This is a genomic window from Streptomyces sp. NPDC025806, from assembly GCF_055558275.1.
In genome coordinates, this window is record NZ_JBVHMU010000005.1 from 498,833 (window position 1) to 550,131 (window position 51,299).

The following is a 51,299-nucleotide window of genomic DNA, read 5'->3' on the forward strand; positions in this document are numbered from 1 at the left end:
GCTACCTCTACCTCCCCACGATGCTGCGCGCCGCGGCCTCCCAGCTGCCCGAACTCCGCGTACACCTCCAACACGATTCCTCGGCCGGCGTCGTGGATCGCGTGCGTGTCGGGACGCTGGATCTTGGGTTCGTCCGTGACCCGGCCCGGCTCACCGGCGACCTCGTCGGGACCGTCATCGCCACCGAGCGGATCGCCGCCGCGCTCCCGGGCGGACACCGCCTCGCCGAGGCGGCCGAGATCGACCTCGCGGAACTCTCGGACGAGGACTTCGTCCTGCCGGATCCCGCCGCGCTGCCCACCCTGGCCGAACAACTCGATGTCGCCTGCCGCAAGGCGGGCTTCAGCCCGCGCGTGGTGGCGAACGCCGACGACCTCAGCGGCCTGTTCAGCTACGTCGGCTCAGGTCTCTGCGTCAGCCTGGCACCCGAAAGCCTGCGCCACCTCGCCCTCGCAGGGGTGCGCCTCGTGCCGCTCCGGGGAACCTCCGGGCATCTCGACACGACCGTGCACGCCATCCACCGCATCGACGCCGACCCGGCGGTGATCCGTCTCCTCGACGTGGCCCGGCAGGTGGAACTCCAAGACAGCTGATCCGGCGGTCACCCGCCCGGTGAACCGTCGCCCGAACCCGCCGTGCCCGGCCGTGCCCCTCGGTGGCGTCCTCACCCGAACACTTCTCGACGCAGTGCGGACACGCGTCATGCCCGCGCCGCCGAGAACCCGTTGGCCGCAGTGGAGGAAGTCTTCGATCTCGTCGAGCCCGGCTTCAGGTCCCCAGCGGGCCGACAGTCGGCGAAGCCGCTGAGGCAGCCGCTGTTTACGCCAGTCCGGTCGTAGACCCGTCAGGCTGACCCCGCGTCGCACTCCACGCTGGTGACCTTGCGGCGTCCCGCGGCCGAGGAGGGCGGGAGGTCGTCGCCAGTCCCGGGTGACCGGGACCACTGAGACCTGTGGGCTGCCGTCGTCGGGGCTCAGTGCGGCCGGCACCGCGGGATTCACCTCGTCAAGAACCCTGCGGGCGGCATCGTTCAGCTCGATCGTCACGCCCGCGCCCCCGGCCAGGCCGTCAGGCGGCGTCGATCGAGACGTCCCTTGCCCTGTGCCGACGCCCCGCTGGACACCCTGCGGGTGTGACCAGGCGCGGGCCGAGGTGGCGAAGGGGGCCTTGCTCTTGGAGTGGCCGAGGCCGTGACGTCACAGACCTGGTCGAGTGCGTTCTCTGCCCGACTCCGACGCTGTCCACCCGGTCATGCGCCCGGCAAGGTGAGGTGGTCATGGCGCGCGGGGAGACTTTCCAGGAAAGTGGCGGTCGGCACGTAGAACAGGCATCCAGTGACGGCAGTGGAGAAGTCCAGGATTCTGTCATGCATTCCTGGACGCGTGCCCAGGAACATGTGGCGCAGCATGCACTCGGTCACGTCAGGAGTTCGGGCGTAACCAATGAAGTACGTTCCGTACTCGCCCTGCCCAGGGCTGCCGAACGGCATGTTCTCACGAACGATTTTGCGTTCGGTGCCGTTCTCGTCCGTGATGGTGTTGAGTGCCACGTGAGAGTTTTTCGCCTTGGCGTCGTCAGGTATCTCGACGTTGTCAACCTTGTGCCGCCCGATGGCGCGTTCCTGTTCCTCGATGGAAAGCGAATTCCAGGAGGTCAGGTCATGGAGATACTTTTGGATCGTCACGTAGCTGCCGCCCGTGAAATCGGGATCTTCATCACCGATGAAAACGGCATCGGTGGCGATCTGTCCCTCTGGGTTCTCGCTTCCGTCGACGAAACCGAGCAAGTCGCGTTCGTCGAAGTACTTGAACCCGTGTACCTCGTCCACGACGCGGACAGCGCCGGACAGACGCTCCGCGATCAGCCGGACCAGCTCGAAGCAAAGATCCGTGCGATTCGCTCGCACGTGAAAGAGCAGGTCTCCCGGTGTCGAGGGAGCTCGGTGCTGTCCGCCGTTCAACTCCACGAAGGGGTGCAGGCCTTGGGGGCGCGGGCCGCTGAAGAGCCGGTCCCAGACGGCCGAACCGATGCCCAGGACACAAGTGAGCGCATCGCCTGGCGCGCGGAACGCGACGGAGCGCCGCAGTGACGCGATGTCTCCGAGGAGATCTCTGACCGTGTCCTCGCCGCCGGGCGTCACCGTGACCAGGAAGAACACGGCGGCTTGGGTCGGCGGAACAATGACAGGCTGCGACTCGACCACGTAGCCGGTCTCCCAACTCTCTTTGCTTGTCAGCAGGGGTGTGCGGGCGGTCGAGGCACAGGCGTGCTCGAGCGCCTAGGCGGAATTCCCGGCCGGGACCGGCTGGGTACCGGCATCAATCCTGGTGCATGGAAGCATGAACCGCTTGAGAACGGTCCGATTGCCGGAGGGCCTTGGCTGGAGCGACAAGGCTCTCTGTGACGCTCCACAACGTGCCTGTCGAGGGCGGAGGCAAGGCCGGATCGAGAACCAGAGCGCGCTCGTCGCAGGGCTCCTTGTCGTCCGTCACGCGGGGGTGTGACCTCGGAGGAACTGCCGCACCTCCGTGGGGAGCTCGATCTCCGAAGTCTCATCGAGGGAGACCCAGCGACGCCGGTCCTTCCCCAGGCTCCCGCCTCCGGAGGGGTCTTCGGTCAGGAGTTGGCACACAACGGCGGGTGTCTCGGATTCGGGGGACTGCAGCACCTGGCTGCCGTCGACGAGATAGCCGGTCAGCTCGTAGACGACGCGTGCTGCGGTGGCCGCGGCTGTTTCGGCGAGCTCGGGGCTCCCCGCCGGCAGCTCCCAGCCCTCGGCTCCACGTACCACGAGAAGCAGGCCGTCGTACGGAACGACCGCCTGTACCGGCTTGCTGATGGGCCCCTCTGATGCCATGATCTTCAGTCCCTTCCTTCGCCCATAGGGCTTGGATTCTCGGTCAAGTCGCCATGGCCTACCCGCCTTTCAGGCGACTCACGCACCTTTGCTCGTCGAGTTTCTTCATGCATGATGGCCGCATGTCTTCCTTCGAGAGCAGCAATTTCAGTCCCGCCGGAAACTGGTTCTACTGCCTCAAGCACCGATCGGTGGAGAGTGATCCGAGATGCCCAGGGGCCGATCGTCTTGGCCCGTACTCTTCATCCCAAGAGGCCGAGCATGCTATCGAGTCCACTCGTGTACGTAACGAAGCATGGGATGCGGACCCTCAGTGGCGGGATATCGACAACTCGGCAGACAGAGACTGACTGTGCGGTCTCCAGGCTCTTTTGTGTCGAGACACAAACGGGTGCCACAGAAGGAATGCCATGGGGTGCCGCAGCCTGTGCGACAAGCGGATCTGGCGTGCCGGGCGCTCCGGATGCAGTGTGTGTGCTGAATCCCCAGCCCTGTCGGTCGGTCGCTGTCGGCGCGCCGCGCGTGCTGTCATGACGGACCGCAATCGCCGGGACTCGGCGGCCGGCATGGCGAGGGCGCTCTCCCCTCGTGGTGCGCTCGCGCTGCATACGGTCGACGGAGCATTCCTCTTCGCGCTGCGTGCCGCACTGGCCATGGGGCTTTCGGCCTTGCCCATGGTGCTGACCGGGCACACCCGGCAATCCATCTTTGCCATGATGGGGGCGTTCACCACGACCTTTGGGCGTGACCTCCCTTATCGGCGACGTGCCCCCGTTCTCGCCCTCGTCGCAGTTGCCATGACGGTGTGCGTGGGCGCCGGCACCGCTCTGGCGGCGTGGGTCCGGCCGTACGAGGACGGGGGCGCAGCGGTAGTGGTGGTGGCGGTGGCCGTGGTGGCTGCCCTCGCCAAGTTCGTTTGTGACGCGGCCCGGCTCGGGGGCCTCGGTGCCGTGCTGCTGCTCTTCTCGTTCGCCGTTTCCGCGCATGGTCTGGCTGCTCCCGGAGACATTCCGCCGCGCACCGCGCTCGCCGCCGCGGGCGCAGCAACGGCCTGGTTGCTGGCCATGGCTGGGTGGCTGGTGAGGCCGGACCGCCCGGAGCGTCTGGCGGTGGCGACGGCACTGCGGGCCTTGGTCCAGCTCCTTGATGCCGCGGAGGCGGAGAGCGATGCGACGGCGCCTCGGCAACAGGTGACCGCTGCTGCGCTCGAGGCGTATCGGTCGCTCGGCGTCCTGCCTCCGACAGCCTCGGAGCGAAACGACAGAACAGATGTGTGCGTAGTGCTCACGGACTTCTGCTGGCGCTTCCTCCTCGATTCGGCCCTTCCTCGCGGTGAGACCTCTGCCGCCCTCATCCACCAACTACGGCACCAGATCCGGATCCTGGTGGACTGGCGTCGTCGGCGTCCGGTACTTGTCAACGGGCCGGCTTTCCTGGCCTCTGCCACTGACCGAACAGGGACCGGTGACGACAGAGGGGGACGCCACACGAGTGCCCCTTCCGTCGATCGTGTCATCGAACGGAGCGGGGGGCTGGTTGTGCAGCCCCTCAGTCATGGGGCGCTCGAGGTCGTCCCCGCGCTGCGTATGGGAGTCGGCGCCGGCGTAGCCGGCGGATCGGCAGTCGCGCTGGAGCTGGGCCATGGTTACTGGGCCGCGATTACGGCTGCGGCGGTGCTCCACTCCGTCAACGTCCGCATGGCGACGCAACGTGCCGTACAGCGCACACTGGGGACCATGGCCGGCCTGGTGATGGCCCTGAGCGTGCTACTCGCAGGGCCGGCGCCGGCCGCCCTGGTCCTGACCATCGTCCTCCTGGAGTTCCTGCTTGAGTACGCCGTGGTGCGGAACTACGGACTGGGGGTCTTGTTCATCACGCCGCTGGCCCTGTTCCTGACCGATCTGGCCCACCCTGAATCGGCCGCGGCGCTGATCAAGGACCGAGCTCTGGGCAGCCTGTTGGGGATCCTCATCGGGCTGGGCTGCGCGCTGGTGGTGATTCACGACCGAGCTGCGGCACGGGTGGATCGGGCACTGGACTCATGCATCAACGCGGCATGGCAGGCCGAACGGCTGCTGGACGAACACTCGCATCCGATTTCCCCACTCGTCCCGGCACAACTGGCTGCAACAGTGGTGGAACTACGCACGGCGGCCGACGCGGCCGCGGGCGAACTGCGGCAGGCCGAGATCGACCCGGCCGCGCTCGCCGCCGCAGAGCAGCGCGCGTACGTGCTGTTGGCTCGGATCACGAGATCACCCTGACCCAGGCCGGCACCTGTCTGCACGCTCCGAGGCTTACGCCCCCTGCCATCGGCCGACGGCGGCTGTCCTGTTCCGTGGACCGGCTCCTTGCGACCACCCGCGTAGTCGGCCCGGCTGAACCGAGTGAGTGCAGTGGCGATTGCGTGGTGTGTGTCGTCAGGTCCTGTTGTCACGCAGGGCGCTGCGGGCGACAGAGGGGAGAAGGGATCCGATGGCGATGCCGATGGCGAGGTAGACCGCCGCCGTACCGCACTTGGTGGCCGGCGACAGGTCAGTGGTGAAGGGCAGCAGAATCAGAACGGCCGTGGCCAGTGCGATGATCCAGGTGAAGAAGCGCCCCGGGCGTGGTGTTGCCGCAATGAGCAGGTGGAGCAGGGCTGTCGACACCAACGCGGCCAGTGCGGCCCCACCTGCGAGCGCACCGGTGGACGCGTTGCCCATGGCGCCGTATTCCTCGGGTGCGAACACCGCCACCCCTAGAACCCCCCGGATCAGGAGGAGTGCGACTACCGCGGTGAGTGCGGCCACGACAGCTGTCATCGCACCACCTGCCCAGAGCCGTCCGGCGTCGAGACGGGGCTCGTGCGAGGCGGGGAACGCTTGCGGAGGGGGCGGTGGGACGTCACGCACTGCATCCCGCCGTTCGTATGGACTGTTCGAGGGGCCCACGCGGTCCGCTCCTCACTGTGTCGGGTGTCAGCTGGATCTCCCGCTGCGTGAGACCCTGTTGTCTTCACGGAATGTGACTGTTTCTTGCAGTATGGCTACGACACCCAGGGCGCGCACGTCGGGGGCACGGGCGACTGGTCGACAGTGCGTGTCCGTTCGCGGGCGAGCCCGGCCCGCGATCCGGTCGAGGCGAGCAGTGGCCATCAGGAGTGAAGGGCTGGGGACATGGCGGTAGACCCGGAGAGCACGAGCGATGTGGGGGGCCAGGAGTCGGCGCCGTCGGCATGTGCTTCACCGGAGGATTCGCCCTGGCCATGGCTACCGACGAACGGCTGCTCGCCCCTGTACTTTCGCAGCCGTCACTGCCGCTCGCCGTCACCCGGCGCCGGCGCGGCGACAGGCATCTCCGCGCAAGAGCTCGCCGCCGTCAAGGAGCGCTGTGCGCCAGCTGATCGACGAGCCCGGGCAGCCGGCGCGCGCCGCGCTCGACCAGGTGCTCGACCTGTTCCGCCGACGACTTCTCACTGACGGACCAAGGGCGGCTGGAGACCCAGAACCCGACGGGCCGGCGCGAGCTGCCCCCTCAGCAGCGCGGTGAGTGCGGCCGGTCGGTGGTTCCTCGATGGTTCACTGCGGGCAGAGACTGGCCCGCGCCTGTCGGTCCGGCCGCCGGCGGGATGAGCCCTCACCGCTCCACATCACTGTCCGTGGCAACCACGATGACCGTTCGCCGCGTCACCGCCGCGCTCCTCGGCAGCCGGATCGTCAGGACACCGTCCCTCAATTCGGCCTGGATTCCTTCGACATCGACGTCCCCAGGAATGCGAACCCCGTATGAGAACTGCCCCGACCTGCGACGTAGCGCATTGCCGCCCGTGGTCTCGTCGATCGACCCATGGATGTGCAGTTCTGGCCCGTCCAATTCCACACTCACCCGATCACGCGGAATACCGGGCAGCTCCGCGCACACCACGTACGCGTCGCCCGCATCCGATTCCTCCACCACTGGCATCCAGTGCTTTCGGGGGCCAGCTGCCTGCGACGACTGTTCTTCCATGGTTACGCTCTCCGACCTTGTCCATCTGCGGCGATCGTTCCGGCGTTCTCTGACGCCAGCCTGCGCTCCAGGTATGGCGGTGGCCAGTACATCTACCCCGTTGTGGTGAGCAGCGGCGCCGTATGCGTGAGCGACCGTGCTGCTTCCGCTGCCCCAGTACTCCGCTTGCAGCGCACCGGGCATCGCGATTCAGTGGTACGCGTCCACTCGGTTCGGCTGCCGGTGCCTCACCGGCAGCCCCGCGCAGCCCCAGCCGCAGGCCGCCGCGGCGCCGCAGGCCGGAACACGGGAGCAGTGATGACGACCGGAGACCCCCAGCCCATCAGCGCCACCGCACGTCGCGCGCTCGAGAAGGAACTCGCCGACCTGCGCGCCGAACGGAACGCGGATGCCGAGACCCTTCAGGACACGAAGGACACGGGCGACCGCGCCGACCAGGCGGACGAGTTGCGACGCCTGGCGGTGATCGGCCGTCTCGACGACCGCATCAGCGAGATCACCGTGCGGCTCCGCCAGGCCGACGTCGCAGGTCCGCCCTCGACCGACGAGGTCGGCATGGGCAGCACGGTCACCCTGCGGTTCCCGGACGGCACGGAAAGCACCGTCGACATCGGCGAGGTCGCGGAACCGCTGGACCCGACCATGGTCACCTACGACAGCCCCATCGGCCGTGCGCTGCTCGGCCACCGAGCGGGCGACACCGTCAGCTACGAGGCACCAGCCGGCGCGGCGACCGTGACGATCGTGTCCCTGGGCTGAACCGGCTCAGGGAAGATGCTGGACGCCGATGCGCTGGCGGAAGACCCAGTATGTCCAGCTCTGGTAGAGCAGCACGATCGGCACGAACACCGCCGCGACGACCGTCATGACCTTCAACGTGTAGTTCGCGGACGAGGCGTTGGAGACCGTCAGTGACCAACCGGGGTCGAGGGTCGAGGGCATGACATCGGGGAACAGCGACAGGAACAGCATCGCCACCGCGGCCGCGATGGTCACGCCGGAAAGGATGAACGCCCAGCCTTCACGCCCAGACCGGATCACGGTCAGCGCCCCGACCAGCGCCACGAACGCCACGATCATGGCGCCCATGCTCCAACCGTCCCCCGAGTCCACCTGCGTCCAGACCAGGAAGGCCGGCGCCAGCGCACCTGCGACCGCACCCAGTACGGTCGCCAGCGCCCGGGCGCGGACACGGATGTCACCGGTTGTCTTGAGCGAGGCGAACACCGCGCCGTGGAAGGTGAAGAGCACCAGCATCGTCAGGCCGCCGAGGACCGCGTGGAGAGAGAACAGATCCCAGAAGCCGCCCACGTACGACTGGCTCCTGTCGAGGGCGATGCCGCGGACCATGTCGGCGAAGATGACGCCCCAGAGGAACGGGGGCAGCAGGGACGTCCAGAAGATTGCGTGATCCCAGTTGCGCTGCCAGTTCCTGCCGGTGCGCTTGGCGCGGTACTCGAAGGCCACACCGCGGATGATCAGACAGACCAGGATGATCAGCAGCGGGATGTAGAAGCTGCTGAACATGGTGGCGTACCAGGCGGGGAATGCCGCGAAGGTGGCGCCGGCGGCCGTGATCAACCAGACCTCGTTGCCGTCCCACACCGGGCCGATCGTGTTGATCAGGACCCGCCGTTCCGTAGCGTCGCGGGCCATGACCCGGGTGAGGACGCCGATTCCGAAGTCGAAGCCCTCGAGGAAGAAGTAGCCGATCCACAGGACGGCGATCAGGATGAACCAGAGATCGTGGAGGTGCATGATGCTCGTCCTCAGTACGCGAAGGTGAGGGGCTTGTCGGGGTCTTCGGAGGGCCCCCGCAAGGACGGGTCCTCGGTCGGCGGGCGCTCGTCGGTGTCCGGCCCCGCCGTCGCGTACTTGGCCAGGAGCTTGACCTCGATCACCGCGAGCACGGCGTACAGCACGACGAAGGTGACGAGCGAGCCGATCTGAGTGCCGACGCCGATGTTGGGGGAGACACCGTCGGCGGTGCGCATCAGACGGAAGACGACCCAGGGCTGGCGGCCCATCTCGGTGAAGATCCAGCCGAAGCTGTTGGCGATCAGCGGGAACCCCATGGTGAGGATGCCGATCCGCCAGCTCCATTTGGTGAAGAACCCGTTCATCTCTCGGTTCTTGGTGAGCATGAGCCGTGTCGGCTCATGTTCATCGGTTCGGTACTCGTGGCCCAGCCAGAACTTTCGCCGTGTGGTCCACAGTCCGATGAGGCCGACCACGAAGCTGGTCATCCCAAAGCCGATCATGAGACGGAATCCCCAGTACGTCATGAAAATGTTCGGGAGGTAGTCCTCCGGCTCGCCGCCGAACTCGGCAGCCTCCGCGCGGGCCCGGTCGTTGATGCCGGGCACTTCGGCGGTGAAATTGTCCTTGGCCAGGAAGGACAGCAAGCCGGGGATCTCCAGCTCGACGTCGTTGCGCCCTTCGGAGACGTCGCCGACCGAGAAGATCGAGAAGGGGGCGGGGGCCTCGGTGTCCCAGAGGGCTTCGGCGGCTGACATCTTCATCGGCTGTTGCTCGAACATCACCTTCGCCAGCCGGTCACCGCTGATCGCGGTGCCGAGGCCGGCCACCGTGACCAGGACCAGGCCGAGCCGCAGCGACGTACTCATCACGGCGGTCTTTCTGTGATCGGTCTCCTTGCCGCGCTTGGCACGCCACAGGTGGTAGGAGGCGATGCCGATCACGAAGGCCGCACCGGTGAGGAAGGCGGCGGTCAGGGTGTGGAGGGCCTGCACCACGGCGGTGTTCTGGAGCAGCACGCGACCGATGTCGGTCAGCTCGGCCTTTCCGGTGACGGCGTCGACCTTGTACCCGACCGGGTGCTGCATGAAAGCGTTGGCCGCCAGGATGAAGTACGCCGAGAGCAGGGTGCCGATGGCGACGAGCCAGATGCACGCGCAGTGCAGCTTCTTCGGCAGTCGGTCCCAGCCGAAGATCCACAGTCCGATGAACGTGGACTCGAAGAAGAACGCGATCAGCGCCTCCATCGCCAGTGGCCCGCCGAAGACGTCCCCGATGAAGCGGGAGTAGGCGGACCAGTTCATGCCGAACTGGAATTCCTGCATGATGCCGGTGACGACACCCATCGCGATGTTGATCAGGAAGAGCTTGCCCCAGAACTTCGTGGCGTGGAAGTACTTGTCCTTGCCCGTCCGGACCCAGGCTGTTTCCAGGCCCGCCACGATGGAGGCCAGGCTGATGGTGAGCGGCACGAAAAGGAAGTGGTAGACGGTCGTGACGCCGAACTGCCACCGCGCGACGGTCTCATGAGCGACTGCTAGTTCCACTGCGCCCTGCCCTCGTCTGATTACACTCCGTATCGGGGTCAAGGTATCCGCAGGGCGTGAGGGCTGCGAGTCGAGCGCGGCCGGCTCACAGGACCGCCGAAGCGGTCAGGCCGGAGGCAGGTGGCTCCGCGAGCGAACGCCATACAAGGCCCGAGCGGCTGCTTCGCCAGGGACAGTGAGGGCGGCGGAGCCGGAGAACGGGCAGGGCTCATGTGGCGGAAGTGCGGACTCGCCCAGAACATTGGCAAGCATGATGCAGCTCAGAGTGGTGTGCGAAGAGCGCTACAGCGATGCGGTGCTGGGCCTCCTCGACGCGGAGCCGGGAGTCGCTCACCTCACGGTCGCCCATGGCATCGGTATGCACCCCTTGGGCGACGTCATCGAGGCCGTGGTCGTGCGCGAGGTGGCAGAGGACGTCCTGGAACGCCTGGCGCGGTGTGGCGTGCACCGCCGCGGCGAAGTCAGTCTCCAGCCGATCCACACGATGCTCTCGGACACGGCTGAGGCCGCTGAACGCGCGACGCCCGGCGACGGCTCCAACGCCATCATCTGGGACGAGCTGATCGCCACCACCGGAGAAGAGAGCCGACTGAACCCGGTCTTCCTCGCATTTCTGACCATCGCCTGCCTCCTCGCCGCGGTGGGTGTCGTCACGGACTCCGCGATCACCCTGGTGGGCGCGATGGTGGTGAGTCCCGACTTCGGGCCCCTTGCCGCGCTCGCGGTGGCCATCGTCGGCAGACGGCGCGACCTGGCGGCCCGCGCGGGGCTGGCCATCGGGGTGGGATTCCCGCTCGCCATGCTGGTCACCGGTGTTCTGGCGCTCCTGGCCAGGCTCAGTGGCCTGTTCGATCCCGGTGAACTGTCCAACCTTCAGCAGGTGTCTTTCATCTACGAGGTGGGCCCGTACTCCCTCATCGTCGCCCTGCTCGCCGGCGCCGCGGGCATGATCGCGCTCACCTCGGAGAAGCCGGGAGCGCTGGTCGGGGTCTTCATCTCTGTCACCACAGTGCCCGCTGCCGGGTTCGCGGCGCTCGCAGCGGTCGTAGGGGAGTGGCAACGCTGCGGTGAGGCATTGCTCCAACTCCTGATCAACCTCGCGGGTGTCACTGCCGCCGGAGTCCTCACTCTGTTCCTGCGGCGCCGCCACATCGGCCCTGGCCTGGGGGCCTCTCCTCGCTGATAGGCGGAGAGCGCGGGGTTCGCCGCAGCGCATCGAAGGTGTCTCGCCGGTACCTGGCCACGCGGAGTGATGGCGAGGGGCCCGTGTACGTGTGCGTACGGGACGTCAAAGGGCGTCAAAGGGCATCGCTGTGGAGCTTCTCGGAATTGCGCAGCGGCATGAACGGCTCACGGAGGGCGGGGTGCCCCGTGTCGATGGCGCGTTGCCGGTCCAGCTCGGAGTTGACCTCTGCTCCAAGGAGCAGCGCGAGATTGGACAGCCACAGCCAGATGAGGAAGGTGATGATCGCCGCGAGGCCACCGTAGACGCGGTGGTAGGAACCGAAGTGGTTGGTGTACATCGCGAAGCCGGCGGAAGTTGCTCCCAGCAGGACGACCGCGGCCAGGCCGCCTGCCGTGCCCCATCGGAAGGGCTGCCGGGCATTGGGTGCCGCCCAGTACAACAGGGCGAAGAGCAGGCTGAGCAGAGTGATCAGCAGCGGCCACTTGCCCCACTGCCAGGCTGTGACCGCGGCTTGGCCGATACCCAGGGCGGCGCCGATCCGGTCGGCGAGTTCGCGGCTGACTGCGATCAGAGTGGTCAGGACGGTCAGCAAGAGCAGGGTCAGGACGGTCAGAGCCAGCCGCAGCGGGAGCAGCGTTCGCAGGGTGCGTCCCTCGGGGACGTCGTAGACGGCGTTCATGGCGCGGATGAACGCCGAGGCGTAGGCGGAGGCCGACCACAACAGGGCGAGGGCGCCGAATACCCCTGCGGCGATGTGCTGCCGGTGGAGATTCGCCAGGATCTGGGTCACCAGGTCGCGCGCGGGGCCGGGCGCGAAATCGCGGACGTTGTGGATGAGCGGATCGGTGGCCGAAGGGCCGACAGCCCCGAGCGCGGAGACGATCACCAGGAGCGCGGGTACCACCGACAGGACCGCGTAATACGTCAGGGCTGCGGCCCTGTCCGGGAGGTTGTCGTCCCGGACCTCTGACAGTATTCGCCGCATGACCTGGCGTCGGCTGCTTCCCGAGGACGAGGCGTCGCCGGTCGCGCAGCCGGTACCCTCGTGCGGGTTCGGAGTGTCCTCGGAGTCCGGCTGCTCATGGGGCGAGTTCATGATCGGGTACTTTCCCGTCCAGGCGCTGGAGTGCGCAAGTCCCATCCTTGCCTTGACGAGCAGGTGCACTGTCCTCGGCGCGCGGAGATCAGGGCTCGGCGCCTGAGGTTCAGTCGGCCATCACCCGGGCTCACCGTCCTGCGTTGGCGCGGCGCAGCACCACGGGTCGCAGCCGGCTGTACCCGCGCACCGTCACCGGGCGGATCGTCTTCAGCTCGTACCCGTCAAGCTCCGCGAGCTGCCCGGCGAACGCCGTGTCGACCAGCACCGTGCCGGGGCGGGCCACTGCGGTGAGCCTGGCTGCTATGTTCACCGCCGCCCCGTAGACGTCGCCGAAGCGGCTGAGGACCTGGCCGTGCGCCAACCCGGTCCGCAGCTGCGGCAGCTCCGCGATGCCGGCCGCACGCGCTGACAGTTCCAGTGCGATCTCGGCGGCTGCGATCGCCGACTCGCACACGTAGAACACCTCGTCACCGATGGTCTTCACCACCTGGCCCCGCCCTTCGGCGACCACGTCGCCGGTCGTGGCCTCGAACGTGTCGAGCACGCGCCCGAGTTCGACGTTGTCCAGGCCGCGGGTCATCCGCGTGTAGCCGACCATGTCGGTGAACCCCACCGCCAGTTCGCGAACGGCGCCGGCCTCGTGGGGCAGTGCCCGGACGTGAGGGTCGGGCACGGTGGGCGAACCGCTGCCGCCCCGGGCCTGCGGCAAAGGCCCGTTCGCCGCCGCCTGTGGCGGTTGGTGACTTCCCGCAGTCGGGCCCCGATCCGCTTTGGCGCCCTGCCTCTCCTCCGTCCCGGCAAGCATCCGTCCCGCGTACACCGCAAGATGGCGGCGCCAGACATTGCGCTGTAGCCGTTCCATCTCCGGCAGCAGTGCGGCGACGAGGCCGTTCAACTCCTCCTCGTCCCAAGGGGCGTCGCCGGCGTGGTTCGTCCAGGTCCACAGGGTGTCCACCTGCCACTCGGCGAGCCGGGACAGATGGTGCCCCAGGGCGCGTGCCATCGCCGTCTCGCTCTCCTCGGTGATGAGTCCGGCCTCGATGAGCCGTACCCCCACGCGCAGAGCGTCGACATCGGCATCGGTGAAGACCCGGGCGTCGTCGTCGACCACCGGAAACCCGAGCGCACGCCAGATCCGCGCGGTGCGCTCGGGCTCCACGCCGGACTGTTCGGCGACCTCGCGCCGCGTCCAGACCCGATCGCCGCCGAGCAGCACCGACTCGATGCTCCGTCGCGGTTCCTCGACGCCGGACGGGCCCGCCGGTTCGGGCGCGCTCATATGGTGTGCACGATCAGCACGTCGAGGCCCGCCGTCCGGGCGACGTCCGCAGGAACGGAGCCCATGATGCGTCCTACGAGAGAGCGCAGTCCCCGATTGCCGATAACCAGCAGATCCGCCGAACACTCTCGTGCGGTCCGCACGAGAGTGGCGACCGGTTCGCCCTCCACCGCCACCGATCGCACGTTCATCACACCCTGTGCCAGGGCCCGTTCCCTTGCGGTGCGCAGGGTGTCCTCCGCCGGTGCCGAACCCACCACCTGGTAGGCCTCGTCTCCCAGCTGGTCCTGTGCCCGGGCCAGCGCGGGGCCGCGCATCGGCAGGTACGCGCAGACGATGACGAGTTCCGACCCGCTGACGGCGGCGAGCCGCGCAGCCCGCTCGACCGCTGTGAACGAGGAGTCCGAGCCGTCCGTGCCGACCAGTACGGTCCGATAGGCGACCAAGGCAATCTCCTTACTCTGAAGTAAACTTACTTGAGAGTAAGATACGGATGGCCGATCGGTCCGGCAAGAGTGGGACCTTGCCGTCGCGACGCAGTACGGCGCGCGTCGCGTCGTAGCAGCGCGAAGCCGTGGTGATCCGTGGATGTGTCTGCGAACTCCGGTATTTCTGGAGTCAGTTGGTCGCCCATGCGAGAGGCTGGCCCTTCGGTGCCTTGGGAGAATGGCCGGGCGCACCACAGGGGAGAACCACCTCTCGGTGGCGTGCTCACCGGGGCGGTACGCGCGCACGGAGTCGAACATGCCGGTGCCCGGGCAGCGCGAGACCACGGTGGCTGTGTTCTTGAGCTCCAGCATGGTGTCCGGCGTGCGCAGCCGCCGTGTGGTGAGGGGGGAGGCGTTGAGCCCTCTCGCGGGCGGCCGCTTGGCGAACGGCCACCACTTCAGGCCTGGACACCTGTCGCCGGCCGCGGCTCCTGCCTCGGCGGCCGGTGCGCCGGGCCACGTTCACCTCCCCGGTACATCGTCAGATCGCCGAAGGCCAGCCGGTCGCCCCCTCGTCCCGCCCGGCAGCCACCAGCCTCGTGGCCACCGCACTGGTGGCGGTCCCGACGCAAAGGCACGACCACCACAGCCATTTCCGTCCTCCTGGCGCTGAGCGTCGCGGGTCACCGCTGGATCCCCGACGGCCCGGCCCGCATGGGCAGCCTGTCCGAGACTCTGCTCCCTTGGACCGCGCTCGCCCTTCCCGCGCTGCTCGCTGCTGCGCGGATCACGTATGGCGCCGGCTGCCCTGCTGATCCCGGTCACCGTCTGGCTCGCGGTCTTCGGCGGCAGGTTCGCCGACAAGTCCTCGCCCGGCGGAGACCTCACCGTCGTCAGCCAAGGCCACCTCGGCCTGGACCCTCCCCGCGACGCCGAGCGATCGCCTTCCCGTGGCCGCCCGCGTCAGCCTCGCCCCGGCCCCCCTTCCTGGGCCGGCGGGCCGGAGGCCTCACGGGAGCTCGGCTGGTCGACGACGCCCTCTGCGGGGTGGGAAAGGGGTGGCGGGACCGACCGGGGCGGGGTCGGCCGCGGGCGGCATCACCGGCGACGGGCACCCGCTGGCCGGTCATGGCTACGGGATGTCGAGCGGCAGATCTCGGTGGAAGACGGCCATGGCCTGGCCGGGGCCGTTGTAGTCATCGACGTTCTTCGCGTCGAAACCGAGGCTGCGATGGAAGGCGATCGACCCGGTGTTCGCGAGCGACGTGATCGCCTTCAACCGCAGCGCGCCATGGCGTTGCGCTGCTTCGGCGAATGCCGTGTACAGACGACGCCCCAGACCGGTGCCGCGGGTGTCGTCCCGCGTGGCGATCAGGTGCACGTAGCCGGTGCCGTCCGGAGTGACGAAGCCGAAGATGTACCCACGGATGCCGTCATCGGCGCGGGCGACGAAGCAGGTGGAACCGAACTCCTGCACCAGGGCAAGAAGGTGGAGCGACCGTAGATCGCGTTCGCCCCAGTAGCGAGGGTGATCAGCCAGGACCTGATGGAAGTCGGCCACCCCAGCCGTCTCGATGTGCATCCCCATGGTGACGATCATGACAGGCGTCTCGGTCGCTACGGGGGATACCACAAGCATGCGGTCCACTACCGGGTCACTCCAGCGTGTCAGGGGCGAAGTAGGTCATCCGTCCTGGGTCACCGGGCCGGCCCGCCGCTTCCGGGGCGTGGCCGTTCAGCGCGCAACGCCACGGCGCCGAGCGCTGATCGCGCCGTGACCTGCATCTGAAGCAGGTACCGAGGGCTCTCGCCCCGTTCGACAGGCTCCCGAAGTTCAGAGAAGCCTACGTTCGCTGCGAGGTGCTCTGGACCGGCGCGGCTCGACCGCTGTCAGAAGTCAGAAGTCAATGGGCCGGCCGGTGGCGCGAGTGCGATACCGACAGCACGAGCAGGTAGAGGACGGCGACGACGAGGACCAGCACGCCGGTCGAGAGCAGATACAGCATGCCGTCCACGGCAGCGCCGATGATGATCAGCGCGATGGCGCTGCTGAGCAGAATCAGGAAGAGGGCCATGGTGCGACGCCTCCTGGCAGTGGCGGGAATGGACCTGACGGTCATCAGCCGATGCCAGGGTGGTGGTTTCCGTCAGTTGCAGGAGGCCCGCAGGCCCCCTGCGGGGCAGGGCGCCTGCCGGTAGTGCCGACGGCGTGACCGGCCGTTCCCAGGGGCCACAGGACAACTCCGACGCAGGCCAGAATGATCCCGATGGTCCACAGGACGGCCATGCCGACCGCGTAACCAACGACGAGCAGGATGCCCCCGAGAGCGATCATCGTTCGCTCCACTCGTGCTTTTACCCCAATTTCATGATACGCGCAACTTGGAGCGATGGCCTGCTGGGTGGACGGGGTGCTGTGAGGGTAGAAAGCGGATCGCGGAAACCTGTCATGATCAGTCTCGGATTCGTCGTCCTCGTTGCTGCACTCGTCCTGGCCGGCGCCCTCTCGTGGCTTGTTCCGGTACCGGTAAACCGGATGGCCGGCGAAGACTGCCGCCTGTCGCTTCAGGTGAACTCCGAGGTGCAGGTCCAGGACGACGGCGCCCTGCGTACGGCGGCGCGAGCAGTACTCGTCGGCGCCGCGGGAGAGGAGGCCGCGCTGGGACCTGATGGCCTGCCGGGTTTCGCCGAGTGAGCACGTTGACCGCGATGTGGGTGGCAGGCTTGATCGCCAGTGGAGGCCGGGAAGGCGCGGGGGGAGTCGTGGTGCAGGGCCGTTGGCTGAAACCGTATGTCGTGGACGGGCAGTACGAGGTATGGATGGTCCATGAGCAGGGAGGCATGGGGCTGGTCCACCGGGTGAAGCACCTCGGATGGGGCGTCATGCTGGCCATGAAGTCGCCCCGCCCGGAGCTGCTCACCGGCGCGGGCTTCCTCGACCGGTTCGTGGCCGAGGCGGAGACCTGGGTGTCCCTCGGCCTGCATCCACATGTGTGTGGCTGCCATTACGTGCGCACGATCGACGGCGTCCCGCGTGTCTTCTCCGAGTACGTGGGCGGTGGCAGCGTGGCCGACTGGATTCGTGACGGGCGGCTGCACGAGGGCCGCACCGCCGAAGTCCTGGCCCGCATCGTCGACTTCGCGATCCAGGTCGCCTGGGGCCTCGATTACGCGCACAGCCGCGGTCTCGTACATCAGGACGTCAAGCCCGGCAACGTACTCGTCGACCTCGACGGCACGGTCAAGGTCACGGACTTCGGTCTCGCCCGAGCCCTGCCGGGCACACCCCGAAGCACGTACCCCGGCCCCGAGCAGGGCGACGGTTCCCTCCTGGTCACCCACGCAGGCCTCACCCTCGCCTACGCCTCGCCCGAACAAGCCGCCGGCGAACGCGTCAGCCGCCGCACCGACGTGTACAGCTTCGGCGTCCTGGTCCTTGAGATGTTCACCGGCGAGGTCACCTGGCTGGCCGGTCCCGCCGCCTCACAGGCCCTGGCCGAGTACCGGGCCGACAACCAGGACGGGCCCCCGATGCCGCACGGCATCGGCGCGCTCCTCGCCCGCTGCCTGCGCCAGGACCCCGCCCGCCGGCCGGCCTCGCTGGCGGATGTGGCCGACGTACTGACCGGCCTGTACGAGGACATGACCGGTGCCCCCTACCCGCGTGCCCGGCCGGCCGGAGCCGATCTCCGCGCCGACGAGCTGAACAACCGTGCCCTGTCCCTTCTCGACCTCGGGCGCACCGCCGACGCCGAGGAGGCCTTCGAAGCCGCGCTCGCCGCGGACCCGCGTCATCTCGTTGCGACGTACAACCACGGACTGCACCAGTGGAGGCAGGGCAAGCTCCTCGACGACGAGTTCGTCGCCTCGCTGGAAAGCCTCCGCGCGGATACCGCCACCGACGCCTGGCAGGTCCGTCATCTCCTCGCCCAGGTCCACATGGAGCGCGGCGATCATCGCAGCGCCGAACCACTCCTCGACGAAATGGACCGGGTCCGCCCTCGTACCGAGGAGGCCGTGACGCTACGGACCGCGCTCGGCGCCGGCCAAGGCACCACGGACCGCTCCCAACCGCTGCCCTGGAAGGAAACATGGAAGGACAGGCCACGGCGCGTGCGGCTGTACCCGGACGGGAGTTGGGCACTGGCCGGCGGGCTCGACGGCATGGTCCGGCTCTGGCACCTGCCGACCAGCGAAGCCCATCGCACCCTCACCGGCCACAACACGGACATCGTCGCCGTCGACGCGACGGCCCGCCGCGCGGTCACCGCCGACGCCGATGGCCTCGTACGACAGTGGGACCTGTCCGAGGACCGCCAACTCGGCGACAAGCGGCTGCCCCCGATCAGTGAGCTGCGCCTGACCCCCGACGCCCGCACCGCCGTCGCGCTGGTCGGCGGACGCCTCACCGCCTGGAACTTCCCTGACGGGCGGCCTTACGAGATCACCTCGCAGGACGGCATCACCGCGTTCGACGTGAGCAACGACGGCGCCCTCACCCTCACCGGCGACGACACCGTTCAGGCCTGGGACCTCGCGTCCCGCAGCCTTCTGTGGACCATGCCGGAGCAGCGCCATCAGGTCGACACCGTCGCCCTCAGCCGCGACGGCCGGCGTGCCGTCGTCGCCGCGATCCACAGCCCACGGCGACACGCGCTCAAGGTGTGGGACATTGACGAAGGCCATGAGATCGCCACGATGACTGCCCCGGGCTGGACGGTCACGAGGCTCGCCCTCAGCCCGGACGGCCGCTACGCACTCTCCGCGGTCGAGGACGACAGCCGCGTACGCCTGTGGGATCTGGACCGAGGCCGCTGTCTGCGGACCTTCGAAGGCCACAACACCAGCTTCGGGGAACTGCGGCTGCGACTCGGCGACCACGAGGCGACGATCATGGACATGGACAACGCGAGGTGGCTGCAGTGGGAGCCCCCGGGCACGTTCACCGCCACCCTGGTGCTCGGCAGGCCCCGGCGCCAGGCCGACCTCGACCGCCACGGACGCTGGAGTGCCGCGCTCCTGGCCGGCGCCGAGAAAGCCCTTGCCGCAGGCCGGACTTCGGTGGCGGTGGATCTGGTGCAGCGCGCCAGGGCCGTGCCCGGCCACGCCAGTGATCCGCGGGCGATGGAGCTGTGGCGAATCCTCGCCACCAAGACGGTGCGCTGCGGGGTGCGGTCGGTGCGTGCGGCGTGGGAACTGACGGACATCCAGTCGGTGGGGTCGGTGGCGCTCTCCCCGGACGGTGTGAAGGTGTGCGCGTCGGGCGGCGGGCAGGTCCGGCTGTGGGACACGACGACCGGGGTGCAGCTCGCGGCCTGGAAGGACGACGGTACGGGGACGGTCGCGCTCCTGTCGGACGGGCGTCGGGTGGTGGCCAGCGGGAAGCGGCGCATCGTCATGCGGTCGGCTCCGCACGGCCATTGGCCCGTAGTGCTGAACACGGATCCGAGCGACGGACTGCGGGGCCGTCGCGGTACGGGGGCGACGGGGGATCGCGGAACGGCGTCGGTGAGTGCGGACGGGTTGGTGCTGACGGCTTGCCTGGACGGCGAGTTGCGGCTGTGGGACCTGACGGCCGTCGATCTGATACGGACGCTGCCTGGCGGTCAGTCCAACAGCGTGTGGCTCAGCGCCGATGCGCGGCGAGCGGTGTCTGCCGGCTTCGACGGCACGCTGCACATCTGGAACATGGAGTCCGGCACGGAAGTGACCGCTCAGCAGCCCGGCGCCTGGGTGACATCGGTGTGCCTCAGCACGGACGGCCGGATCGTGCTGAGCTCTGGGCACCACGGGGACTGGACGCTGTGGGTGACCGACGCGGTGACCGGAGAGTTCGTGCGGGGGCTCAGCAAGGAGCGCGACGACGAGGACGTCGTATGGACGGCGCGGCTGAGCTCGGACGGGCTGTTCGCGTTCGCGGGCGATGAGGAGGGTGACGTGCACATCTGGGAGATCGCCACAGGGCGCCACGTCCGGACGCTGGAAGGGCATACAGGGCAGGTCAACGGACTGGCGCTGACGCCGGACGACCGCTACCTGCTGTCGGGCAGCGAAGACGGCAGCGTGCGCTTGTGGGAGCTGGACTGGGAGCTTGACGGCCGCAACGTGACGTTCTGAGCCCGGTGTTGTCGTGTATGGCTGGTGCGGGACGGGGGACCGGGAACCGCTGGTCGCCACACATGGCGGTGCGCCATGAGCGGGAGCGTCGCTCACACCGTCGGCATGCTGTTCGTGCCGGCCCGGGCACTGGTCGAGGCGCACTCCGACCGGGCGGTCGAGGTCGAGCAGGGTCCCCTGCCGGCGAGGCCAGGCGCGGCATACCACCCTGACCAGGATCCACGGAGTCCCATGGGAGTACTGCCTTGCGCGGGTCCGACCGGTACAGGAAAGACGAAACGGGCCGAGGCTCCGGCCGAGTATTTTCTCACCGACGAGCGGCGGCCGGCCCGTGTCGCCCCGTCCGAACCCAAGGAGCAGGACACGATGCCACGGCTGCACGGTGTTCCGCCGGGCTGTGCCGAGCGTGACCGCGAGGGGCAGCTGAGTGGTCCGCGCCGGGACGACCCGCACGGAGTGGCACCATTCGACGAGGTGAACCAGGCACGCCCGAACGCCGCGGGCGACGCCCAGACCTTCGCAACGGAGCAGCCCTGATGACGTCGCCCGCCACTGTCAAACTCACGCTCGTCACGGGACAGCTCGAGCTGTCCGAGTATGTCTACGACGGCCGCGCCACCTGTGTCATCGGCCGCGCTGCCGACTGCTCACCGCGACTGCCGAACGACGAGCACCATCGCACCGTCTCCCGCCACCACTGCCTCGTCGACATCAACCCGCCCGACATCCGCATCCGGGACTTCGGCAGCCTCAACGGAACCTACGTGAACGGCGAGAAGATCGGCCAACGCCCGCAAGGGCTCGCCCCTGCCGAGGCCGCGGGCGATTCCTACCCCGAACACGATCTGTCCGACGGCGACGAGATCCGCGTCGGGGAGACTGTGCTGCGGGTCGGCGTCACGCCGGCACGGTCCACCCGCTCTCTCGGAACCTGCGCCCGATGCGGCCGCAAGGTGGGCGGCCCCGACAGAGACGGTGAAGTACTGTGCGCCGCCTGCCAGTCGGACCCCGCCGCAGTGCTGAGGTTGCTGCTCGACCAGGCCCAGGGCGGGCGCGCCGACCTCAAGGCCATCCACGGCTACACCGTGCTGCGCGAGCTCGGCCGAGGCGGGATGGGCGCGGTGTTCCTGGCTCGGCACGAGTCCACCCGCGAGCAGGTGGCGCTCAAGGTGATGCTGCCCAAGGTCGCTGCGAACGCCACGGCCCGGGCCCGCTTCCTGCGCGAGGTGGGGCTGACCCGGGCGCTCCGCCATCCGCATGTGGTGGCGCTGCACCATGCTGGCTTCGCCAACGGCACCTTCTACCTGACCACCGAGTACTGCACCGGCGGCAGCCTCGACCACCTCTTGGTCAAACGCGGCGGCAGCCTCCCCGCCGACGAGGCCGTCCTACTGACCCTGCAAGCACTGCGCGGACTGGAGCACGCCCATGACCAGGGCGTCATCCACCGCGATCTCACCCCGTCCAACATTCTCCTGGACGGCGCCATGACGGCGAAGATCGCGGACTTCGGCATCGGCAAGGCCTTCGACCATGCCGGCCTCAGCGGCCTCACCCGGACCGGTGCCACGGCGGGCAAGCCGATGTTCATGCCACGCCAACAGGTCGTCAACTTCCGCAAGGCGCCGCCCGCGGTGGACGTCTGGGCCCTCGCCGCCTGCCTCTATCACGCACTCACCAGCAAAACACCCCGCGAGTTCCCTCCGAGGAAGGACCCCTGGCAGGTCGTCCTGCAGGAGCCAGCCGTTCCCATTCGCCGACGCGATCCCGGTGTCCCGGTGCCGCTCGCGGACGTCATTGATCACGCGCTGCGCGAACACCCGGAGATCGGCTTCCGGAGCGCGGCGGACTTCCGAGTAGCGCTGGAGCATGCCATGTGATCCCGCGATATCCGCACGCAACGACAGCCACGTGCACGCTCCTCAGAAGTACACATCCACCGCTGCGCTCAACTCATCCGTCCACTCAAGTGACTTCGGAGGCTCATACCCCGCCGCGCGCACATGCGCGACGAACTCGGCCGGGATCACCAGCGGCTGCTGCGCCAGATACTCGATGGAGTCCACCCGCCAGAGCCACACGCCGTCCGAATGCAGCGAGGGACCGCCCGGGATGTACCGGTCCTCTTCGAAGAAGTGCGGCTCGGCGGTCATGATGTCGAAGATGCCGGGCCCGCGGCGTAGGTAACTCAACACGGCGTCCCGGTCGGGCAGTTCCTCCGTGGCCACCGACTCGTAGAAGGACGGCAGTTGGTCGTGCCGACCCTTGTACATCTCGCGGTACATTCCGACGGTCTTCAACCCCACTGCGCTGTCCCCTTCGTCTCGACCCACGCTACGTGATCTCGGCCGGTCCTCGCCGCGCCGCGGCGAGTTCGCGCCCATCGGGACCGGGGCCGACCGCCACCGGCGCGCCCGCGCGATCTGTCACGGTCGGCCGGGTCGGGACGGGCGTGAGGCGAGGAGCATGAGCGGATGCAGCCGGGCGGCCGGCAGCGGACTCGGTCAGGGATTCGGTCCCGCAGAGGTCCGGGGGGAGCGCGGTGCCGACAGGTCCTGTTCCGAGAGGTGGTGTTCCAGGGTGGTGTTCAGGTCGGCTACGAGCTCGGCCCTCGCAATCGAACAGCGATGTCACGATCCGCTACCGCCTCCCGAAGATCCGTGCCAGAACCGGGTTTTGAAGGCAGTTGGGTTCATGCTGGGACCGCATCAGGGTGTTCCTGGTGAAAGAGCCTGGTCATGCAGTGGATGCCCAAGGTCGAGCAGAAGGCGGTGATCCGTCGGGACCACCGTGCGACCATGGCGGGCCGGTCGCGCCGGCCGGGCGGGGAGGGTGGAGGCGCGGGTGCCGAGCACCCGGGCGAGGTCGAGCAACCCCTTCCCCGGCGGACCGCCGGTCACCTGACCACCCCCTGCGCGAGCTCCGGTCAGGCAAGCCTCCCAAGCATCGCCTGGGACTCGATGAGGCCGTCGTCGCTCGGTGCCTGATGCTCGTCGAAGACACGCGCCGCCTGGCGGGCTCGGATCTCGAGATGCGCTTCTGCAGGCCTGGTGTAGCCGTAGCGTTCACGGGCCTCCGCGGGCGTCAGGACCACCGGGTTCACGGGCTCCAGACCCCGCCAGTGCGGCTCGACGATGGGCAGTGTCTTGGGCGCCACGATGCCGAGGTACCAGCGCATGAGCGGGACGTTCCTGGCGACGAAGGCCATGTTGAGGCGCATGGCGAAGGTCACCAGTACGTCGGTGAGGCGGGACTGGCGGATGTCGGCCAGCTTGCGCATGTGGCGCGGCAGCGTGGCGATGGTGGCCCGTCGGATCATCGCGTTGGCGATCGGGCGCATGAGTCCCGGGACGCCCTTACGTGGCATGACCTCCTTCGCACCGTTGAGGAGGTGGTGCATCATCCGCTGGGTGGCCTCGCTCGCGGCGAGCTTGGGTCGCCACTTCTCGAAGTACGCGCGTACCTCCTCGCGGTTGCGGGGGACGGCGGCCGGGTCGCAGGTCTGGAACTCGGCGGCGATCGCGCACTCGGCCCAGAACTGCTCCACCTCGGCGTCGCTGAGCTTTCCGGGGCCGAACGTCTCGTAGGTCTTGAGCACCGAGTGCCAGCCCGTGATGAGGATCCAGAGCTGGGAATCCGGGTCGTTGGCGTCGTAGCGGTTGCCGCTGACCGGTTCGATGCCGATCGCCTTCGAGTGGATCTTGACCAGGACGTCGGCCATCTTCGAGATGGTCCGGCTGTCGGAGAACGCGACCGCGGCGAAGTACTGGACGGTGCGGGCGTAGCGCGTCGGGAGCCGGTCGTAGTTCGCGCCTGTGTTGTGGACCGCGGCGAGGAGGTTGGGGTCCAGCTCCTCGATCGTCGTTGCGCGGACGATGCCCATCAGAGGCGCTGTGGGATAGCCCCACACTTTGCGGGTGACGGAGCCCGGGGCGAAGAAGCCGTAGTCCTCGTGCGGCTTGATCGCGGTCGTCGACTTCTTCATGTGAGCCTCACAGCTTCATTGCGTAGGTGCCGGCGGTTGCTCGTGCTTCGGCCCAGACCCGGGCGGAGCGCTCGGCGTCGTAGGCGGGGCGGCGCAGACAGGCCAGTGCGGTCTTCTGCTGGTCGGGGGTGACCGAAGGCTTGTTGCCCAGGGTGAGAGCGTGCCCGGAGACGTCACGGACAAGGACCTCGAAGATGCTGTCCAGGACGTCGTCGCCGGCACCGGTGATCGGGGCCTGCTGCAGGATGAGTTCGGCGTACGGGACCGCGGTGAAGATGTCGCCGACGACCAGCAGAAGGTCGAGGTCCCGCATCTGTTCCTTGCTCAGCGGTGTGGTGGCGAGGAACGCCTGGAACGCATCGACCTGCTCCAGGAAGATCTTCACGTTGGGCAGACGGGTGAAGTCGGCGAACGTTGCGCGCCAGTCGTGGAAGGACACCGCGTCGAGGCCCTGGGCAGGGCCCTGGTGGAACAAGAACGCGTCGTCGGCGGCGTCCCTGCGACGCGGCGGCTTCACTGGCCCCTGGCCGGTCGGGCTGAAGAGGTAGCTCACCAGGAACTTCAGGGCCAGCGCCATGTTGACGTGGACGGTGCCCTCCAGACGGGGCAGGCCCATCATCGAGGTCGCGCCCATCGGGAAGTACATGTCGTTCTCGAAGCCCTTGGCCGAGATCGCATCGGCCATCAGCTCGTAGCACTTGGCGGCCTGGCGGGTGACGTTCATCTTCTCGATGGCGTCGACGAGCAGGTAGCGGCGGTCCTCGGCGGTGCCGGAGCGCATGTAGTCGACGGCGCGCTCGCTGTAGAAGTCCATGGCGGCGAGGCGCACCCAGGTTTCGAGGAACAGCGCGCGCACCTGGGCGAAGTCGGTGACCCGGGTGTCGAAGAGCACCCGGCCCTCGGCGTGGGTGATCGCTTCGTGCCAACCGTGCTGGACGGCGCCGATGGCGCCGAAACCGAGGTTGAACTTGCCGACGTTGACGGTGTTGATCGCGGCGTCGAAGGCCTCCGAGCCGCGGTGGAGGATGTCGTCCCCGCGGACGGGGTAGTCCTCCAGGTCGAAGGCCGCGACGTACATCTGGCCGTCGACCACGTTTCTGTGCAGCTTGTAGGCCGGGTGCCGGCTGTCGACGACGAAGAAGACGTAGCCGTCCTGCGTCTTGGGGCCGGTGGGGAGTCCCTCGACGCGGCCGAAGACCGAGACCATGCCGGCCTGGTTGCCGTTGCCGATGTAGTACTTGCCGCCGTTGGCCCGGTATCCGTCGTCGCCGTCGGGAGTCAGCACCATGTCGGTGGTGTAGACGTCGGCGCCGTGGGTGCGCTCGGACAGGCCGAAGGCGAAGATCGCGCCGGAGTCGAGCAGGCCCGCCGCCTTGCGCTTGGCCGCCTCGTTCCCGCTCTGCCAGATCGGGCCGAGGCCGAGGATGCTGACCTGCCAGACGTACCAGTACGCCATTCCGTAGAAGCCGAGGATCTGGCTGTACTTGGTCACCCGTGCGGTGTCCCACCGCTTGTCCGGGTCTCCGTCGGCCTGTGCGGCCGGGGTCAGAAGAGTGGCGAACACCCGCTCCCGCTTCACGAAGTCCAGGAAGTCGGCGTACCAGACGTGACCGCGGTCCTGCTCTTTGAGGACCCGCTTCCCGCGGTCCTCGAAGAACTCGATCGTCGCCTCGAAGATGCGACGCGTCTCGGCGTCGAACTCGCCGAAGTCAGGCTGGTGCGGATTGAACAACTGCATGGGCCTCTCTCGTCTCTAGGCGGCCCGTGCAGATTACTTCGTCAGTGTAGGAATTTGCTACGTCAGTGAAGGAACTTTCTCGAGCGCTTAGGATCGAGCCATGACTTCCCGCACAACCGCGGCGCGACAGCGCGCCCCCCACCTGGGACCTGAACGCCGTCGGCCGCAGGCGCTCGACGCCGCGCTGGCGATCGCCGTCCGCGAGGGGGTGGGCGCGGTGACCGTCGGGTCGGTGGCCGCCGAGATGGGCGTGACGCGCCCCGTGGTCTACGCCTGCTTCGCCGACCGGGTCGAAATGGTCGAGGCACTTCTCGACCGCGAGACGTCAGCGCTGCTCGACATGCTCGTCTCCGCCCTCCACAGCACAGGTGGAATCGAAGACTCCGAACTGGCCTTCGTCAGTGGCTTCCAAGCCCTGCTCACCGCAGCGGCCAACGCTCCCGACACCTGGCGCCTCATCTTCGCGGGCGACCCCGACCCGTCTGTCGCCCAGCGCTTCCGCGCCGCACGTGCGCAACTCCAGGTCGAGGCGACCCGGTGGATCGCGCCGGCGATGGAGGATTGGTGGCACACGGCCGACCTGAAGCGGAAGCTGCCGGTCCTCATCGAGTTGTTCATGGGGGCCTGCGCGTCCGCGGTGCACTCCCTGCTCGAGGAGAACAACACCTGGAGTCCTGAAGACCTCGGCACGTTCGTCGGCAAGGCCGTGCACCGGGCGTTCAAGGGCGCCTGAGCGGGAGCGAGTCCAATACGGAGCTCGGCGACCAGGCCAGGGCGATCAGCGGCGAGCCGACGACGTCGAACACGCGCTGCACGGTGTGCTCGGGATTGTCCATGATGCTGTCGACGGGAGCCCTCGACAGCATCATCGCGACGGGCAGCAGGATCGTGGCGGCCGAGGCGCCGAAGCAGCTCGTCCAAGGTGCGCGCCGGGATCGTCGGCCACGAAGAACGTGACGGGGGCTCCCGGGCTGCGGGTGCCCCCGCGCCTGCGCCGGCGGCCGCGACCGTGGCGATGCTCCTGGGTGGACGGCTGCTCCGTCGCGACGGTCTGGGCGATGCGCGGTACGAGGCGCGGGCCACCGCTGCCGAGGGCCGGCGAGGAGCGGTCGGTCTGACGGCGAGGCTGCGCCCAGGCGTCAGAAGGCCAGAGCCGTGCTCCGCGCGAGCTCCGCGTTCATGACGCAGCCGTTGGCGTACGTGGTCGACCAGTCGACCCGGCGGCCTTCTCAGACTCCCGTCGCGGAGATCGTGACCGGTGCCCATTCCTTGGTGCACAGGGCGTGCGGCGCAGGCTTCGACAGCTCCGTGAACATGCCGTTGACGGCGGCCAGTTCGGTGCACGCTTCGGCTGCGGCGGGGTGGGACCCGGCGGGGCTCGGTGCACAGGTGAGCGTGACCGAGCGGGTCACCGTGGCGTTCGCGGCATCGGGGCCCGGGCCGAGGGCGAGGACGAGATCGCTCGGCGCGTAGAGCGCCTGGGTGCCCACGCTCACGGTGCGGCTGCTGTTCTGCGCGGTCGCGGTCGTGAGTGCCGTGGTCAGGAGGCAGGCGGCGACGGCCGTGACAAAGGCTCCTCGTGCGTGACGCATGGTGGTCCCTCTCTGGGCTTCCCCGGGGTTTCCGAGGTCTGCGGAATGCGTTGTGGGTGCAGAGGGGAGTGTTCCGATTGCGGAGGGTGCTCACCAGGCGCGTGGCCGACTACCGGACACGCGTGTCCGTTGAGCGGTGAACGAGCGGCAACGCCTCTGGTGAGGCACACGATGTGGCTACGTCTGCGCGCCTGACACACCGCCAAGGGTCGGTAGTTCACCGCGTAAAGGCCTTCTGACCTGGCCTGACGAACGTTCTGTTCTCAAGCATGCCGGTCGGCCTGCACGGCAGTCGACCGGAAACAGCCCCTGCCCCGCCGCACTGCCCGATCAGCGAGCCGGCTCCGTTCGGGACCTCCGTCCCTATTTTCCAGGTAAAGCGCCTTCCAGGCGGTCCCCATCGAGCCGCCCGTAGGCCCAGGTCGGGATGGGTGAGCGGCATCCGCTACGCAAGGGCCTTTGGGCTCCGTCCCCTTTCGGCCCGACAGGAAGTCATCTCCGCAGGGGCGCAAGATGGTGGCTGAGATTCGCACCAAATGGCGCATTCTCGGCGTCATGGTCTGTGGGAGGTTCATTCATGCGCAAGATCGTGTCCGCTTCTGTGGTCGTGGTGGCCGCGGCGATAGGCGTGGCGGCCCCGGCGACGGCGTTCGCGGCCGCCGCGAGCCCGGCCGGCGCCACCCGTTCCCTCGCTGTCGCTGCGGATCCGTCCTCTCCGGCGGATTCCTCCTCGCCCACGGACGGAGCCTCGGACTCCTCCTCGCCCACGGACAGCTCCTCGGAAGCCGCGACTGCGACGGTCCAGCTCGCCCTGTCCGCCCCGGCCCACGACACCGGCTTCCAGCCCGGCGAGAAGGTGATCCTCACCGCCACGACGAACGCCCCGGCGCAGGGCGTCAAGGTTTCCTCCGAAGCCTTCGGCACCGTCCAGCTGACCGGTTCCGGGACCTCCTGGACCGGTACGGCCACGATCGCGGACAACGTCAAGATCGGCACGTACGACGTCACCACCACGGCCGACTTCGGAGACACCGGAGCGCAGTCCAAGGCCACGATCACCACCTGGAACGACACCAAGCCGACGCCGACGCCCACACCCACTCCGTCCCCTGTCGGCCAGATGACCTTCACGATGTCCACGGACGGCGGCAAGCCCGGTGACAAGGTCGGCCTCGACATCAAGGGCACCGGCGAGCTCAAGGACGGGGTGTACGTGCAGTCCGACGCCTTCGGTGGCAAGGTCACCCTGACCCCGGTCCGTGGTGTCAACGGCGCCTGGCACGGCACCGCCACCGTCTCGAAGAACACCAAGGCCGGCTACTACGCCGTGACCGGGTACGCCGGAGGCGAGAAGGTCGACACCCTCAAGTTCGGCGTGGCGGCGGGCGACGCCGGTGTCCACAAGAACAAGGTTGCGCCGCTGCCCCCGAAGCAGCACAAGATCCCCAAGGGCTCCGTCCAGACAGGCATGGCTCCCGCCGCGCATGACGACACCGGCAGGAACCTCGCCCTGACTGCGGGCGGCCTCGGCGCCCTGGGCGCCGCCGGCGTCACCGCCACGGTCCTGATGCGCCGTCGCAGCCATGGCTGAGGCTCCGTGCCAGACCCGCCGTGGCGGCCGCACCCGGTATGCGGTCGCCACGGCGGGGATCCTGGCCCTCACCGCATGCATCACGGCCGGCTGCTCGGCTCCCGCCGGCCGCAGCGCGGACGGCCCTACCACGGCCCCGGCCCCCCGAAACGTCGCCGTGTCCCACACCGCTGCCATGGCCCCGTCGGTTCCCGACCGGATCACGGCGCCGGCCATCGGGCTCGACGCCGGGCTGGACACGGTGGGTCTGGCCCCCGACGGCACGATGCAGACCCCGTCGTACGACAAACCCCAGCGGGCAGCCTGGTACCGACAAGGCCCCACCCCCGGCGAGAAGGGCGCCGCCGCGATCGTCGGCCACTTGGACACCCCCAAGGTGCCCAAGGCAGTCTTCTACAACCTGAAGAAGCTCAAGAAGAACGAGCAGATCCAGGTCCACCGAGAAGACGGCACCACCGCGGTGTTCACCGTCGACGCGGTCGACACCTTCAAGAAGTCACAGTTCCCGACCGACAAGGTGTACGGCAAAACAAGCAAGGCAGAACTACGGCTCATCACCTGCGGCGGCGAACTCACCACCCAGCGCCACTGGGACTCCAACATCATCGTCTTCGCCCATCTGACGGGAACCTCGAACCGAGTGACCCACTGATTGAGGCCTCCTCAACCCGTCGCCTCCGCGATCACGGGACAACGCTCGAACGGCGCCTCGGCGGGCCGTGGTTTGGTGACGGTGGCACTGACGATGAACCAAGGGTGATCGTCGATCCCGTGGGCATCCTGCACTCACGGCCCTTGAGCTCACCGGGACGCGTCCGACTCAGTGACGGCGCCGCGGCCGTCGCTTCGGGGTCGGCCAGTCGAGCCGGGGCGGGGCGGCGAGTGGGACATCGGTGGCTCTCTCGTGCACAGCGCGGCGGGCCGATTCGGCGTCCGCGCCGGCGAAGACCAGAATGTCCTCTCCGACCCGCTGGGCACTCGCCCATACTGTGTCGGAAAGATGGTCCTGCCGGTTGTGGACGACGCCGAGCACCCACTGGGCCGTGTGCAGCCGGGCGGTGGGGCTGCCCGGCGCGGGGACCAGAGCGCCCAGCGCCCATGAGAGCCCACGCACGGTGGGGGCCATGGCATGGCGGCCTTGCGCCTCGAGGGCCACGGTGACGCGGATCAGGGTCAGGCAGCTGTTGCCCAGCAGATCCAACTGACCGACCGTGACGGTCTCCTGGTGAACGGGGGCCTGCCGCCGGGACCAGTGCGGGGTTCGGCGCGCCGCGGCGAGCGCGTCGTCGCGAGTGTGGCCCAGATCGTGGAGCGCGGTGTACACCGGGCGCAGCGCGTCCCACAGCTGGGCCTCCCACCGGCCCCCGTCATCGTCGCGTGCCGTGCGCAGGGATGCCGCAGTGAGTTCGAGTGCGCGGCTCAACGCCCGCAGCGTGTCCGCCTCGGCGCGGCGGAGCAGGGCGAGGGGGTGGGCCGGAAAGATGAGCTGGCTGAACAGGAGGGCGACACCGGCGCCGAATAGCGCGTCTTCCACTCGGTCGATGCCGGCCTGTTGTCCGGAGGCGACGGAGATGACGGCGCCGATCGCGGCCTGGGCCATGGTGATGCGTTCGCCGTCGAGGATGAGCGCGGCGAGGAGCGCGCACAGTACGGCCACGCCGACGGAGAAGATGCCGTTGCCGAGGAAGCGGAAGGCGAGTGCGCCGACGATGACACCGGCGATGACTCCGGACACGACCCGCACCGCGTTGGTGCCCCTGCCTCCGACGGGGGTGTTGAGGGCGACGAGTGTGGCCATGGGGGCGAACAGCGGAGTGTGGTGGTCGAAGATGTGCCGTGCCAGCCACCACGACAGCGCGGCGGCCACGGACTGCTGGAGCACGGGCCAGAGGTTGTCCCGGACCCGCTGCCACGCGTTGTGCATGCGGGCAGTCTCACCGTGCCGCGAACAGGACGACGCGGTGCTGCGCCCATCTGCCGCAATGTGTTCATCCGGTCCAGTGCGCTGCCGTGGCTGCACGCGACCAGCGGACGCGGCGGGGCTATGAAGGCGCAGTGACCCACGACATCACTGGTGAGCAGTTCACGATCGACGCAGGCGGATACCGTGCCGTGATCACGGAGTGCGGTGCAGGGCTGCGCGAGCTGACGTATGAGGGCCGGCCGCTGGTGCTGTCCTACGACGCGGACGAGCCGGCCCCCGCTGCGTTCAACCAGCTACTGATCCCCTGGCCCAATCGCGTCGACCACGGCCGTTACGTCTTTGACGGCGTCCCGTATCAGCTGGACATCTCCGAGCCGGAGCTCGACTGCGCCCTGCACGGCCTGACGCGCTGGATGCCCTGGAGACTGCTCTCCCAGCGGGGCGACCAGGTGTCCTTGGGCTGCAGCCTGCTGGGTTCGGCCGGGTATCCGTTCCGGCTCGAACTGGAGGCCACGTACATGCTCCGAGCGTCGGAGGGCCTGACGGTCCGGGTCACGGCGGTCAACACGGGCCGCCGGGCCGCCCCGTACGCGCACGGTGCACACCCGTACCTCACGGTAGGGGAGTCGATCGACGACTGCACGGTGCAGTTGCCGGGCCGTGAGGTGTTGCCGGTGGACGAGCGCATGATCCCTCCGGGTCCGCCGCGTCCGGTGGAGGGGACGCCGTACAACTTTCGGGAGGGCCGCAAGCTGGGCGAACAGCGGATCGACATCGCCTTCACGGACCTGGAGCGTGACGGCTCGGGTCGGGCCTGGGTCCACCTCACGGGGGCCACGCGCACGACCTCGTTCTGGCTGGACGAGGCGCAGCCGTGGCTGGAGATCTACACAGCCGATCGGGTTCCGGAGGCCGATCGCAGGCGCGGGCTCGGTGTGGAGCCGATGACGGCCCCACCGAACGCGTTCGGCAGCGGGACCGATCTCATCCGCCTGGAGCCTGACGCGTCGTACACCGGGTCTTGGGGGGTCATGGCCGGCTGAGCGGCCACGATCCCCACCGGGACACGTCCTCTACTCGGAGCCGAACAGGCGGGGGCGCGGCTCGTGCCAGCCTTCGGCGCCGGGCAGGTGCGCCGCCGGAGCCGGGCCCCAGCTACCGCGTTCATAGACGATCGGTGCCTCGGACGGAGCCAGGACGGGTGCCACGATGCGCCAGCACTCCAGGATCGTGGGGTAGAAGGCGAAGCACTCGGGGTCTCCGACGACAGCTCCGTGGAGGATGTTCTCGTACGGGAGTGGCACGCGTCCGACCACGTCCGCGTAGTTGACACCGACGGGAACCGTGACGGGTGGGTCGTCGGGCTCGTCGCCACCCCGTACGAGGAGGTCGGCGCGGATGCCGATGTCGCCGTCGATGCGGAAGCGCACGATGTTGTGCGGTGCAGCAGCTTCCTGCTGCTGCGCGCCGGTGTCTTCGGAGTCGCTGCGGAACAACTCCAGGGGAGGCTTGCGGAGCTCGACGACGACCTCGGTGGCCGACACGGCGAGTGCCTTGCCACTGCGAAGGTAGAAGGGAACGCCGGCCCAGCGCCAGTTGTCGATGTAGAGGCGCGTGGCGAAGTACGTCTCCGTGGTGGAGTCCGGTTTGACGCCATCGACGTCGAGGTAGCCCTCGTACTGACCGCGGACTGTCTCAGCCGGGTCCATGGCCCGGACGGCGTGCAGCACGCGCCATTTCTCCAGGCCTTGTGCCAACGCGCTGTTGGCGCTGGGCGGGTCCATGGCCAGGTAGGCGAGGACCTGCAGCAGGTGGTTCTGGACGACGTCGCGCAGGCAGCCGACCGCGTCGTAGAAGGAGCCGCGGTCGGCTACGTCGAAGTCCTCGGCCAGGGTGATCTGCACGTTGTCGACGTAGTCCCGGTGCCACAGGGGTGCCAGGAGCGTGTTGGCGAAGCGGGAGACCATCAGGCTCTCCACGGCCGCGTTGCCGAGGAAGTGGTCGACGCGCAGCAGGTGGTTGGCGTCGAAGTAGGTGCTGAGGTCGTCCTGGAGGGCTCGGGCCGATTCGAGGTCGTGGCCGAAGGGCTTTTCGACGACGAGGCGGGCGTTGCGGTTGAGTCCGGCCTTGGCCAGGGCGGCGGCCACGGTCGTGAACAACGATGGCGGGATGGCCAGGTAGTGCGTGACGAACCCGAACCGGCTCACGGCGTTGCGGAGCCGGACGAACAGGTCGTCGTCGGTGAAGTCGCCGGTGACGATGCTCAGACCGGCGGCGAAGCGCGCGAAGACCTCCTCGTCGATCTCGGCGCCGCTGGCGACGACGGCCTCGCGTGCGTGCTTGCGCAGGGCGTCGTCGTCCCAGTCGGCCGCGGCGACGCCGATGACCGGCACGCCGAGCTTGCCGGCCTCTGTCAGGCGGTAGAGGGCGGGCAGCAGCATCTTCTTGGCGAGGTCGCCGGAGATGCCGAACAGGACGAGCGCGTCGGACTGTTCGAGTTCGGGCGGGGTGAGGGGGGTGTCGCTCACAGCAGGCGTCCTTTCTCAGGTACGCGGTGCACAGGGGCAGTTACCGGGTCTTGGCTCGTTCGGGATCGGCGCTGTGGGTCTCGGCTGGGTGACCGAAGCGGGACTGGAGGGCTTCCTCGATCTGTTCGGCGTCGCGGCCGCGGGTCTCGGGAAGGTAGCGGCTGACGAAGACGAACGCGAAGACGCAGATCGCGGCGAAGATCCAGAAGGTCTCCCCCTGGCCGAGGGCGCCGGCCAGCGGCAGGAACAGGAGGCTGACGATGAAGTTGGAGATCCAGTTGACGGCCGTGGAGGCACTCGATCCCTCCGCGCGGACGGAGGGAGGGAAGATCTCGCCGATGAGTGTCCAGAAGACCGGCCCGAGACCGCCGGCGAACGAGGCGATGTAGATCACCATGAACAGCAGGGTGAGTACGGAGTTCATGCCGACCACGAACGCCAGGCCGAGCAGGAAGACGGACACCGCCATCAGGCCGAGCGACACGAGGACCATGGGGCGGCGCCCCACCCGGTCGACCAGTTTGATCGCCACGAGGGTCATGACGAGGTTGATGGCACCGATGGCGACCGAGTAGAAGATCGAGTTGGAGGCGCTGAGACCGGTCTGCTGGATGATCGTCGGGGCGTAGTAGATGATCGTGTTGATGCCGCCGAACTGCTGTACCGCGGCCAGGGTCAGGCCGACGATCAGGGCGGGCCGTACATCGGGGGCCATCAGCCGCCGGCTCGTTCTGCCCTGCTCGCCGGCCGCCTTCTGCTGTTTGGCGCGCTCGTCCGCGATGCGCCGCTCGGCGCGCTGGACCAACTGGTCGGCGGTGGCGTCGTCGGTGACCGAAGCGATCTCCTTGCGAGCCTTCTCCTTGCGTCCGTGGGAGATCAGCCACTGAGGCGACTCGGGCAGCAGCCAGAGGGAGGCGACGACGAGCAGCGCGGCCGGGATCGCTCCGATGGCGAACATCGAGCGCCAACTGCCGCTGCTGGAGAAGGCGAGGTTGACGAGGTAGGCGACGAGGATGCCTATCGTGATCAACAGTTGGTTCAGGGTGAGCAGCTGGCCGCGGATCGATGTCGGCGAGATCTCCGACAGATACACCGGGACCAGGGCGGAGGCGGCGCCGACGGCAAGGCCGAGGACGACCCGGCCCGCCAGGAGTACGGGGTAGCCGTTGGAGGCCGTCACGATGACCGTGCCGACGATGAACACTGCGCCGATCAGGCCGAGGCTGGGCCGCCGCCCGATCCGCTCCGCCAGCTTGCCGGAGCTCATGGCGCCGATCACAGCGCCGATGAGCAGGACGCTCACCACGCTTCCCTGCTCGAAGGAGTTCAGATCGAAGTCCTTGCGGACGTAGAGCAGAGCACCGGATACGACGCCGGTGTCGAACCCGAACAGGAACCCGCCCATGGCGATGGCGCCCGCCCAGAGCCTGATCTTGCGCAGGCCGGCAGGTGGCACGTCGGTGAGCGGCCCGTGGGTTCCTGGTTCCCTGGAAAAGCCCTGGACCATGTCGTGTCCTTCCCTGGTGACCCCCCGAGACATCGTCTGCGACCTGCGAGGACTCGGACACTGGTCTGGGCCGTTCGGGTGAAGGCCGTCATGGGGTCCCCACTGCCTGACCGGCTACAGGGAAGGGTGGCAAGCGGGTAACTGGCGGCGCGTGAGATGCCCGGTACGGCGCCGGGAGCCGGGCGCCGTACCGGAACTTCTCGGTGGCAGATGTGCTCGACGTCCGTGAGCATGGCGGGGTGCCGAGGAATCGCGGGTGGACCTTGTGGGGCGCGTTGTTGATCGCCGTATTGGCGACCGGGGTGGACCTGGCTACAGATCCCGGATATTCCTTCGTCGCTGTATACGCCATGCTCCCACTGCTCGTAGCCATCAACGGCAGTGTGCGCGCGGTCGTCGTCGCCTGCGTGATGTCGCTCGCTCTGACTCTCGCCATGAGCTGGTTTGACCATGATCTGTGGCACCTGACGGCCTATGGCGGCCTGGTGGGGGTGCTGGGAGCCACCGCGATGGCTCTGTGGGCCCAAAGGACGGGGCGCTCTCGAGAGGGCACGCTGCAACAAGTGGCCCGCGTAGCCGACGCTGTACAGCGTGCACTCCTTCCGGAGCCGGCACGTCGGGTTGGCCCCTTCCAGGTGGCTGCCTCGTACGTGGCTGCAACCGACGAGGCCCAGATCGGCGGCGACTTCTACAAAGTCATCGCCACTCCGCACGGCGTGCGGGGGATGATCGGCGATGTACGTGGCCATGGTCTGGAAGCAGTGCGCACCAGCGCCATGGCGATCGGCATCTTCCGTGAGGCAGCGCACGAAGAAGCGTGCCTGGCGAAGATCGCGGCCCGCCTCGACCGTAGTCTGGAACGTGATGCCGGATTCGAGGGCTTCGCCACCGTCCTGATCTTCAGCACCACGTCTCCGGGTACGGGCGCGGTGCTGAACTTCGGCCACCCTTACCCGTTGGTGCGCACAGCAGCCGGTGCGGTGAGAGAGCTGGAAGTGCCCAGCGGGATGCCCCTGGGGGTGGGGCTGAACGCTGCGGTCGAGGATGCCACGCCAGTCGAGGTACACCTGGCACCGGGTGATGAGGTCCTCCTTGTGACCGACGGGGTGCTCGAAGCGCGCGATGCGAGCGGAGCGTTCTTCCCGCTGGCCCAGAGTTTCGCCGCTGCCCCGCGCCTCGCGCAGCCTGCCGAGGTACTGGCTGTTCTACGGAACGACCTTGCAGACTGGGCGCCGGAGATCGACGACGACTCGGCCATGCTGCTCCTGCGCTACGTCCCTGTCGGGAAGGAGCAGTAGTTCCTCCTGCCGTGCCTGCCCGACGGCAGCCATAGCCCCCAGGGCCTTCTGCAAGGTGCAATGAACTGCCAAGGCGTGCCGGAGTGAGTGGAAGCTAGCCGGTGAGGGAGAGCATGACGCAGCACGCCGTGATCGCGATCAGCGCGGACATCAGCGAAATGTGTGAGGCTCTCTCGCTGTCGCGAACGGCTCCGACAGCCAACGCCAGCACGGCCACTCCCAGACCGACGAATCCTGTGGTCCCGCACACCGCGGTCATCACGAATCTCTCCGTCGTCACGGAGTCTCGCCCCCTATTTTGCGGCCAGTCCCCGTCCGCTTGGTCCTGAACGGCCGATCCTCATGCATGCGAACAGGGATGTCGGGCCTCGGCATACGTGCACTCTTGCGCGCCTTGCAGTTCCCAGCCAGCATTCGCTGCGTCGCCGCGCCCTGCCACTGTGACTACGCCAACCCGGTGACCAAGATCGAGGTCGCTTGCCCTGCCACACGGTTGAGCCCCGGGCATGAAGGACGAACGGTCCACTCATGCCCGGGGGCAGGCGCCGCCGCATGCTCCCCGTGGCAGGCGGCGGCTGGCCACGCGGCACCGGACGGCTGGAGGTGCCCCGTGAGCACCGATCCGTCGGGGGCGGCGGTCGGATGCTCAAGAATCTAACGCGGCCAGCCCTGATTTCGGGGAGTGAAGGAACGATTCTTCATCGGGTGCGTGAAGCCTGCACGCCCGTGCGAATGGGCTGCGCCGACGGCTCCGTGCGGCACGGAGCAGCCGGCGGTCGGCGTCAGCCGTCGATGGTGTCGGTGACCTTGCCGAGCTCCACGAACTTGAAGTTGGTGGCGGGGTAGTCGTTGTCGCCGGGGGCGTCGTGGCCGTCCTGGACGACGAGGAGTGGTGGGGTTACCGGGTTCGGGGGGTTCCGGTCAGGTAGGCGAACACGATGATGTTGGAGTCCCAGTGGCGTTGGGTGGTGAGTTCGCCGCCGCAGGTGATGAGTCGTAGTTCTGCCTTGCTTGTTTTGCCGTACACCTTGTCGGTCGGGAACTGTGACTGCGGCGGAGGTCCTGGACGACGTGCGTGAATATATCGTCGAGCACCTCGGTGGCCCGGATGCGGTGCTGATCGTGGACGACACCGGCTTCCTGAAGAAGGGGGTCCGTTCGGCCGGGGTCCAGCGGCAGTACTTCGGCACGGCCGGGCGGACGGAGAACTGCCAGATCGGGGTCTTCCTCGCCTGTGCAACCGACCGCGGGCGGACCTCCTGGACCGATGATCGCGAAAGGTGCCGCCGGGCCGGCATCGGTGACGAGGCTGCAGTTGAGACCAAAGTGGCCATGGCCAAGGCGATGGTCCGCCGCGCGAACGCGGACGAGACCCCGTTCCGGTGGGTCACAGCGGATGCCGCCTACGGCTTGTCCAAGGGCTGGCGATCAGAGCTGGAGGCGGCGGACGTCTTCCACGTCACGGCCACCACCCGGCACGACACCGTCCGTCACCCGCTGGGCGATCGACCACCCCGTCCACGACCTGTTCAACGGTCTTGCCCGGCAGAATGGAAGCGCCGGTCCTGCGGCAGCGGGGCTCACGGCCAGCGAATCTATGACTGGGCCCGCGTTGAAGTCCGGCCCTGGCACCGACCTGACCGCCGCCATTGGGTGATCGCCCGCCGCAGAATCAGCCGGCCCGGGGAGATCTCCTACTACATCGCCTACTGCCCCGCCGAGACCACGCTTGATGAGCTGATCCGTATCGCCGGCAGCCGGTGGGCCATCGAGGAATGCTTCCAGACGGCGAAGCAGGAGTGCGGCCTGGACGACTACCAGGTCCGCCGCTATCCCGGCTGGCACCGCCACATGACCCTGGCCATGGCCGCCCACGCCTGCCTCACGATCCTGCGGGCCCGCGAGCTGGACACCGACAAAGCAGAAACGGATCCTCCCGGCTCATCCACCTCAGTCTTGCAGAAATCAGACGCCTCATCACATGTCTGACCGACCACAGGCAACCGCCCGTCGAACACATCCTGCATTGGTCGACTTGGCGTCGTCAGCGCCAACACCAAGCCCGCACCAGTCACTACAAACGCCGCAGACACAGTCCCTGACCTGGCCATCAGTCACATCAGACACCGTTGCAGTACTAGGGTGCCAGCCTGCCCTTGACCACGGCGTCACCGGTTACAGGGTCATCGACATCTGGTTGCCCTGCCCGGACGCTACCAACGCGCCGACGCCGACGCCGACGCCGACGGCAGGTCGTCAGGCTTCGAAGGCAGAGGATTCTAGCCAGGGCGTGGCCGCAGACCCCGTCTGTGGACTCGGCAAGCTTTCCCGAGAGCTTGTCCCGCGCTACCTTCCGTGCCATGTCCGAACCCGCCCGCCCGTTACCGGGCCGGTCAGCCGCCGAGCTGAACGCACAGATCCGGGACTTGATGCTGCTGACCGGCGGCCTCCTGAACGACCGGCAGCGCCACCCTGGTGGCAGCCTGGTGGTCCGCCGTGCACCGAGAACGGCTGCTGACGGCAAGCGCAACTGCGCACTCGCCCCGACACGGGCCCCGTGCCGGAAAGGCCGCCGGCCTACGGGAGTTCGCCGCCTCCGGGGACTGGCTCACCATCTACTACCTGCCGCCGTGCGCACCCGACCTCAACCCCGTCGAAGGGATCTGGTCACTGCTGCGACGCGGCCGGCTCTCCAACATCGCCTTCAGTAACCCTGAACACCTCTTCCAGCGGATCCTCCGCGGTTTACGGCAGATCCAGTACCGCAGCAACCTCATAGACGGCAGCCTCGCCGAGGCCGGCCTGGCCATCAGCCCCCTGAGGAACCCAACGACATCACGAGTTCATTCTGAGTAGGTAACGGGAGCGCTGGGCGCCGCCCGTCGAACGCTGAGAACCCGGGCCCGAATGCATGGCATTCCCGCTCACTGCTCAGTGCGGGCCACGCCGCCCTGACTGGACCGCCGTTGTGGCCGGTGGTGCACGCGTAGCAGGACGGGGCCTTCGAATGAGTCCAAGGCGAGTTCGCGTTGCATTGTGAGAAAACGTTTCCTCTGGGCGACCTGGGCGTGCGTTGGTTCATGGTGGCTGCGCTGGGCAGCCCGCTCCCTCTCCAGAGCTTGCCCCAGGTGCCGCCGAGCCTCGTCGAACGGCTGCAGCAGGTCGTCCGCCGCGAAGTCTTGCAGGGCGGTGCCGGGCTCCGCGGCGTTCGGTGGCGCGATCCCTCTGAGTCGGTGGTCGAAGTCACCTTGTAGGCGGTCCAGCTGGTCGAGGAGATCCGCAAGAGAGGGGTTCTCGGTCCGGACTGCCGCAGCACCCGCTCCGCAGGTGCAGCCTGAAGCGCGGACGGCGCGGGTATCGGAATTTGATTGATCATCAATCTGCATATTCACCCAACGACTTCGTCCGGTTCATGGAACCGCCCAATCGGGTGAGGGTGCGTCCTCGGTGCCGCGAGCAGCGGCTGGCGCATCACGATAACCGCCGAGGGAGCACTGCCCCGGGCAAGTCGTGGTGCCCCGGCGGGCGTTGCCGCCACGTCCCGTTGTGGCTCCGACGCCTTCGAACGCGCGCTCAGCGTGGCAGGCGGATGGGTGAGGAACACCGCGCGGCGAGAGCCTGATGCGACTCCGGGGACGCCACTGACATGGGGCGGTTCCCCCGGACTCGTGCGCGACCGCTGAGGATGAACCTGGAGTGGCTGCGCCCCTCTGCCTAACAACCGTGGCGGAAGGCGGACACCGTACCTGCGGCGATCCTCCGGAAAGAGCAACGTGTGGCACCTCCTAGCTCAGGTCGGAGGTGGCCTCGCCGGCTGCCGTCGTTCAGCCAGTGTTGTCATGTGGCCGCGGTGACTATCCGCGAGGCTCGGTCGGTCTGTCCGCGGCAGCGTGATTCAAACGCGGCTGGGGGCGCGATGGGCGCTGTCATTCGCTGACTTCCCTTCAGGGAGGCGAAGCTGGCGATGTGTTCGCGATCTGGTGCGCGGCGGAGGGAGGGCGAAGGCGGCAAATGAACGAATCAGCGCCCGAATGACTGACTCAGCGCGACGGACCGAACACCCCCGGGTAGTACTGGTCGACGTCGGGCACCGTGCCCGATGCGCAGTGATCTGGGATGTGGAAGGAACACGATGGTCTCAGTCAAGATGGGCAGGACGGGTCGTGCAGCCGTGGGCGTTGCCATGGCTGCAACCGTGGTGGCCGCGGCGGCCGGCACGGCGCACGCCACATGCGGTCCGAACTCCGCCTTCGGCCTGGCGGCATCGCTGGGCCCGGTCGACACGGGCCAGGTGGCGCTTTCCCGCTACCCTGCGGGACCGGCCAAGAATGCTGTGGCCGACGTGTCCCTCGACGAGTTCGGCAAGGTCACCGGCGTATCGAGTTCGTCGACCGGGTCTGTGTCGAAGGGCACACGGACGACGGCCGCCAAGATCGTGAGCGCACGCCTCAACCTGCTCACCGCCTCTCTCACCACGGACGCCGTGACCAGCAGATGCACCGCGAAGCCGGGATCGGCGCCGAAGGGGTCAGTGGAAATCCTTGACGCCAACGTCAAGGCCCTGGGCGGCATCGTGCCGGGGGGCTCCGGGGCCGTACACCTGCCCGCGTCTCCCGCGCCGAACACCAAGGTGACTCTGCCGGGCATCGGCGAGGCCGTGCTCAACGAGCAGATCAAGAACCACGACGGCTCGCTGACGGTGAACGCGCTGCGTCTGAACGTCGCCCCGCTGGACGGCACCGTCGTCATCGCCTCGGCAACGTGCAAGGCTGGTACTCCGGGCAAGGCTGACCCCAGCACGGGCACCGGGAACAACCCGCCGAGCGACACCGGTCCCGGCAAGGGTGGCAACGCCCCAGTCACCGGCTCGGTCACCGGAAGCACCCTCGACCCCACCGGTAAGCCCGTTGCCGGTGCCACGCTCCGCTTGACCAATCCCGCCGGCGCCGACCCCACCTGCACCACCAACGCCAAGGGCCTGTGCACCTTCCCCGAGCTGAAGGCGAACACCTACCGCCTCTGCGTCACCGGCGCCCCTGACGGCTACTCCATGCCCAAGGCCGCCTGCAAGGGCTCGGTCGACGTCACCGACAAGAACGTCAAGGTCGCCTTCACCCTCCCGAAGACCGCACCCGCTCCGGCCCCGGCCCCGGCCAAGGGCTCCGTTACCGGAATCTCGGTGGACCGCGACGGCAAGCGGATCGGGGGCACCGTGTTCCAGCTCAAGACGCCGGTGGGGGCCGACCCGTCCTGCACCACCGGCAGCAAGGGCTCGTGTGCGTTCCCGGAGCTCAAGGCCGAGACGTACCGCCTGTGCGTGATCGACGTGGCGGACGGCTACAGCCTGCCCAAGGCGCCGTGCAAGGCCGTCAAGGTCGCCGGCAAGAACGTGAACGTGACGTTCACCATCCCCGCTGAAGACGGCAAGAAGGGCTGACCCACAGCGGTCCGGAACAGCACAGGGCATGGAGGTGGGCCCGTCCTCGACGGGCCCACCTCCGCGTCACCGTTCAGACCGGAAAGCTAGCCGAAGGTGATGCCCAGGTCCTGCGGCAGCGGGTCCGAGACAACGGTCGGATCCTCACTGATGCCGTCGGAGCCGAAGCCCTGGGCGATCAGAACGTCGTCGGGCAGGACTTCACCCGGCCGCGGCATGACACGGTTTCCGGTACCCGGCTTGGTGCCCCATACGTAGACTTGGTCGCCTACCTCAAGCAGGTTGAAAAGCCGCTTCGCGTCGGACTCGTACATGTTCACGCAACCGTGCGAGCCCGACTTGAACAGGTCGTTTTTCGTTCCGTGGAACGCCTGACCGCCGTCGAAGAACTGCGAATACGGCATGGGCGCGTTGTTGTACAGCGTTGAGAAGTGGCGCTCGTGCTTGAGGTAGATCTCGTGCCACCCGGTACGGGTCTCGTAGCCGTCCTTCCCACTGCGGATGGGAACCGGTGTGAAGATCACCTTCTTGCTCTTCTGCACCCACAGGATCTGACGATTCAGGTCGACGCACGTCACGCGGTATGTGCGCACCGGGCACTCACCGCGAGCGTTGGGGTTGTTCCTGACCTCGTGCACCAGAAGGGTGCGGTAGGTCCTGAGGTCGGCGCGGCCGTCGGCCGGCTTGAGGCCCAGCTTCTGCTGGAGCGCACGGATGGCTTGGCAGTCCTCGACCGACTGCCTGCCGTCCTCGGGCAGATTCAGCTTTTTCTCCAACTGCCACTGGTAGGGGCCGGAGGGCGCGGTACAGGCCTCGGCCCGCACCGCGGTACCGGCCAGTGCGGCTGCAGGCGAGGCGACGAGAGTGCCGGCCAGCACTGCCGTGCCGGTCAGCAGGACTATGGCGGAGGGTATAGGCGGCTTCACGGCACACACCGATCCTTCTCCCGGCGAGCGGGGGGTAGACATCGATCACAGTGCTACAACCCGCCAGCCCACCTCGCTGCACTGACTGCTCCGCATGGCCCAACGCGGAACCTGACACGCTGTGCGGCCCCGTCCCGGCCAGAGGATACGTTCCGATACTCGGACAGGGGGCACCTTCTGGTCGTATGCGGCCAGCGCTTACGCGGTTGTGGTCCAGACGGTGAGTGTTGGCAGGGTGAACAGGTAGGTGATCGCGCAGGTTCGGAGTGCCACGTCCGTGGCGCGTGCGGACGGTCCGCAGCTGCCTGTGATCCGCTGCCAGGGACTGGTGGAGGTGTTGTCGCCGCCGTCATCGAAAAGCAGTGCACACACGAGGAGCAGAACGTCGGCCGTGGCGAGCAGGGGCCACGCCGATGATGGCGCGGAGAAGCCGGCGTAGATGAGCGGCCCCAACACGATCGCAGGGACTGTGCCGAGCGACAGAATACTCACGGCGATCGCGATGAGGGCGTACCAGCCGAAAGCTGTCAGCCGCAGGAGTACCACCAGGCCCACGATGCAGATCTGAATCAGTCCCATCGGCACTGGGTGCCCCCTGTGTCGAATACGGGGTGCGGCGGTCGGCGTCGAGGTTCGCGCGTGGCGGCAGGTCGATCTCGAGGCCCGATCGCTCCTCCCAGGCAGCTGCCGAAGGCGCCCCTCACGGTGCTTCATCCCCGGCCATTGACGGAAGGAGCCGCAGTGACTTCTGCACCTCCATGCGCATGACCTCGTCCTGCAAGCCGGTGAAAAGTGTGAGGGCAGCCCGGTAGGCCTCGGCCGCCTCGCTGTTGCGGCGCAGCCGGCGCAGCACGTCCCCCAGGTCGCGCCAGGTGTGCGCGGTCGAGGAATGGTTGCCGACGGCCTGGAAACAGACCACGGCCTCCCGCAGTGTCGCTGCCGCTTGTGTCATACGGCCTATGAGAGCGAGTGTGTTGCCCAGGTTGCGCCCGGTCCGCCCCTCGCGTTCGCGATCACCGCTCTCTCGCATCAGCTCGCGGGCCCGCTCGTGTGCACGGGCGGCCTTTTCGTAGCGTTTCAGGTGCTGCAAGGCAGTTCCCAGGGTCCCCCACGCGGTGGCCTCGCCGTGGAGATCGCCGATCCGGCGCGCGGTGTCGCGGGCCAGCTCCGCCAGCGGGACCAACTCGCCGACCTGCCCGCGCTCCTGGAGATGGCGGGCCAGCAGGACGGGCAGCGCGACAGTCAGGTGTGGGCGGTGGACACGCGCGGCCCGCGCGACGGCCAGCAGCGTGGGCCATTCCTCGTCGAGCCATATCTCGTTGAGCCATTTCCCGTTCTTGGTGAAGGAGGGGAATACGTGCGTCGGCGCGTCATCGCTGTGATAGGCGCCACCACGCGCGATGGCAGCGCCCTGCACCAGCGTCTCGTAGTGGTCCAGCAGCGCCAGCGGGGCGTCCTGCGGGTCCACCGAGTACAGCCACAGAGCCGTCGCGTCCCCCGGGCGGGGCGCGAGCAGGGCGGGCAGCGTCCCGCGGTGGGAGGGAAGACGCTGCGCCAGCAGCCGCCACAGGGCGGGACCGGAGCGGGCGTAGGCAGCCGTGAGTAGCGAGGCGCACACGCCGTCCCACTCCCCGTCGTCGGCTGCGCGCCCGTAGTCCAGCGCCGCACCGGCGGGGTGCGCCGCCGACACCAGATCCGTGACGTCCAGCGCCAACTTCGCGCGTATGCGGCGGATCACCGCGGGAGCACGGTGCGGGTCGGCATCGGTCACCTTCGGGGGAAAGGGAGTGGGATCGGGCAGTACCGCCAGGGCGGACCGGGCCAGCACGGCACTGTCGCCGGCCAGGTCCAGCCGCAGCAGGCGGGACATCCCCGCAGCCAGGACATCGGGGAAATGAGGGCGCGAGGACAGGGCACACAGCACCTCCTCAGGCAGCCGGTGGCTTTTGTGGGCGTTGATGAACAGCTCCCAGTCGGTGCCTTGTTCGGGGAGGGTGGCGTCCAGTACCTGCTGCGCTGACACCGCGTCCGGTTGCGCCCGGAGCTCGGAGATCAGATTGTCGGCAGCGGGCCTGTGAGGCCGGCGGGCGGCGAGCAGCCGGCGCAGGCGCGCGTCGCGGAGAGCGTCGCGTATCATGCCCGCGTCGAGAGAAGGGTCCCTGCCGTACAACCACGCCCGCATCTCGGGCGGACGCAAGCGGAAGTCCCAACTGTGGCGCGCCCACTGCACGTACGGATCCCGTGGCGCGAGGCCGGCCCTGTGTATCCGTTCCAGGGAATGGACCAGGATCTCCTCACGCACCCGTACGCCGCGCAGGGTGTACGTGGCGGCGTCCTCCAGCTCCTCGTCGTCCAAGCCGGCGAGGAGCGCGGTGAGGACGGCGGGCGGCGCCTGGGCCAGTATCCGCAGATCGAGGTCAAGGTCGAGGTGCCGGGGCGGCGGGTCCAGGCGGGAGAGCAGCCCGGTGAGCGGGCCCGCGTGCGTGCGCAGCAGCGCGGCAGCGAGCAGCCAGGTGTGCTGGTCTCGCCCAACTCCGCACGCAGCCACACGCCCAGCGCGTCCCACAGGGCATAGAGGGCGCCGGGGTCTGCGAAGTCGTCGGCAGCGTGCAAGAGGACGTCGATGCGGTTGGTGGCGCGGAGCGCCCGGCCGGCGTCGCCGGTGGCCAGCAGGTGGCGCAGCAGAGAGGCGGACACCTCGGCGGTGTGCGCGAGAACGAGGTCGCACACCGAGTCTGGGAGAGCGGCCTTACGGTGGACCAGGCGGTTGGCTGCCGCCGAATTCCAGGGCGTGAGCAGCGTGAGAGTGAGGTCTTCTGGGCAGTCGGGCCGCCCCAGCAGCGCCTGCACCTGCTCGACGAGCGGAAACGGCTTACGACGGTGGGCGGCGGCTACGGCAGCCCAGTCCACTGGGGCGGCGGAGGCGAGGAGGGAGTCACCTTCCTCGAACGTAGGACAGGAACGCAGCTCCCATGACGGATCCTTCGCAAGCATGGCGGATGCGGGGTTGCTCACCATCGCCACGTCCTTCGGCGCAAGGCAGTCCGCCCCTGCGGCCTCCAGCCCCGTATCGGCAAGCTCCGTCAGCGCGGCGTCTCGCTCCACGGCGGGCAGGAGGCAGGCGGCCCACCGCAGAAGATGTACGTAGTGCGCGCACTGATGGGCCTCCTGAGGTACCTCGTACCAGCCCAACCGCCCTACGCCCATGCCGATCCCCCCGGTAGCTGGCTGATCGTAGCTACCGCCACGCACCAGGTCCAGGCAGCCCATGGACGGGCAGCCAGGAAGGCAGGCGGCGCTTCGCTCCCGGTTCTGCCCTGAGTAACCGGTTGCAGGGGCACGGTGACCTCTTCCGCTGCTTGGCGCCGGCGGATCCGGATCAAGCGCGGGAGCCATGGCGATGCGCAGTGCAGGCCGACAGCGGATCTCCGCACTTGAGTGGAGCAGGCCGTGGGTTCCGGCAGGCCAGGCGAACACTCAGTAGTTCCTCATCCCGTGGGACATCGACGTAAGTTCGCGAGCAGACGCGAGACGCGACCGGGCAAAGTCCCCTTTCCATCTGGAAATGGTGAAGCACTACCTGGAACTTGACGCGGCCCTCGAGCTCGTCGTCTTCCGCTCCCCGTCGGGCTGGCCGTCCTCGACCTCTCCCCACACGCGCAGCAGGCTGAAGCGTTGCTCCGCCTCATCCACGAGGGGGAATATCGCCCGGGGGCGGATATGTCGCGCGCGATCTCCTTGCTCATCCCTGTATGCGGTCAGGAGATGAGCCACGACAAGCACCAGTTCTTGTCGGCCGCCGTCGCCTCGGTCGGCCTCGGCCAGGGGCGCATCCCTGCACCCTGGAGAGGCACCTCCTGGACGCGGCCACGGCCAGCGCCAACGTGACTGAGCGCCACGTAGCTCAGCAGCTCACCGCGCACTGGTGATGGCCGTCGGCCTGGCCTACATCGGCCATAGCGTCGGCTGAATGGAACACGACGACAACTCCCAGCACCATGTGCAGATAGCCGCTCACGGAGGTGGGGTCGACGTCGCGATCGACGGCAAGTGGGTGGATCCAAGTACGGCCAGGGCGCACTCGATTACCTACCTCGCGGGCGAACAGCCGGAGGTCCTTTTGCTAGTCGCGGACCGCAACGACACGCAGTGGTCCGGGACAGCCCGGGTCTTGGTGGCCGACCTCTCTGAACCCGGGCCGGCGGCGGCCGTGTTCCTCGTCGCGATCGACCCGGAGACGCTGGAGCGGTCCGCACTGTCCCGGCCCGATCTCCGCACTGAGCCGTACCCCCTGACGAAGGCCATGCTCACCCAGCTCGGAGAATGGGTTCGTGGCCTTTGACGTGGACGGCGCCCGGCGCGTTGTCGCCCGCATCCTCGACGACAGGCCTCGATGACGCTGTCGACGAACAGTCCGTGGTCATCACCCGCCGCAAGGCCACCCGTAACCATCGGCTTATCGCAGCCGAGGAAGCGAACTGCCTGTTCAACCGCGAACGCCCCACAGCCGGCACGGATTCACCAAAGCCAAGATCAGGCGTTCTCTGACCAAGGTCCGCTTGAACGCCCGGCACGTGACCACTCTCCGATCACGCCACCAACCTGGACGAGAACACGATCGCCGGCGCGCACACCAGCGCCATGGCCTGCACCTTCACGATGAAACGGCCTCGAAGGGAGGGGCCGCCACTACGCGTTGCCCGTCCACTTCTGGTCGACCGCTGTCGTAAGGCCCCGCCGACAACGGGACCGCGTCGAGGAGTGGTTCAGGAAGTGGTGCCTGAGGCTGAGTTGGGATCCGTGGTCGGCCGTACCTGGTGTTCCGTGGTTCGTACGATCGGTTCGAGGGATCCGTGCGGTCCCGGGCCTCACTGAGCGGGCGTCGGCCTGGCCAACGCCGTGCGTGGATGCTGGGTGCGGTGCATGGGATGTGACCAGTGCTGTGACGCATCGGCTGTGTCTCGACGGCTCGTATGTCGGGCGGTCCCTGGACTTAACACGGTCGGCTCGAACTCTCGGTCCTGCTTTTGGTCCGCCAGTTCGCTCACGAGGATCGTGCATACCATTGCTCGGTGTGTGAGGGGCGTCCCCCCGCACGACATGCTGGCGCGACAGGGCTGGCCTGGCACGCCAACGCGAGCCCTTCCCCGTGCCTGGTGCGCAACGAACCGAGCACTGTCCGTCGGTGGGTTCGTCCAGCCGCGGTGACGGGACGTTTCTCCATGCTGTAGCACTGGAGGATCTCGTTTGGCCCAATCGCCGTGACCGGGGTGGGCGCCGGACGTTGAGGCGGGCAAACCGGCCGCGCTCTCAGCGGCCGACCTGAACGAGGAGTAGTTGATGTCTCGCATCTCGAAGGCTGCGGCAGTCGTCGCCGGCACGGGCGCGGTCGTGCTGGGCGGAGCTGGATTTGCCGTGGCGGACGCTGGGGCGGATGCCGCTGCGGTCGGCTCGCCCGGCGTGGCCTCCGGCAACGTCGCGCAGGCGCCGGTCCACGTCCCCGTGAACTTTTGCGGCAACACCGTGAACGTGATCGGTGCCCTGAACCCGGCCTTCGGCAACACCTGCGTGAACACGGGCTCCGGCGCGCACGCGGACGCCGTCGCGGCGGGCTCGCCCGGTGTCGGCTCGGGCAACGTGGCACAGGCCCCGATCCACGTCCCGGTCAACGCGTGTGGCAACTCCGTGAACGTGATCGGTGCGCTGAACCCGGCCCTCGGCAACACCTGCCTGAATGACGGCGACGCCGACAACGATGCGGGCGCGGGCGCAGGCGCGAGCGATGGCGGCACGGGCTCGGGTGACGGCGGTACGGGCTCGGGTGATGGCGGTACGGGCTCGGGTGATGGTGGCACGGGCTCGGGTCTCGGTGACGCCATGGACGGTTACGGCGCGGGTGACCTCGTGAGCGGCTACGGAGACTGACCTTCGCTTCCGGCCGACTCCGGCGGTCCTGCGATGGACTGACCACCAACAGCCCATCGTGGGGCCGCGCGGCGCCGTGGGTCGGCGGGATGTGTATTCGACGGCCTGGTCTGGGATTGTGCCCAACCTGCCGTGATGGGTTGCTGCAGCGCCCTTCCGGCCTCCCCGAGTCGGCGGGCGCTGTGCCGTGTCACCGCAGTGCGACGCACGACTGGGGCGGGGCTCGCACGGGGGACGTCTGGAACCCCGCCGCGCCTACGCGTCAGCCCAGGTGCCAGCAGGTGGCGTCGAAGGTGGCCACGTGGACGCTGCCCGCTGTGGCGCGGACGCCATCGAACCAGCATCCGTGCACGTCGCCGGCCCGGGCTGAGGCGGGGGACGCTGTGAGGAAGCCGACAGCGAACAGGCCTGCCAGAACGATCGACAAGCGCCGAAGCATGTTGTTCTCCTTCGAAGTAGGGAAACTCACCGGGACTCTTCACGAGAAGCCCTCGGAGCGCACGCTGGGTGACGCGACCGGGTGGTGGGCCCGCCCCGCTGATGCTGAGACGCACTTGCCGTGCCTCAGTTGTCGCCGGACTCAGAGTGACGGCGGTCATGCCAATCTCGCCATGGGCGGCCATTTAGAGGTCCAAAGGCGTGGGATGTGTCGGTGGGTGGCCCGCGCAACGCATCCCGGGCGGCACCCACCGCGCGGTCGACCAACTCCGCGGACGCCGACGGTACGTCCCCGACGATGCGCCCCGTGACCGGGTCGAAGAGCGGAAACGGATCACCGGATGCGTCGAAGGCGCCTTCCTCGTAATGCCGCACAGGTGAACTCACCTTGCAGACCTCCCTGACCAGACTGGGGACATCGGTTCCGCACCCCCGGAGCGTGCAGGCATCATGCGCCGACTCCGGTATGCCAATGCCAATCGGCACTGTTCCCCTACCGAAATCGGTATGGCAGGGCCGTGGCGTGGCCCGACACCTCAGCGAAGGCGCCCCCGTGCGCGCGACGAACGCCCTGAAGAAGGCAGGCCCGTGGACCTGCTGAACGGCCGCCTGAAGTTCCGGCACCTGACGCTTCTCGTCACCATCGCGCAGCACGGCGCAGTGGCCAGGGCCGCCGAGTCCCTGCACCTCACACAGCCGGCGGCGACCCGGACCCTGCGCGAACTGGAGACCATCGCGGACCTGCCGCTGTTCGTGCGCGAACCGCGCGGCATGCGCTCGACGACGTACGGCGAAGCACTGGCCGCGCACGCACGCGCGGTCCTCACGGGGATGCGCAGGGCCGTGGAACACCTGGAGGGCCTGCGCCAGGGCCACGAAGGCACGGTGGGCACACGCCTCGCGGGCGCCAACGTGCTGCTCCCGCGTGCGGTCGCCCGACCGAAACAGCAGCACCCGCGCCTGACCGTGGTCGTACGGGAAGGAACCCTCGATGTCCTTCACCCCGCTCTGCTCAGCGGGGAACTGGACGTGATCGTGGGCCGCGTGGCGCCGCCGCCGAGGGACGGAGAGTGGCTGCACCAGCGTCTGCTGTGCCGGGAGCGGATCACGCTGGCGATCCGTGCCGGCCACCCCCCTGCTCGACGCGACGACACTCACCCTGACGGACGCGCTGGCCCCACCCGTGGATCCTGCCGGTCGAACAGACAGCGCTGCGCCAGGAACTGGGCGCCCTGTTCGTCGAGCGCGGTCTGGCGCTGCCGGCGGAGCGGGTGGAGTGCACGTCGATCCTGACGATGCGGGCCCTGCTTCTGCAGACGGACATGGTGGCGCTGTTGTCGGAACTCGTCCTGCGCGACGACGAGCGCTTGGCCGCCGCTGCCGGTGGAACCTCCGTCGGTGGACCGCACAGTGGGTACGACCGAGGCGGCCCGTCGCACACGCATGCCCGCACTCCTGGCGCTCCTGGAGCACCTGGACGCCGAGGCGGCGCTGCTGCGCGAGACACTCCGGAACGGAACAGCCTGCTAAAGCGTGTTGCACAAGGCTGTGTTTGGGCAGGTCAGGGCTTGTGAAGGCGGTCTTCTGGTCACGATGTGAGCGCGAGGTTGTGCATGTGGGCGATGACTGCACGGCGAGGCCTGCCATGTTCGTCGCCGTTGACTCGATTCCGGATCCGTGTGGGACCTCAAGGACCGACTGGCTGCTCGGGAACCGCAGGAACAACTGCGCACTAATCAGCAGGGCTGGCGCTGACCTTGTTGATCTGTCATCTTGCCGTTGGTAGGCGGTGATAGCAGATCAGGAAGGCGGCGAGCCCTGCGAGGCAGGGAAGCTCTCGGCCTTGCGCTCGTAGCGCCGGTGCAGGCGGCGACATCGGCTCAGCCACGACATCGTGCGCTCCACCGCCCAGCGGTGCCGTCCAAGACGGTCACTGGCTCCGATATCCCGGCGGACGATTCGTGGCACGATCTGCCGGAGGCGCAACCAGCTGTGCAGGAGGAGCTGCACCCACGGAGCGTGTCCGGCGGCACCGCTATCCTTCCCTGGTCGTGGGGGGAGGGCTGAGGAGCATGTCTGCAGGCATCAGGCCGGGTCGGTCGGTGGGCCGTGGCCGGTACGTACTCGAAGAGCTGATCGGCGAGGGCGG

General features: G+C 68.2%; 43 protein-coding genes and 1 pseudogene (1 of these 44 cut by a window edge). 21 read left to right on the top strand and 23 right to left on the bottom strand.

Going from position 1 to position 51,299, the window contains the following annotated elements; translation table 11 throughout:
- Window positions 1–593 carry the 3' portion of a LysR family transcriptional regulator gene (locus tag ACZ4E1_RS15165; RefSeq protein WP_467539604.1) on the top strand. It extends 322 nt beyond the left edge of the window, so only the last 593 of its 915 coding nucleotides appear in the window; its start codon lies beyond the left edge, outside the window; it ends in the stop codon at window positions 591–593.
- A gap of 656 nt (window positions 594–1,249) precedes the next feature.
- Here ACZ4E1_RS15165 and ACZ4E1_RS15170 read toward each other — a convergent pair.
- Entirely contained in the window at window positions 1,250–2,203 is a 954-nt protein-coding gene (locus tag ACZ4E1_RS15170) for a Dyp-type peroxidase (RefSeq protein ID WP_467539543.1), read from the bottom strand.
- Window positions 2,204–2,488: 285 nt separating this feature from the next.
- Complete coding sequence (locus ACZ4E1_RS15175) at window positions 2,489–2,857, bottom strand: NUDIX domain-containing protein (protein ID WP_467539544.1); 369 nt, start codon at window positions 2,855–2,857, stop codon at window positions 2,489–2,491.
- Between the two features lie 530 nt (window positions 2,858–3,387).
- On the opposite strand from ACZ4E1_RS15175, the gene ACZ4E1_RS15180 reads away from it, so the two are divergent.
- Entirely contained in the window at window positions 3,388–5,121 is a 1,734-nt protein-coding gene (locus ACZ4E1_RS15180; protein ID WP_467539545.1) for an FUSC family protein, read from the top strand.
- A 156-nt stretch (window positions 5,122–5,277) separates the two neighbouring features.
- On the opposite strand, the gene ACZ4E1_RS15185 is transcribed toward ACZ4E1_RS15180, so the two are convergent.
- Window positions 5,278–5,790 (bottom strand): DUF6069 family protein, encoded by a 513-nt coding sequence (locus ACZ4E1_RS15185; RefSeq protein ID WP_467539546.1) that lies wholly within the window; start codon window positions 5,788–5,790, stop codon window positions 5,278–5,280.
- A gap of 685 nt (window positions 5,791–6,475) precedes the next feature.
- Window positions 6,476–6,847, bottom strand: a complete 372-nt coding sequence (locus tag ACZ4E1_RS15190; protein WP_467539547.1) for an Hsp20/alpha crystallin family protein — start codon at window positions 6,845–6,847, stop codon at window positions 6,476–6,478.
- A 297-nt stretch (window positions 6,848–7,144) separates the two neighbouring features.
- On the opposite strand from ACZ4E1_RS15190, the gene ACZ4E1_RS15195 reads away from it, so the two are divergent.
- Window positions 7,145–7,606, top strand: coding sequence for a GreA/GreB family elongation factor (locus ACZ4E1_RS15195; RefSeq protein WP_467539548.1), 462 nt, complete (start codon window positions 7,145–7,147; stop codon window positions 7,604–7,606).
- Between the two features lie 6 nt (window positions 7,607–7,612).
- Here the strand turns inward: ACZ4E1_RS15195 and cydB are convergent, their stop codons facing one another.
- Both cydB and ACZ4E1_RS15205 read right to left on the bottom strand, forming a co-directional pair.
- Entirely contained in the window at window positions 7,613–8,605 is a 993-nt protein-coding gene (cydB, locus tag ACZ4E1_RS15200) for a cytochrome d ubiquinol oxidase subunit II (RefSeq protein ID WP_467539549.1), read from the bottom strand.
- Window positions 8,606–8,616: 11 nt separating this feature from the next.
- A complete protein-coding gene (locus ACZ4E1_RS15205) occupies window positions 8,617–10,152 on the bottom strand; it encodes a cytochrome ubiquinol oxidase subunit I (protein ID WP_467539550.1) in 1,536 nt (511 codons plus the stop codon).
- 253 nt (window positions 10,153–10,405) lie between these two features.
- On the opposite strand from ACZ4E1_RS15205, the gene ACZ4E1_RS15210 reads away from it, so the two are divergent.
- Window positions 10,406–11,335: a DUF389 domain-containing protein gene (locus ACZ4E1_RS15210; RefSeq protein ID WP_467539551.1), complete on the top strand. Its 930-nt coding sequence runs from the start codon at window positions 10,406–10,408 to the stop codon at window positions 11,333–11,335.
- A gap of 115 nt (window positions 11,336–11,450) precedes the next feature.
- Here the strand turns inward: ACZ4E1_RS15210 and ACZ4E1_RS15215 are convergent, their stop codons facing one another.
- The 5 genes from ACZ4E1_RS15215 to ACZ4E1_RS15235 all read right to left on the bottom strand — a co-directional run bounded on the left by ACZ4E1_RS15215 (window position 11,451) and on the right by ACZ4E1_RS15235 (window position 16,219).
- A complete protein-coding gene (locus tag ACZ4E1_RS15215) occupies window positions 11,451–12,434 on the bottom strand; it encodes a YihY/virulence factor BrkB family protein (protein ID WP_467539552.1) in 984 nt (327 codons plus the stop codon).
- A gap of 130 nt (window positions 12,435–12,564) precedes the next feature.
- A complete protein-coding gene (locus ACZ4E1_RS15220) occupies window positions 12,565–13,716 on the bottom strand; it encodes an adenylate/guanylate cyclase domain-containing protein (RefSeq protein ID WP_467539553.1) in 1,152 nt (383 codons plus the stop codon).
- Window positions 13,713–14,162: a universal stress protein gene (locus ACZ4E1_RS15225; RefSeq protein ID WP_467539554.1), complete on the bottom strand. Its 450-nt coding sequence runs from the start codon at window positions 14,160–14,162 to the stop codon at window positions 13,713–13,715. Before ACZ4E1_RS15225 ends, ACZ4E1_RS15220 begins: the two co-directional genes overlap by 4 nt.
- 1,114 nt (window positions 14,163–15,276) lie before the next feature.
- Complete coding sequence (locus ACZ4E1_RS15230; RefSeq protein WP_467539555.1) at window positions 15,277–15,744, bottom strand: GNAT family N-acetyltransferase; 468 nt, start codon at window positions 15,742–15,744, stop codon at window positions 15,277–15,279.
- A 304-nt stretch (window positions 15,745–16,048) separates the two neighbouring features.
- Entirely contained in the window at window positions 16,049–16,219 is a 171-nt protein-coding gene (locus ACZ4E1_RS15235) for a hypothetical protein (RefSeq protein WP_467539556.1), read from the bottom strand.
- 374 nt (window positions 16,220–16,593) lie between these two features.
- On the opposite strand from ACZ4E1_RS15235, the gene ACZ4E1_RS15240 reads away from it, so the two are divergent.
- The 4 genes from ACZ4E1_RS15240 to ACZ4E1_RS15255 all read left to right on the top strand — a co-directional run bounded on the left by ACZ4E1_RS15240 (window position 16,594) and on the right by ACZ4E1_RS15255 (window position 22,141).
- Window positions 16,594–16,839, top strand: coding sequence for a hypothetical protein (locus tag ACZ4E1_RS15240; protein ID WP_467539557.1), 246 nt, complete (start codon window positions 16,594–16,596; stop codon window positions 16,837–16,839).
- Between the two features lie 146 nt (window positions 16,840–16,985).
- Window positions 16,986–20,261, top strand: coding sequence for a WD40 repeat domain-containing serine/threonine protein kinase (locus ACZ4E1_RS15245; protein ID WP_467539558.1), 3,276 nt, complete (start codon window positions 16,986–16,988; stop codon window positions 20,259–20,261).
- 231 nt (window positions 20,262–20,492) lie between these two features.
- Complete coding sequence (locus ACZ4E1_RS15250) at window positions 20,493–20,798, top strand: AAA family ATPase (protein WP_467539605.1); 306 nt, start codon at window positions 20,493–20,495, stop codon at window positions 20,796–20,798.
- Window positions 20,798–22,141 (top strand): protein kinase domain-containing protein, encoded by a 1,344-nt coding sequence (locus ACZ4E1_RS15255; RefSeq protein WP_467539559.1) that lies wholly within the window; start codon window positions 20,798–20,800, stop codon window positions 22,139–22,141. The genes ACZ4E1_RS15250 and ACZ4E1_RS15255 overlap by 1 nt, the downstream gene beginning before the upstream one ends.
- A 42-nt stretch (window positions 22,142–22,183) precedes the next feature.
- Here the strand turns inward: ACZ4E1_RS15255 and ACZ4E1_RS15260 are convergent, their stop codons facing one another.
- The 3 genes from ACZ4E1_RS15260 to ACZ4E1_RS15270 form a co-directional block, all read right to left on the bottom strand.
- Entirely contained in the window at window positions 22,184–22,567 is a 384-nt protein-coding gene (locus ACZ4E1_RS15260; protein WP_467539560.1) for a hypothetical protein, read from the bottom strand.
- A gap of 620 nt (window positions 22,568–23,187) precedes the next feature.
- A complete protein-coding gene (locus ACZ4E1_RS15265; protein WP_467539561.1) occupies window positions 23,188–24,246 on the bottom strand; it encodes an oxygenase MpaB family protein in 1,059 nt (352 codons plus the stop codon).
- A gap of 7 nt (window positions 24,247–24,253) precedes the next feature.
- Window positions 24,254–25,984 carry an acyl-CoA dehydrogenase family protein gene (locus ACZ4E1_RS15270; protein ID WP_467539562.1) on the bottom strand — a complete coding sequence of 577 codons (1,731 nt, stop codon included), beginning with the start codon at window positions 25,982–25,984 and terminating at the stop codon, window positions 24,254–24,256.
- Window positions 25,985–26,084: 100 nt separating this feature from the next.
- Here ACZ4E1_RS15270 and ACZ4E1_RS15275 point away from each other — a divergent pair, with 100 nt between their 5' ends.
- Window positions 26,085–26,717 carry a TetR/AcrR family transcriptional regulator gene (locus tag ACZ4E1_RS15275; protein WP_467539563.1) on the top strand — a complete coding sequence of 211 codons (633 nt, stop codon included), beginning with the start codon at window positions 26,085–26,087 and terminating at the stop codon, window positions 26,715–26,717.
- Between the two features lie 496 nt (window positions 26,718–27,213).
- On the opposite strand, the gene ACZ4E1_RS15280 is transcribed toward ACZ4E1_RS15275, so the two are convergent.
- Complete coding sequence (locus ACZ4E1_RS15280) at window positions 27,214–27,576, bottom strand: SSI family serine proteinase inhibitor (RefSeq protein WP_467539564.1); 363 nt, start codon at window positions 27,574–27,576, stop codon at window positions 27,214–27,216.
- Window positions 27,577–28,153: 577 nt separating this feature from the next.
- Between ACZ4E1_RS15280 and ACZ4E1_RS15285 the strand changes: the two genes are divergently transcribed.
- Both ACZ4E1_RS15285 and ACZ4E1_RS15290 read left to right on the top strand, forming a co-directional pair.
- The gene (locus tag ACZ4E1_RS15285; RefSeq protein ID WP_467539565.1) at window positions 28,154–29,167 is read left to right on the top strand and encodes a hypothetical protein; all 1,014 of its coding nucleotides are present in this window, start codon (window positions 28,154–28,156) and stop codon (window positions 29,165–29,167) included.
- Window positions 29,168–29,342: 175 nt separating this feature from the next.
- Window positions 29,343–29,819, top strand: a complete 477-nt coding sequence (locus ACZ4E1_RS15290; RefSeq protein ID WP_467539566.1) for a class F sortase — start codon at window positions 29,343–29,345, stop codon at window positions 29,817–29,819.
- A 168-nt stretch (window positions 29,820–29,987) separates the two neighbouring features.
- Here the strand turns inward: ACZ4E1_RS15290 and ACZ4E1_RS15295 are convergent, their stop codons facing one another.
- Window positions 29,988–31,091: an FUSC family protein gene (locus tag ACZ4E1_RS15295; RefSeq protein WP_467539567.1), complete on the bottom strand. Its 1,104-nt coding sequence runs from the start codon at window positions 31,089–31,091 to the stop codon at window positions 29,988–29,990.
- A gap of 131 nt (window positions 31,092–31,222) precedes the next feature.
- Between ACZ4E1_RS15295 and ACZ4E1_RS15300 the strand changes: the two genes are divergently transcribed.
- Complete coding sequence (locus ACZ4E1_RS15300) at window positions 31,223–32,134, top strand: aldose 1-epimerase family protein (RefSeq protein WP_467539568.1); 912 nt, start codon at window positions 31,223–31,225, stop codon at window positions 32,132–32,134.
- Window positions 32,135–32,164: 30 nt separating this feature from the next.
- Here ACZ4E1_RS15300 and zwf read toward each other — a convergent pair whose 3' ends face one another.
- A complete protein-coding gene (zwf, locus tag ACZ4E1_RS15305; protein WP_467539569.1) occupies window positions 32,165–33,619 on the bottom strand; it encodes a glucose-6-phosphate dehydrogenase in 1,455 nt (484 codons plus the stop codon).
- Between the two features lie 40 nt (window positions 33,620–33,659).
- Window positions 33,660–35,126: a sugar porter family MFS transporter gene (locus ACZ4E1_RS15310; protein ID WP_467539570.1), complete on the bottom strand. Its 1,467-nt coding sequence runs from the start codon at window positions 35,124–35,126 to the stop codon at window positions 33,660–33,662.
- Window positions 35,127–35,329: 203 nt separating this feature from the next.
- Here ACZ4E1_RS15310 and ACZ4E1_RS15315 point away from each other — a divergent pair, with 203 nt between their 5' ends.
- The 4 genes and pseudogenes from ACZ4E1_RS15315 to ACZ4E1_RS15330 all read left to right on the top strand — a co-directional run bounded on the left by ACZ4E1_RS15315 (window position 35,330) and on the right by ACZ4E1_RS15330 (window position 41,861).
- Window positions 35,330–36,424, top strand: coding sequence for a PP2C family protein-serine/threonine phosphatase (locus tag ACZ4E1_RS15315; RefSeq protein WP_467539571.1), 1,095 nt, complete (start codon window positions 35,330–35,332; stop codon window positions 36,422–36,424).
- Window positions 36,425–37,468: 1,044 nt separating this feature from the next.
- Window positions 37,469–38,413 carry an IS701 family transposase gene (locus tag ACZ4E1_RS15320; protein ID WP_467539572.1) on the top strand — a complete coding sequence of 315 codons (945 nt, stop codon included), beginning with the start codon at window positions 37,469–37,471 and terminating at the stop codon, window positions 38,411–38,413.
- Window positions 38,414–38,989: 576 nt separating this feature from the next.
- Window positions 38,990–39,280 (top strand): annotated as a pseudogene (locus ACZ4E1_RS15325) (transposase); the annotation flags it as partial.
- 1,327 nt (window positions 39,281–40,607) lie between these two features.
- A complete protein-coding gene (locus ACZ4E1_RS15330; protein ID WP_467539573.1) occupies window positions 40,608–41,861 on the top strand; it encodes a choice-of-anchor P family protein in 1,254 nt (417 codons plus the stop codon).
- 86 nt (window positions 41,862–41,947) lie between these two features.
- Here ACZ4E1_RS15330 and ACZ4E1_RS15335 read toward each other — a convergent pair whose 3' ends face one another.
- The 3 genes from ACZ4E1_RS15335 to ACZ4E1_RS15345 form a co-directional block, all read right to left on the bottom strand.
- The gene (locus ACZ4E1_RS15335; protein ID WP_467539574.1) at window positions 41,948–42,787 is read right to left on the bottom strand and encodes a L,D-transpeptidase; all 840 of its coding nucleotides are present in this window, start codon (window positions 42,785–42,787) and stop codon (window positions 41,948–41,950) included.
- 198 nt (window positions 42,788–42,985) lie between these two features.
- Complete coding sequence (locus tag ACZ4E1_RS15340) at window positions 42,986–43,366, bottom strand: hypothetical protein (protein WP_467539575.1); 381 nt, start codon at window positions 43,364–43,366, stop codon at window positions 42,986–42,988.
- Window positions 43,367–43,487: 121 nt separating this feature from the next.
- Window positions 43,488–45,017 carry a tetratricopeptide repeat protein gene (locus ACZ4E1_RS15345; RefSeq protein ID WP_467539576.1) on the bottom strand — a complete coding sequence of 510 codons (1,530 nt, stop codon included), beginning with the start codon at window positions 45,015–45,017 and terminating at the stop codon, window positions 43,488–43,490.
- Window positions 45,018–45,065: 48 nt separating this feature from the next.
- Here ACZ4E1_RS15345 and ACZ4E1_RS15350 point away from each other — a divergent pair, with 48 nt between their 5' ends.
- The 3 genes from ACZ4E1_RS15350 to ACZ4E1_RS15360 all read left to right on the top strand — a co-directional run bounded on the left by ACZ4E1_RS15350 (window position 45,066) and on the right by ACZ4E1_RS15360 (window position 48,712).
- Window positions 45,066–45,362, top strand: a complete 297-nt coding sequence (locus ACZ4E1_RS15350; protein ID WP_467539577.1) for a hypothetical protein — start codon at window positions 45,066–45,068, stop codon at window positions 45,360–45,362.
- Between the two features lie 1,395 nt (window positions 45,363–46,757).
- Entirely contained in the window at window positions 46,758–47,129 is a 372-nt protein-coding gene (locus ACZ4E1_RS15355; RefSeq protein ID WP_467539578.1) for a hypothetical protein, read from the top strand.
- Between the two features lie 998 nt (window positions 47,130–48,127).
- Complete coding sequence (locus tag ACZ4E1_RS15360; RefSeq protein WP_467539579.1) at window positions 48,128–48,712, top strand: chaplin; 585 nt, start codon at window positions 48,128–48,130, stop codon at window positions 48,710–48,712.
- Window positions 48,713–48,974: 262 nt separating this feature from the next.
- On the opposite strand, the gene ACZ4E1_RS15365 is transcribed toward ACZ4E1_RS15360, so the two are convergent.
- Complete coding sequence (locus ACZ4E1_RS15365; protein ID WP_467539580.1) at window positions 48,975–49,151, bottom strand: hypothetical protein; 177 nt, start codon at window positions 49,149–49,151, stop codon at window positions 48,975–48,977.
- 587 nt (window positions 49,152–49,738) lie between these two features.
- On the opposite strand from ACZ4E1_RS15365, the gene ACZ4E1_RS15370 reads away from it, so the two are divergent.
- Window positions 49,739–50,443, top strand: a complete 705-nt coding sequence (locus ACZ4E1_RS15370; protein ID WP_467539581.1) for a LysR family transcriptional regulator — start codon at window positions 49,739–49,741, stop codon at window positions 50,441–50,443.
- A 105-nt stretch (window positions 50,444–50,548) separates the two neighbouring features.
- Window positions 50,549–50,680 carry a hypothetical protein gene (locus ACZ4E1_RS15375; RefSeq protein WP_467539582.1) on the top strand — a complete coding sequence of 44 codons (132 nt, stop codon included), beginning with the start codon at window positions 50,549–50,551 and terminating at the stop codon, window positions 50,678–50,680.
- Window positions 50,681–50,950: 270 nt separating this feature from the next.
- Here ACZ4E1_RS15375 and ACZ4E1_RS15380 read toward each other — a convergent pair whose 3' ends face one another.
- Window positions 50,951–51,160, bottom strand: a complete 210-nt coding sequence (locus ACZ4E1_RS15380) for a hypothetical protein (RefSeq protein ID WP_467539583.1) — start codon at window positions 51,158–51,160, stop codon at window positions 50,951–50,953.
- Window positions 51,161–51,299 lie beyond the last annotated feature (139 nt).

What these genes read in the sequence shown, in the direction of transcription:
- ACZ4E1_RS15275 (WP_467539563.1), top strand. Translation starts at nt 26,085, where the DNA reads ATGACTTCCCGCACAACCGCGGCGCGACAGCGCGCCCCCCACCTGGGA.
- ACZ4E1_RS15190 (WP_467539547.1), bottom strand. Translation starts at nt 6,847, where the DNA reads ATGGAAGAACAGTCGTCGCAGGCAGCTGGCCCCCGAAAGCACTGGATG.
- ACZ4E1_RS15350 (WP_467539577.1), top strand. Translation starts at nt 45,066, where the DNA reads ATGGACCAGGATCTCCTCACGCACCCGTACGCCGCGCAGGGTGTACGT.
- ACZ4E1_RS15270 (WP_467539562.1), bottom strand. Translation starts at nt 25,984, where the DNA reads ATGCAGTTGTTCAATCCGCACCAGCCTGACTTCGGCGAGTTCGACGCC.
- ACZ4E1_RS15360 (WP_467539579.1), top strand. Translation starts at nt 48,128, where the DNA reads ATGTCTCGCATCTCGAAGGCTGCGGCAGTCGTCGCCGGCACGGGCGCG.
- ACZ4E1_RS15180 (WP_467539545.1), top strand. Translation starts at nt 3,388, where the DNA reads ATGACGGACCGCAATCGCCGGGACTCGGCGGCCGGCATGGCGAGGGCG.
- ACZ4E1_RS15285 (WP_467539565.1), top strand. Translation starts at nt 28,154, where the DNA reads ATGCGCAAGATCGTGTCCGCTTCTGTGGTCGTGGTGGCCGCGGCGATA.
- ACZ4E1_RS15175 (WP_467539544.1), bottom strand. Translation starts at nt 2,857, where the DNA reads ATGGCATCAGAGGGGCCCATCAGCAAGCCGGTACAGGCGGTCGTTCCG.
- ACZ4E1_RS15255 (WP_467539559.1), top strand. Translation starts at nt 20,798, where the DNA reads ATGACGTCGCCCGCCACTGTCAAACTCACGCTCGTCACGGGACAGCTC.
- ACZ4E1_RS15340 (WP_467539575.1), bottom strand. Translation starts at nt 43,366, where the DNA reads ATGGGACTGATTCAGATCTGCATCGTGGGCCTGGTGGTACTCCTGCGG.
- ACZ4E1_RS15365 (WP_467539580.1), bottom strand. Translation starts at nt 49,151, where the DNA reads ATGCTTCGGCGCTTGTCGATCGTTCTGGCAGGCCTGTTCGCTGTCGGC.
- ACZ4E1_RS15195 (WP_467539548.1), top strand. Translation starts at nt 7,145, where the DNA reads ATGACGACCGGAGACCCCCAGCCCATCAGCGCCACCGCACGTCGCGCG.
- ACZ4E1_RS15280 (WP_467539564.1), bottom strand. Translation starts at nt 27,576, where the DNA reads ATGCGTCACGCACGAGGAGCCTTTGTCACGGCCGTCGCCGCCTGCCTC.
- ACZ4E1_RS15240 (WP_467539557.1), top strand. Translation starts at nt 16,594, where the DNA reads ATGATCAGTCTCGGATTCGTCGTCCTCGTTGCTGCACTCGTCCTGGCC.
- ACZ4E1_RS15245 (WP_467539558.1), top strand. Translation starts at nt 16,986, where the DNA reads ATGGGGCTGGTCCACCGGGTGAAGCACCTCGGATGGGGCGTCATGCTG.
- ACZ4E1_RS15290 (WP_467539566.1), top strand. Translation starts at nt 29,343, where the DNA reads ATGGCCCCGTCGGTTCCCGACCGGATCACGGCGCCGGCCATCGGGCTC.
- ACZ4E1_RS15265 (WP_467539561.1), bottom strand. Translation starts at nt 24,246, where the DNA reads ATGAAGAAGTCGACGACCGCGATCAAGCCGCACGAGGACTACGGCTTC.
- ACZ4E1_RS15355 (WP_467539578.1), top strand. Translation starts at nt 46,758, where the DNA reads ATGGAACACGACGACAACTCCCAGCACCATGTGCAGATAGCCGCTCAC.
- ACZ4E1_RS15220 (WP_467539553.1), bottom strand. Translation starts at nt 13,716, where the DNA reads ATGAGCGCGCCCGAACCGGCGGGCCCGTCCGGCGTCGAGGAACCGCGA.
- ACZ4E1_RS15210 (WP_467539551.1), top strand. Translation starts at nt 10,406, where the DNA reads ATGCAGCTCAGAGTGGTGTGCGAAGAGCGCTACAGCGATGCGGTGCTG.
- ACZ4E1_RS15235 (WP_467539556.1), bottom strand. Translation starts at nt 16,219, where the DNA reads ATGGCCCTCTTCCTGATTCTGCTCAGCAGCGCCATCGCGCTGATCATC.
- ACZ4E1_RS15250 (WP_467539605.1), top strand. Translation starts at nt 20,493, where the DNA reads ATGGGAGTACTGCCTTGCGCGGGTCCGACCGGTACAGGAAAGACGAAA.
- ACZ4E1_RS15215 (WP_467539552.1), bottom strand. Translation starts at nt 12,434, where the DNA reads ATGAACTCGCCCCATGAGCAGCCGGACTCCGAGGACACTCCGAACCCG.
- cydB (WP_467539549.1), bottom strand. Translation starts at nt 8,605, where the DNA reads ATGCACCTCCACGATCTCTGGTTCATCCTGATCGCCGTCCTGTGGATC.
- ACZ4E1_RS15230 (WP_467539555.1), bottom strand. Translation starts at nt 15,744, where the DNA reads ATGATCGTCACCATGGGGATGCACATCGAGACGGCTGGGGTGGCCGAC.
- ACZ4E1_RS15310 (WP_467539570.1), bottom strand. Translation starts at nt 35,126, where the DNA reads ATGGTCCAGGGCTTTTCCAGGGAACCAGGAACCCACGGGCCGCTCACC.
- ACZ4E1_RS15330 (WP_467539573.1), top strand. Translation starts at nt 40,608, where the DNA reads ATGGCTGCAACCGTGGTGGCCGCGGCGGCCGGCACGGCGCACGCCACA.
- ACZ4E1_RS15295 (WP_467539567.1), bottom strand. Translation starts at nt 31,091, where the DNA reads ATGCACAACGCGTGGCAGCGGGTCCGGGACAACCTCTGGCCCGTGCTC.